The sequence below is a fragment of the Staphylococcus sp. HMSC036D05 genome (assembly GCF_001836225.1).
In the GTDB taxonomy this organism is placed as follows: Bacteria; Bacillota; Bacilli; order Staphylococcales; family Staphylococcaceae; genus Staphylococcus; species Staphylococcus caprae.
The window spans coordinates 173,660-230,047 of the sequence record NZ_KV827773.1 but is presented as its reverse complement, the minus strand read 5'-3'; the positions used below and the strand labels follow the sequence as shown (position 1 = coordinate 230,047).

The following is a 56,388-nucleotide window of genomic DNA, read 5'->3' as shown; positions in this document are numbered from 1 at the left end:
CTGAGACAATTAATTATGTCCCAACCTCTTTTTTATTTTCAAAATTAGGATAATCAATTTCGGGAATATAGAGGATGGAGGTGTCTCAAATGACAAATCAATTATTTATTAACAATGAATTTATCGAAAGTAAATCAACTGAAACGATGGATGTCATTAATCCTGCTACAGGAGAAAAATTTGATACAATTACGTTCGCGACTGAAGAAGAAGTCAATGAAGCGATTGAAAAATCTAAACACGCACAACTCGAATGGGAACGTGTCCCTCAACCGACTCGTGCTGAACACGTTAAATTACTTATTCCTCTATTAGAACAAAACCGTGATGAAATTGCACAATTATATGTGAAAGAACAAGGAAAAACACTCGCCGAAGCTTATGGAGAAATCGATAAATCAATCACATTTATCGACTATATGACAAGTTTAAGTATGAGTAACAAAGGCGAAGTGCTACAAAATAGTGTAGAGAATGAAATCATTCAATTAACTAAGAAACCAATTGGTGTCACAGCAGGAATTGTGCCTTGGAATGCACCGATTATGGTCTTGATGCGTAAAGTTATTCCAGCTATCGTGACTGGCTGTTCCGTCGTTATTAAACCAAGTGAAGAAACGACATTATTAACATTACGTTTAGCTGAGCTCTTCCGCGCTTCAACGATTCCCGCTGGTTTAATTCAAATTATTCCAGGTACTGGCGAAACAGTTGGCACTCAACTCGCAACTCATAAAGATATCCAACTTATTTCATTAACAGGTAGTATGCGCGCAGGTAAATCCGTCTATGAGCATGCAGCACAAACAGTTAAGAAATTAAATCTTGAATTAGGTGGTAACGCTCCTGTACTCGTCACACCACATGCTGATTTAGACAAAGCTGTTGACTATATCGTTACTGCTCGTATTAATAATGCAGGTCAAGTGTGTACTTGTCCAGAACGTATCTTTGTTCATAAAAATGTCCATGATGCATTTGTAGAAAAAGTAAAAGACAAAATGGGTCATCTGACTGTCGGAGATCCTTTAGATGAAAATACAGATTATGGCGCAATCATTAACCAAAAACAACTGGATAGTATTCATGAAAAAGTAGAATCTGCTGTGAATAATGGCGCAACATTAGTCATGGGTGGTCATCAATTAGACCGTGCTGGTTTCTTCTATGAACCAACGATCCTAGATCATGTAAATACTGAAGATAGCGTATTTAAAGAGGAAATATTTGGTCCTGTATTAGCAATTGCCACTTATGAAGACTTTGACCAAGTCATTGAAGATGCTAATGATACAAATGCTGGTTTATCTTCATACATCTTCTCTGAAAACTTACAAGAAGTGATGACCGCTTCAGAGCGTTTAAAATTCGGGGAAGTTTACGCAAATTGTGAAGCCGAAGAAGTCGTTAACGGTTATCATGCCGGTTGGCGTGAATCAGGCTTAGGTGGTGCAGACGGCATCCATGGTTTCGAAGAATATTACAACACTACCGTGAGCTACTTGCGCTATAAATAAATATTCAAGCAGAAACGTAAGATTAGTCCCTCATTTTAAATTAAATTGGAGGGGCTATTTTATTTGGGAAAATATAATTTATCACTTATGTTTATCTTTCACCTTGTTGATTGATAAATAAAAAAGCATTACACATATACTTCAAATCGAAGTTCAATGTGTAATGCTAGGTATTTTTAATGATTTAATGCTTTATCTAGAGATTGGATATCTTTTTTCATTAATGATTGATAAGTGATGGCGTCATCATTTTGTTCTTTTTTCGTGAGTACTGCTAAATTATGAAAGCTTAAAGGTTGGGTGTCAGTTTCCTTTTTAATCACATCTGTAATTTTAGAAGTGATGTTCTGTTCATATAGTACATATGGAGATTTTGACTTTTTAATCTCTTTTACAATGCTTAATATCTTCTTCTGACTCGGTTCCTCGTCATTCATTCCATTCACACCTTCTTGTTTAAAATGATATCGATGTGCGAGGTAACCTAATGAGTCATGTGAAATGATTACTTTATCACGTTTCGGATTTTTAGTAATGCTTTTCATTTTATTATCAATATCTTTGATTTCTTTATCTAACTTTTTATAGTTTTCTTCATAATAAGACTTATGCTTAGGGTCTTTTTGAATTAGTTTATCTTTGATTTCCTTTGCAAATACACGGTCTAATACTGGATCTAACCATATATGAGGATCATTACTTGATTCATGATGGTGTTGATGTCCCTCATCCTCATCATGATCATCAGAGTGAATCAAGTCTTTTTGTTTCAAACCATTTGCAAGAGCTAATTTCATGTTTTTATTTTCCATAGATTTGGTAATTTTCGCAGAAACTGGGTCTAAGTCATCATTTGAATAAATAAACAAATCGCTTTTAGCAATATTAATCATATCTCTTTGCGTTGGTTCATAAGAATGTAAATCTGCACCTGGAGGATAGATAGATTCAACATCTACGTACTTCCCGCCAATTTGTTGAGTAAAACTTTGAAACGCAAACACAGTTGTGTATATTTTCATTTTATTTTGACTACTAATATTGTCTTTTTTATGATTCATACTTTTACTACATCCACTCAGTATTAATATAATGGATAAAGTAATCCAAATGATCGCCTTTCTTTTCAAAATGAGACCCCCATAAAGCGTAATTATTTCGTTTATCACTATATCGGTTACTTATCAAAAAAGCAATAGCTAACGATATATTAATCATGTGGCGTATTCAAAATGTTTCAAAAATCATGAAAAGTGATATTTATATGTATATACATTTTTAAAGGAGTGAACGTAAATGTCTGAAGAAATCAAACAAGGCGACCATAAATTTTATGTTGGAGAAGATGAAAATAACCCGCAAGCAGTTATCACTTTCAAAGAAGTAGACAACAACGAAATTGATATTGATCATACAGGTGTATCAGATGAATTAGGTGGACAAGGTTTAGGTAAAAAATTAGTCAATCGCGTGGTTGAATATGCACGTGACAACCATTTAAAAATCATTGCATCTTGCCCATTCGCTAAAGACGTTTTAGAAAAAGATGACCATGCACAAGATGTGTATTTAGGTTAATAAAAGTAACAAATAAATAGTAATTCAGTTTCCAAGAAGTGTATTCACCTTCTTGGAATTTTTTTAGATATTAAAGCTTGCGTATTAAATGTTTTGGGAGTATATTAATTATACTAGATATAAATATTAAACAATGGTGACTTTTCATCATAGGAGGTAAGACGAAATGACTTCATTCCATTCTACTGAAGCAACTCAAGTTACAAATATTACTTTAAACGTTAAAGATTTAAATAAAATGACTGAATTCTACTCTACTGTGCTAGGATTTACAATTAAAGCACAACATGCGCAACAAACTATATTGAATGTAGGTGCTAATGGGCATACCCTTACTCTTCAAGAATTACATGACGGCCGCCAACCTGGCTTTAGAGAAGCAGGTTTATTCCATATTGCCTTTCTTTTACCTACACGCAGAAACTTGGCAAATTTCTTATATCACGCAATTCAATTAAATATTGCAGTGGGTGGCGGTGATCACCTTGTAAGTGAAGCTTTATACTTTGCTGATCCAGAAGGAAATGGAATTGAAGTTTATCAAGATCGTCCTACTGATGAATGGCAATGGCGTGATGGTTTCGTGAAGATGGATACGCTAGAAGTTGATGCTAACGATTTAATTGAACAACGTTCGACTGAGGGATGGCAAGGTTGGCCAAAAGATGGAAAAATCGGCCACTTACATCTTAAAACACATGATTTAGGACAAGCACGTGCATTTTATATTGATGAACTAGGATTAGAACATATTTCCAACTTCCCACAAGCGCTCTTTATGTCTACACAAAAATATCATCACCATATTGCAGTCAATACTTGGCAGTCCAATCATAAAAGAGAAGCGAACGAAAGCACTTATGGCTTAACACATATTGACATATATAAACCAAATTCAGAAGAAACACATGTTACTTCACCCGAAGGCTTTGATATTACAATTCATGGTGATACAAACGTGGTTCCTGAATAGATTTTTTATAATTATGTATAAATAAAACTGCCTACAAAGTTCAATCTTTGCAGACAGTATAAAAAGAGGGCATTGCGCCCTCTTTTTGTTTGAAGTTTTTATCTCAATTAATACATGCCGTTTGTTTGGTCACTTGTATCAATGAAGATATTTTTAACTTGTTGATAGTTTTTAATAGCATCTTTATATACTTCTCGACCGATACCAGATTTTTTATAACCGCCGAATGGTGCACCTGCTGGGAATTGGTTATAAGTGTTAACCCAGATGCGTCCTGTTCTCATAGCTTTGGCTACATTGAACACGCGATTAATATTTGTTGAGAAGATACCTCCTGCTAGACCATATTCAGAATCATTAGCAATTTTTACTGCATCTTCATCATTTTCAAATTTTTCAATGACTAATACTGGGCCGAAGATTTCTTCTTGGGCAAGTTGGTTGCTGTTGTCATTTACCTCAATTAATGTTGGTTCGAAGAAATAACCTTTATCTAAACCATTGTCTGTTAAACGATGGCCACCTGTAATAATATTAACATTATTATCTTCTTCAGCAATTTTTACATAGCTTTGAATTTTTTCCATTTGTTCTGGACCTGTTTGCGCACCCATTTTTACATTTTCATCAAATGGATCGCCTACTTTAATATTTTCAAATGCTTCTTTTAACTTAGGAATTAATTTATCGTAGATTGAAGATTGTACAAGTAATCTTGAACCTGCACTACATACTTCACCTTGATTGAATAAAATACCTAATTGGACACCCTCAACAACTTGATCAATGTTTGCATCGTCAAAGACTAAATTAGCACTTTTACCACCAAGTTCTAATGTTGTAGGTACAATACGTTCAGCACCTGCTTTAGCAACACCATAACCTACATCTGTTGAGCCAGTGAATGATAACTTGTTCACGCCTTCATGATTGAAGATTGCATCTCCAGACTCAGAGCCTTTACCTGTTAATACATTCACTACGCCTTTAGGTAAAACTTCTTGGAAAATTTTAGCAATTTCAATTAATGATAACGGTGTTGAAGATGATGGTTGAATAACAACTGTATTACCTGCTGCTAATGATGGTCCTAACTTCCATGAAGCTAATAATGTTGGGAAGTTCCACGCAACCACTGCACCAACTACACCTACAGGTTCGTTAACTACTAAACTCATAGTGTTTTCATCAATTTCATTAACTGAACCTTCATCCGTTGTTAACACGCTTGCGAAATATTTAAATTGATTTGCAGCTAAAGGAATATCTAATGTTGAAGTTTCTCTATAAGGTTTACCGTTTTGTAGTGATTCGATAGCTGCTAAGCGTTCAGTATTTTCATGAATTTTATTACTAATTTCTAATAAATAATCAGCACGTTCTTCCTTAGAAATTTTACTCCAACTGTCAAATGCATCATGCGCAGCTTGAACTGCTTTATCTACGTCTTCTTTACCTGCGCGAGCAACTTTAGCTAAATCTTCACCATTCGCAGGATTTGTTACTGTGATTGTTTCACCACTACCACTTGCTTGGAATTCGTTATTTATAAACAAGCCATAATTTTCGTCGATATAATCTCTAACGTTAATATTTGCCATTTTAACCCATCCTTTATAGTGATAATTAATTTATTGAAACTATCTTTCGTAAATTTTGAATCTATGAAAAATGTAAACGTTTACTTTTCGTATTTTTAATTCTAACCTCTTTTAATCAATTTTCAAAATGATGTGTTTATACTATTTCTAAAAGAAGTCACATATGTGATATACCCACTTAGAAATGTGTTATTCACTACACAAAATTTTTATATTTTATTGAAAAAGAAAAATAGATTCTAGAAGTTTGAGTTCTAGAATCTAAAGATAAATATAGCATTTTATTCTATCCAACTAATGACATCATCTTTACTTTGACGGACTTTACCGTGCGCGGGCTCTTCAGCTCTATAGCCAAAACCAACCATTACTGAAATACCAAAATGTTCAGTATCAAGAATTCCTTCTTCTGATAAAATTTCAGTAACTTTATCTAAATCGAATCCTTCCATTGGGCATGAATCTACACCTAATAGCGCCGCTGTAGTCATCATATTTCCTAAAGCGATGTATGTTTGTTTACTTGCCCAATCATATAATGTACGCTCATTGTCATTAATATGGAAGTTTGTTTGGAAGTTATCAAATTTTTCCTCTACTGCTGGAATGGTACTTTCTTCATATTCTTTAACGCCTCGGATAAGATTTTGAACATAATCTGAGTGAGATGTTACATTTTTACGTGCAAAAATTAATACAAAGTGACTTGCTGTATCTAATTGCTTTTGAGCACCCCAACTATAAGGCTTTAATTTATCTCTCAATGTTTCACTTTGAACTACTACAAAATGCCAAGGTTCTAAACCTAAAGAACTTGGTGACAATCTACCTGATTCCAATATTGTTTCAAAGTCTTCATCGCTAACCTTTTTAGATGGATCAAATTGTTTCGTTGCATGTCTAAATTCAAACGCATCAATAATCTTTTGATTCATACTGCTCATTTAAATGTTCATCCTCCTATTAATCGATTCTTTTCATAAAGAAAGTATAAATGACTTTTATACACAACAAAAGTAATTGATTTCTTTCTTAAAAAGTGACACGTTTATTATTAATGTGAATATTTTCACTTTTTTCTTTCTCGACTAATACGTTCTTTCTTGATTTGTGAAAACTTTCACAATATAATAAATTTGTAAGTTTTAGTCTTACTTAATTATTTTTTATCTAGATAACTTATTGTTATTATTGTTTTTTTATTTTTTTAGAAATGGGGTTATTTTTAATGACAAGAATTATGTTTTTCGGTACACGCGAATATGAGAAAGAAATGGCATTAAATTGGGGTAAAAAAAATAATATTGAAGTGACAACTTCTACTGACCTTTTAAGTAAAGATACTGTAGATCAACTTAAAGACTACGACGGTGTCACTACAATGCAATTTGGTAAATTGGAAGATGAAGTTTACCCTAAATTAGAAGCTTACGGCATCAAACAAATCGCTCAACGTACTGCAGGATTTGATATGTATGATTTAGATCTTGCTAAAAAACATGGTATTGTTATTTCTAACATTCCTAGTTATTCACCTGAGACAATCGCCGAATATTCAGTTTCTATTGCTTTACAACTTGTGCGTAAATTCCCAGCTATTGAAAGACGCGTACAAGATCATAACTTCACTTGGGCTGCACCAATAATGTCTAAACCTGTTAAAAATATGACCGTTGCGATTATTGGTACAGGCCGTATTGGAGCTGCAACTGGTAAAATCTATGCAGGTTTCGGTGCAAAAGTTGTTGGCTACGATGCATATCCAAATGATTCTTTAGATTTCTTAGAGTATAAGGATTCGGTTGAAGAAGCGATTAAAGATGCAGATATTATCTCACTTCACGTTCCTGCTAATAAAGAAAGCTTCCATCTATTTGATAAAGAAATGTTTGCGAAAGTTAAGAAAGGTGCTGTGCTAGTCAATGCTGCTCGTGGCGCTGTCATTAACACACCTGACCTTATCGAAGCTGTGAACAATGGCACTTTATATGGTGCTGCCATCGATACTTATGAAAATGAAGCCGACTACTTCACATTCGATTGGACAAATAAAACAATTGAAGACCAAACATTGTTAGAACTCATTAGACATGAAAACATTTTAGTGACACCTCACATTGCGTTCTTCTCAGACGAAGCAGTACAAAACTTAGTTGAAGGTGGCTTGAACGCAGCATTATCTGTGATTCAAACAGGCACATGTGATACACGTTTAAATTAATATATTAAAAAAGGTGAGATATAGCGTTAATATCGCTGTCTCACCTTTTCATATGCTTATAAATGCTTTAACACTTTTTCTTCAATCGTAGTTAAAACGCCTTGTTCATCATTTGATGGCGCTACACTATTCGCAATTTCAAAAAGTGAGGCATCACTACTATTGGCCATTACGTAACTGTGTTTGGCTAGTTCTAACATGTCTTTATCATTATTTGCATCACCAAATGCCATTAATTCATCAGATGACATCTCCCACTCATTAAGTAATCGTGTTAATGCTTGTCCTTTTGTCATATTTGGCATAATCACGTCTATACTGTCATGACCACTAGACACAAGTTGAATGGTATCTTTAAAAGTCTCGTTCAATGCTTCATCAACATGAGGATGCGTTTTTCGATTAATATTAAATGCTATCTTCACATAATCATCTTGAGGTAAATCTTGCAATGAATCAATTTCTTCCAACTGATGATAATAAAAATGAGCGTCTTCTTTAAACGTGACGGAAGTGTTCCTTAAAATATATGCACTTTTAATACCACATATAATTAACTCTTTCATGTTGTGATCAATATTTAGATAATCGACCACATTTTGAAATTCTTTACGATTAAAGCTACGGTAATTATATAATTGATTCCCTTTATAAATGACTGCTCCATTTTCAGAAATAAAAAACATATCTCTAACACCAAAGATTGACTTTAACTTAGCATATTGATTGCCGCTAGCCGCTATAAATTGAATATGGTTCTCACTTAATTTCTTAAAAATGCGCTCAAAACGTGTTTCATCAAATTGCTTGTTTGAATCTAAAAATGTACCGTCCATATCAACTGCAATTGCACTTATCATATTTCATGCATCCCCTTTATGTGAACAACTTTATCCTCATTATATCTTTGAGATTAAATGTAATGAAGTTCAGGACAAGACACTGAAACTATATTCAACTTTTGAAAGACATTTCATATCATAAAAAAAAACACACACGTGTGTGAGTCAGACATGTCATTTAGTCAAATGATTTTCGTTGCGCCACGCCCAACTTGCATGGTTTGCAGAATTTCATAAAAAGCTGAGATACCAAATGATATCCCAGCCTCGTACGTATCGTTCAACATTAATTTACTTGAGTTGCTACAAATATTTTACGTTTTTCCCAGACACCTGTTTGTTCATTATAATCATCGCAAGTGATTAATGTTAATTGATTCTTCTTGCCTTTATGTTCATCTAATACTTTCACTTCTGTAGGATCGACATCATGGATTTTCGTCATTTTATACTTTCTAACTTCGTTACCTACTTTGAAATATACTTTACTCCCTTTCTTAGCAGCCTTTAAATTTGTAAATTGATAATGCGGGCGGTCAGTAAATGTATGACCAGCGATTGCAATGTTTTGTTGATCAAGTGATTCATCACCTTCTGCAAAGCTTACACCTCTATTGAGTTGCTCAGGCGTGGCAGGTCCTGGATATACAGGTTCTTTAATTTCAGCGTCTGGCACTTCAATGTAACCTGCCATTTTAGATTTATCTTTTGGAATTGTAGGCTTTTTATGTTTTGTTGAGACATCCTTTTTTTCATCTTTATCATATTGTTCGATTTTATTATTATTATCTTTATCATGGAAATAATTATCAATATGTGGCTTTGCGAACAAATAAATTGCTAGGATGATTAACAATATGCCTATGAACGTCATTAAATGACTCGTCCATTTTTTCATTTCAGTAACTCCTTTAAATTTTATTTCTCAATGAATAAATATGATTTTAAATTTAGTATAGCATTATTTTTCAACACCGACATGAGCGACTTAGTTTAACTTTCAAATAAACATCTCCTGTTTAAATATAATGTAATAAAACTTAACAAGTTATTGATAACTCATGTAAATTGGTTTTTAATGAAAAGGAATATGAAAAGAGGGATGTTAATGATACGATTTGCTAGAAAAGAGGATTTACTTGATATTTTAAGTATTTATAATGATGCAATCATCAATACTACTGCTATATACACTTATGATCCTAAAGAATTAGAAGAACGAGTACAGTGGTTTGAAGCGAAGGCAATGGCCGATGAGCCCATATGGGTCTATGTTAAGGATAACCATATTGTAGGATATGCAACATATGGTTCCTTTAGAGATTGGCCTGCGTACCTTTATTCGATTGAACATTCTATATATGTAGATCCCAAATATCGTGGTCAAGGTATCGCTTCACAATTATTAACCACACTCATTCAACACGCTAAAGACAACAATTATCGCACGATTGTAGCTGGTATTGATGCTTCAAATGAAGGAAGTATTCAATTACACAAGAAATTTAATTTCACTCACGCTGGAACAATCACGAATGTAGGATACAAATTTGACAGATGGTTAGATTTAGCATTTTATCAGCTAGATTTATACAAATAAAAAGAATGAAGTTGAGCTATAATAAACTACTTAGTTCAACTTCATTCTTTATTTCTATTTTCAATAACAAAACGAATATAGTAGAACATAAATACAAGAATCATACTTAGCGATAACGATTTAAATAATAAGTTGACCCATGTTCCCTCCGTAGTTCCCAAATAAGTTATCGTCGTGTTAATGATGAATGCAATAAAGATAAGAAACAATCTTAGCATTGCATCAGCCCCTTTTAAGTTATTTTAGATTGGGGCCCTTGTTTTGTAAAGAAGCGTTTACTGAATTTATTCATTCGCGATTTATAAAGGAGTGCGAGGGACTTATCCTTGCTGATACTAAAAAAGCACTTAAGCTTTGCTTTTCCAAACAAAACCTAAGTGCTTTAAATTTCAATTTATCTTTTATTTATTATTCACCATATTGTCAGCTTCACCGAAAATCTTACGTTTAATTTCTTCGCCAGTTGGTGTACCTGCTAAGCCACCTAAACCAGTTTCACGAAGAGATGCTGGCAAGTTACGGCCAACTCTGTCCATTGCACCAATTACTTCGTCCACTGGAATACGACTTTCTACACCAGCTAATGCAAGGTCTGCTGAAATTAATGCGTTACCTGAACCAATTGCGTTTCTCATTACGCAAGGAATTTCAACTAATCCTGCTACTGGGTCACAAACTAAACCTAATAGGTTACTTATTGCAAGTGCCATCGCATGACCAGATTGTTCTGGTGTACCTTTGAAGATAGCCACTGAAGCTGCTGCTGCCATTGCTGATGCAGAACCTACTTCTGCTTGGCAACCGCCTGTTGCACCTGCAACACTTGCATTATTCGCTACAACACGTCCAAATAATGCTGAAGTGAAAAGGAAGTCTACCATTTGGTCTTCTGTTAAATCGTGTGTTTTTTCTAGTTTGAAAAGTACGCCGGGAATAGTTCCCGATGAACCAGCTGTAGGTGTAGCACAGATAATACCCATTGCTGCGTTAACTTCATTAGTAGCAACAGCGCCTTTCACAGCCTCAATCATTTCTCGGCCAGATAGCGCATGATTCTTTTCATTGTAGTCACGAAGTTTAGCTGCATCGTGTCCTGTATAACCTGTAACACTTTCTACACCTTCACCTGTTGTTCCTTTTTCAACAGCGTCACGCATAACTTCAAGATTTTGTTTCATGCGTTCACGTACTTCATCGCGTGATATGCCTTCTCTTTCCATTTCTTCGTTGATCATAATATCAGCGAATGTAATGTTATTTTCAACCGAATAATCTATTGTCTCTCTAATTGAATCAAACATTTTAATCCCCCTCTAATTGATATAGGAAACGTTTAAGTCACTGTATTTATCTCTAATTTTATTTAATGTTGATTCTGAGATTGCTTTGTTTAAAGGTAATACGACTAAACAATTATTGTCGCTCGTTTTGACTGTTTCATCACCAAAATCAACTTCCATATCTGTAATATCATTAATTAGGTGATTGACTTGTGCTTTATCTATTTCGCCATCGATTTCTAGCATTGGAAGCCCGTTATTAATTTCCACTTCTAAACCATTCACATTAATACCTTTGAGTTTGATTGTACCACCGCCAATTGAAATACCAATGACTTCAATATGACGACCATCCTTAGTGTCAGCTTTAATATAAGCACAGTTAGGATGTTGCCCAATACTTTCCCCGTCTTCTTCGATAATATCTACATCTATATGATCTTCTTTAGCAATATCTAAAGCTGATTTAATTCGATTATCAAATGTGCTATAGCCCATAGCACCACCTACTACAGCAACGTCTGTTCCATGTCCTTGATGCGTTTTAGCAAATGATTCATAATAATGAATTTCTAAGCTTTTAGGCACATCTCCTAAAACAGCTCGTGCTGAGTTACCTATCTTTACTGCACCAGCAGTATGCGAACTTGATGGTCCCATCATAACTGGTCCAATAATGTCAAAAGCGCTTTGGTAATCATAGCTTTTAGCCATTATTAAACACTCTCCTTAACTCGATTCTTTTTCCCTGGCAATTTAAAACTAATATTCATTAAATCAAATTTCTTGATAAGTGAACTTAGAACAAATGCAAGTACTACACTTACTATACCCACTGCAACAATTGTTATAACTGAAGTTACTGCATTATTAAATCCAAATAATACAATCGCACCTGCGATAGGCGTTGCCATACCTTTTACGTTAATAACTAAGCCGCTAAATGTAACGATACAAGCATTTACAACTCCGATAATTGCATTTGAACCGAAGAGTTGTAATGGATAACGTGCAATTAAATCTATTTGAGTTAATGGTTCAATAAATACTGCGAATGCATTTGTTTTCTTACCAATGTGTAGTCTGCTGAATAAAACTGCGTTAGCAAATGAAGCACCTGTACATGTTAAGGCACCGATTGCCATTGGTATACCTGTTAAACCTAATAAACTTGTTAAAACCATTGAACTTAATGGTGTCATACCTGTAACTGGGATAACTAGTCCTAATATAACTGCTAATGCGTATGGATTGTCATTACCTACAGAAGAAATAGCTGAACCAATTTGTTTAAGAACAGCGATGACTCCTGGTGAAATCAGATTTGCTAAACCAAATGTAATTGCTGGAGCCAATAAAATAACAACAATTAAATCTAGTCCTTCTGGAACTTTCTTCTCAATGAATTTAATTCCAAAAGCAACAATATATGCAGCTATGAATGCTGGTAATAATTTCTGATCATGTAATACTAAACCAACGATAACAGCAAATACTGGAGATACGCGTAAGTTTAAACATGTTAGAATACCTACTGCAATTCCGCTTAAACTTCCTGCTAAATCACCAATTTCTTGAAAAAATTTAATATGAAATACGCCACCAATAGCGTAACTTAAAAACGCTTGTGGTAAATATGTTGCACAAGCTGCCCCTGATAAAGCTTGTAAACCTTGTTTACCGTATGGCGCAAAATTTAAGAACAATGTCATAATTATAAGTACAAGTACTAGAGTCCCTACTCCTAGGATTATATTCATTTCCCCAAAACCTTCTTTCTGTTTTTTTAGGCCATAGCTATCGTACACCCTTAAGAAAGCGATTTCAATAATTTTTGTATAATAATTTAGTCCATATTGTGAAATTATTCACTAATTGCAATTATTATCACTTTAAAAAGTTTAAAATAGAATATATTTTGTTATTTGATTCTATTTAATACATTTTACACCATAACCCAAATAAATGTAAACGCTTTATTTAATTATCCCCTCAAATTTCAAAACATATTAATTATGTCTTATTACAATGTATAAAGTAACTAGTATACAACATTTAGGCGACTTTATTATTTTAACGCTTCAACTCTATTTATGTAACAAATTGCTCACAATTTTTAAGGGCTTCTTGCAAATTTCTTGTGCAATACGCCCTTAAATATGAATGTTTATTTTAAATATAACTTTTTACATCAATATTCATTGAATAAAAAGCAGAATTTTATCTTAATTTCTCTCTTACCTATCACATTATAAATATTTTTGACCATTTGGAGGCCCCCTAACCCGATAACTACACATTACAATAACCTTTATTTATATTTTTTAGATAGTTTCTCAGCTAAAGTGTGGTTCCTTTGACTTAGAGAATACTCCAGTCTAGTAAGTGTCTCAGGCAATTGAAATATTAATAATAACAATTTACTCATCCTCGATAATAGTTCTTTAGAAGAAACGACAGATAGTGACTCTATTTGTTCAATAAAAGGAGCATGTCTACAATGTGCACTAATAAATATTTGTAAAGGAAATATCACTTTACTATTTTTATGAAGGTTAAAAAATGCTTTAATGATATGGTTTGAATATTTAATTTCTAAAATATTTTCATAGAGTGAGAATTTTAAGTCACATCTTTTCATTTCAGAGAGTAGCTTTTGTAGTACATATAAAAAGACAGGAGTACTTTCGTTATTTTGTGGTATATTCATTTCTTTTACCAATGTATCTTGATCAAGGGGGAATGGTAATTTTAGTGGTCGTTTCGTTTCTTTTATATTTAATTTTGTCATTCTTGAATAGGCGTTTATCATCTCATGCATTTGATGAGAGGGATAAAATTGAAGAAAATTCAACCTCTCCTCTTCATTCATTTTTAGCGTTTCATCTTTAATTTTGATAAAAATCTCTTCATTTTTCTTGTTAAGATCTTGAGTATGAGTCAGGGGATAGTGTCCGAATTGTATTGCTTTTTGAAGTTGATTTGAAGTAGGAAGTGAAATATCGTGTCGCTCAATTGTTAATAATAAATCAGGATATTCGAGTTCATTCATATATGCAAATGTTCTTGGTGACATGCGATATAAAGACTCACATAATTCTCGTTTTGAAATTAACATTTAATCATCCTCTCGGTGTCTTATTATCGTGCTGCTATATTATTTTCAAAATTATATTTTTATTAAACTTTTTAATTTATTTAATGTCAACGTTCATTTTCAAGGAAATATTTATTCTCTTAAGTCACATCAACAAAAAATCATTTTTGGTCTATTAACTTTTTAAAAGTCTATTTTCTACACAATTTTAATCAACGGTTTTCCAGATTTAGCAATCACATAAATCAAAAATTAAAAAACCATCGAATCCTCAAATCCGATGGTTTCCACCCTTTTATTTAGAAATTTTTAATAAATCCTCTGTTAAGTGCTTAGTTTGGTGATAAATTCGTTGATAGATATCATGATATTTTTTATATTGCTGATGCTTTTCTTTATTAGGTTTAAATATTTCTTCAACTTTAATAAAGGATGCCACACATGCTTCTATACTCTCATACCATCCCAATCCATATGCTGCTAACATCGCGGCGCCCATACTTGGTCCTTCTTCATGTTTCAATTTCTTAACTTCCATATTGAAAATATCGGCTTGCAGTTGTAACCAAAACTTACTTTTAGCGCCTCCTCCAATAGATGTAATCGAGTTAATCTCATGTCCCGCTTCTCGCATTAATTTAATAGAGTCATATAATGAATATGTAATGCCTTCAACTACTGCACGCGCAAAATCGGCTTTAGTATGTTGTCCACTAATTCCTATAAAACTCCCTCTAATTTGCGAATCACCATGTGGTGTCCGCTCACCTGCTAAATATGGCGCAAATAATAGACCATTGGCACCTAGTTTTGCTGTTTCTGCATTTTTTAAAATTGTTTCGAATGAATCATTTTCAAAGAAGGTCTTCTTTAACCAATTTAAACTATAGCCAGCAGCTAATGTGACACCCATCGCATAATACGTATCTGGAATACTATGATTGAAGAAATGAAGGTTATGATCATAAGCAGTGATATGATTATATTCGACATTTAACACTACGCCAGATGTTCCAACACTACATAAAGCTTCCTTATCATTAATGACTCCAGCACCTATCGCACCACAAGCATTATCGCCCCCACCTGCATAAACTGCAACATCACTCTCAAATCCAAATTCTTTCGCAAGCGATGATTTTATATATCCAACACATTCGTGTGAATGAACTAATGGTGGATAGATATCATGAATGTTAAATCGTGCGCCAACCTCTTTCGTCCATTGATTCGTTTGTGGGTTTAATAGTAATGTACTCGCAGCGTCACTGTATTCCATATGTATTTGATCAGTAAGACAATATCTTAAGTAATCTTTAGGTAACATAAATACATTCACTTGTTCCCAAATATCAGGTTCGTGCTTTTGAACCCACAACATTTTAGGTAACGTAAACCCTTCTAAAATAGGATTATAGTTGAGTCGTTCTCCGTATATTTCTTTAATTTGGCGACATTGTTCTGAGTTTCTAGTATCATTCCACAAGATTGCTCTTCGTAATGGCTTGCCTTGTTTATTCAATATGATTAAGCCATGCATTTGTCCTGAAAAAGAAAGACCTTTAACTATCTTATCCTTTAACATTTGGGAGTTTGTTATACGTTGGATGCCACGTTTCGTGGACTCGAACCAATCGTCAGGATTTTGTTCGCTATATCCAGGTTGGTCTTGGAATAATTCTAATGGCTCGCTGACTGTATCTAATACCTCTCCTTGATGATTAACTGCAATAATTTTAATTGCGCTTGTTCCTAAATCAATGCCTAATACAACTTCTTCCATCTTTTGTTCACCTTCTCATTCAAGCAATTATGTATACGCGATTTCTTTATATCTCTATCATAAACGCTCTGTCATAGTATGAAAACGTTATATTAAAAAAGTAGGCACTTTTGTACCTACTTCAGATTTTTAAATAATTCTTTTAAAAATAAACCTTCGTTTACATACTTCGTATTGCTTAGCTCCCTTGCCGCGGGCATGGCTTGAGCCTGTAGTCTCAAGACACATGCTATTCCTGCAGGCGTGTCGCTATCAATACTCCGTTAAACAAGAGCGACTACTTAATTAACAAAGATTTTCTAACTGTATGCTTCTTTAAATTTTCTTTTTCGACAATCTTATATTACTGATATTGAGCTGTTACTTCTTTGTAGGTTGGGATTGATGCTTGTGCGCCTTTGCGTTGAACAGTAAGAGAAGATGCCTGGTTAGCAAATCGAATCGCATCTTCAAGGTTGCTCAAATCCGTTTCCAATCGACTCACAAAAGCACCAATAAATGTATCTCCTGCTGCAGTCGTATCAATGGCTTTAACTTTATATGCCGGAACAATGTGAGATTCATGTTGCGTAGCAAAGTACGTACCTTGTTCACCTAGCGTTATAAGTACTGTTGAAATACCGCACTCAAAGAAGTAATCTACCGTTTGTTGCATATCGGCTTCATTTTTTATAGAAATTCCAGATAATCGTTCTGCTTCAGTTTCGTTCGGGATAATGATGTCAGTGAGTGAAAGTAGTGTTTCTGGCAAATCAATTGCAGGCGCAGGATTAAGTATCGTTGTTACACCATGTGCTTTAGCTATATTGAACGCTTGTTCAATAGCCTCAATAGGAATTTCTAATTGAGCAACAACAAAATCTGCTTCTCTAATTGCTTGCTCACCATGATTGACATCTTCAGCATTTAAAGTCATGTTCGCTCCACCATAAACCAGAATTGTATTCTGTCCTTCATCAGTCACAGTTATAAATGCTTGTCCTGTTTCTTCATTTTCAGAAGTTAAGATGTAGTCAGTATTGATAGAAGCTTCTTTAAAATCATCGATGATAAAATCTGCGTTTCCTTCTTTACCCACTTTCGTTATAAATGTCGTCTCTGCTTCCAATCGACCAGCAGCAATAGCTTGGTTCGCACCTTTGCCTCCACCAAACTCTTGTTGCGCTTGATCGATATGTAACGTTTCTCCCGGTTTAGGAAAACGTTCGACATTAATAAATTTATCGACATTTGTAGATCCTACGATTACCACTTTATTCTTACTCATTCGAATGGCACCTTCTTTATATATATTATGATTTTTAAATTTTTGAATACTTTAAAACGTTACGTTAGATTCCAGTATAATATTTGAAAAAGGTGTCGTTTCACCTGTTCGTATATTTCCTTTATTCAAAGGCGATTGTAGCATTTCTTTCATTTTAGAATGCGGTATAAATTCAATGATTACATGTTCATTGATTAACTGCTTAATTGCTTTTAATTGTTTCGAATTATGCGTCTTTATCTCTTCAGCTAAATATATTTTTTGAATTTCTACTTCAGTTAGCACATTTTCTAACACATCAATGAAACGAGGCAAACCTTTCGTGACAGCTATGTCTATACGCTTATCATCGTTTGGTATGGGCATACCTGCATCATTAATTGTTAATAAATCATAATGACCTAACGTTGAAATTGCTTGTGAAATATGACTATTTAATACTTCTGTCTTTTTCATAAATATCAATCCTTCACTATATTATTTAATAAATACTGTCACAGATGCTGCGATAAGTATTAAGACTAACCCGACAATGGTAATCATCAATTCTTTTGGCGTTTTCTTCTGATTTAAAAAGAAAATTCCAGTTAATGTAGCTAAAACTACAGATGTTTGTGAAAGTACGAAGCCAGTAGCAAGACCATTCATATTGGGTTGAGCTGAAATTAAATATGTTAAAGCTGCAAATGCAAAGAAGAAACCAGAGATAATCTGTTTCCAACTTACCGCTTCTTTAAAGGCATTGCCTTTTTGCATATTCATCAATGCATATATTACAGCGACAAGTACCATTCCAATGGCTTGTGGTAAAAATGCTTTTAGCCCACCAATATCAGTTGCTTGTGGTGCAGCTGAATAAACCCAGTAACCAATTTCTCCAATCAGTAATAAAATCACTGCTCTTCTAAGATTCTGACTATATTCTTGTTCACTTTTTTCAGTCCAAACCGTCATTCGTGCACCAATTAAAATGACAATCAGTGCAACAAAACCTACCACTTTATTCGCTACGCCGGGCCAATTTCCTAATGCGAAAACGCCCCATAACGAAGCACCTAATAATTGAAAAGCAGTTGTGATTGGCATTGCTCTAGAAGAACCTACTAACTCGAATGCTTTAAATGTAATGATTTGTCCAAATGCCCATCCTGCACCTGAAATAATTGAAAATACGAGCGCCATTCCTCCAGGTATGCCAATACCTTTTACTAAGGCTAATACAATAGCAAAAATGAGCGTACCCACTGTCGCCCCGAAGATTTGGTTAACTGGACGTCCACCAAATTTAGAGGCAATTGTTGGGAACAGCCCCCAACCTAATAATGGTCCTAATCCTATTAATAACGCTATGAAATCCATAAGCCACCTCTTAGTCATCAAATTTATGTATGTAAAACTTTTACTCAATCATCATACTATTTCTATATTTGCCTGTACACGCTTACAAAAGATGTCATAAAAAATTCGCAGATGATTTAAAAATTTGTTTATAAAAGGCTATTTAAGCTTGCAATCAGAAATAAGTCACTTTAAAATTAGATGTTTTTATCAGAGAATTTCATTTCATAAAAAATACACCTTCAAAGTGAATTCAGTTTCAACTTTAAAGGTGTATTTCGATACATTATATTCAATTTTAACGGTTACCTACGTCAGAACCTACATCAACCGTTTTTTTGTTCTTATCGTACACCGCACCTTGGACACTACCAAAGTTAGGGTCATTACGTTTTTCTTCAACACCATAGCCGAGACTCTTGAAGATATTAATATCTTCATCGCTCATAGCATTTTCATAGAAGATTGTTCCACCATCATTATAAAATCGTGGTTTATCAATCGATTCTTGAAGTGTACCATTACCATTTAAATAATCCACAATTGTTTCGTCTAATATTGTTGGGATTTTGTTACCACCTGGAGTACCAATACCCATGTAGAAATTAGGTCCTACTACAATTGAAGGTGAAATAAATGATCTTGGTGCTTTATGTGGCTCCCCATAGTTAGGGCTAGATGAATCTTTAGAGAAGTCTCCTAATGAGTTATTCATATAGAATCCTTCTTTCATGAAATCACCTGAACCAAAGTAACTTGAGAGCGTATTTGTTGTACTTGCTAACTTGCCGTTTTTATCGATAACAACAAAGTGAGTCGTACTTGTATTATCAGTTCTAATTTGGTTGAAATCACTACTATTCTCAGTATTACCGCCTACATTAACTTTATTTAATTGGCCTAGTAGATATTCATCAGAAAGACTTTCTTCATTACTTGCCTCTGAACCGTTTACGATATCACGGTTTTGATACATCAAGTCACGTGATTTAATCATAGCAGTGATAAAATTCGTACGGTCTGCATTATTTTGGTTTTCTTTTTCATCTACTTTAAGACCTTGTAATGTTAATGTACCACCTAATGGATTAGAGGCTGAGTAAACTTTGTTATTTTTATATGTAGTGCTAACGGGTTCTTTAGATTCTGTTTTAAAGGTCGTAAAATCTTTTTCAGTCAATTCATTTTTCAACTGTTTAGATACACTTTTACCGACATCTTCATAGAAATAATCTGGACCTTTATCACGAATTTTCTTCAAGGTGTCAGCAAGCTTATCTTGTTTGACAACGTCACCTTCACGAACCGTTTTACTGCCTTTGAAGAAAGGAGAATTACGGTCAATTTTAGATCCATAAATTTTCAAACTACGTTCTAATTCTGAATCTACTTCGAATCCATCTTCTGCTAGAGGAATAACATAGTCGAAGATTTTCTTCTCGTCCATCTTACCTTCTTTTTCATGCATATCATGCATTCCTCTTACAAATCCTGGCGTACCAATTTTGTCACCTTGCTTGAAATTATATGAAGACATTGTTTTGTATTCATATAGTTTAGGCACTTCACCATCTTTACCGTTATATGATAGCGTTGCACCCCCACCACCTAAACCAGAGGAATGGGGTTCAGTGACAGCAAGCGCATACGCAACACCTTCAGCCGCGTCAATGGCATTACCGCCATCTTCAATAATTTTATTACCTACTTTAGTGGCAATAGCGTTATTAGAGGCAACACCATATTTCTTTTGGTTACCAGATTGTTTATGGTTCGCTATTTTATTTTCATACAACGTGTCTTTATCCACTTTCTTTTCAGTCGTAATGAAATAAAAGAGGAATGAAATCACAATCGTTATAACTAAAATGACGCTTAAGGTCACTTTATTATATATATTCATATTTAGCTTGCCCCTTTTGAAAGATATTGCTGTTCTCCAGTTTTTAATTCATCTTGCTCGTATTTATCTAAACCTTCATTTGCTTTGGCAAATGTCACTAATAAAAAGATGACAATGACTAAAACGACAACAACGATTGGCAACCAATGTTTTTTAATATTCAAAAGTATAACCTCCACTATTATCAGATTTTAAGTTAATTGATTTATCTTTGATATTGTTATGGAAACGAATATGATCCATCTTGTTCATATCATCTTTAGAGATTCTACCGTCTTTAGACTGTATTGGAGTGATATGGAATTTGTTATTTTTTCCGTTCCAATCTTGTTGTACAATCATACCTTTTTGATTTTTAGATAAGAAGTCATCTGAAGTTGTATTACCTAAGCTGTAGAAGATAGGTGTTTTCTTGTATTTTTCCACCTTTTGAACTACTGAATTATGACCGATAATGACATCCGCACCTGCATCAGATAATGCGTGTGCATATTGTCTTTGTCTATCCGTCACGTTACGTTCATTAGGAATTCCCCAATCAACATTCACAACGACATAATCATTATTCTCTTTCAATTTTTTAATCAATGGATAAAAAATTTCAGGATCTAAACTAATTGATGTCGTGTTTTTTAAAGGTTTCGTATAATTAGATTCAATATCAGTAAATGATACATTTGCAATTTTCTTACCTTTAATCTCTTGTTGAACGGTTTTACTATTGATTGGGTTTGAACCATTACCTGTTAAGAAGTTATAACCTGCTTGAGATTCTACTCGTCTCATCAACTCTGTCGCTTGAATATTATCAATGGATTGGTTGATGAGATTCACACTCTTGATATTTTGCTTACGTAAGAACATGATGTTTTCTAAGTTTTTATTAAGTTCTTCTTTTTGATCTTTTGAAAATTCATTAACCAATAAAGAAGCAGTAGAAAAATCACTATTCTTCAAAGTGTCTTGAATACCTGAGAAAACTTCATTGAGATTATTTTGACGAATGTGTTTATTTAACGTAATGTTACCTAAATATGTAATTCGAATACTATTGCCACTTTTAGCATCACTTTTAACAGGATTGACATGTATTGCTTTTATAGCAAATACCAATAAAACTAAAGCTATTAAAAGGACAATCGCCGTGTAAAGCGTGTTTCTTCTTTTATGTCGTTTCGACTGTTTAAGTAACCACTCACTGGGCGATAATCGTTTTTTCTTTTTCATTATTACGCGCTCCTTGTTCGTGATTAGTTGATAAAGCTATATAAGAATAAGATGACATAAGTAATACATGTTAATAACATCGTTGATGATAATGTGATTACGACACCTTGTTTTTGAATTGTATTTGCAATGATACCTGGGATGACAACACCAATACCTGATACTTCTACCATTTCAAATGGTGTCAAAGGATAAAGGAGGTCAAATATAAATTTCAGTACCATACCTGTCAAAATCATGGCAGCGAATTTTCTTCTACCATATAAAATCACCCATTGACTAATACCGTTATTAACAATAAAGAATGTTAAACAACTAATAATTAATACCGATAATAACATTATGGGCTGATCAAAAATTAAAGCTAAATAACCAGGAACAACAAGTCCTGCCGGGTTAATCCCGAATTTCTCAGCAAAAATTAAACTGAGAACTACACCTACGAATAAGGAGAAATATAACTCTGAACCTATCATTTTATTCTATCCCTTCTATGAATTCCGCTATTCTTCCACCCGGGCCGTGGATATTTCCGACACAAAAGACAAGTGCATTTTCAGATTCATGCATAATTCCTTTTTCAATTTCTGAGAATTCTTGCCCTTCGTAATTTAAATATTTCTTTTCTGGCATTTTTTGCATAAGGTTTGAAACCAATTGCGTACTTTTACCAGTACAAATTAATACATCATAATCAACATCTTCTAAGAAATTCTCAACAAATAATTGTGTTCTATCAATTCTATCCGAACGACAATTAAGAATAATGATTTTCTTATTGTATGGATAATTATATGATTCCACTTTGTTCAAAATTGCCTTTGTAGATTTGGGTTCGTTTGCTGCAAAAGCATTAACAAATACATTTTTTGTGTTATTTGCATGGAAATATTTAATACGCACCGCGCCTGGATCCGCTGGGGCATTTAACATACCTTGAAGTGCTGTCTCGTGATCGATACCAACAGCTTCTGCAATACCTAAGACAATGGCAACATTATCAGGGAAGACTAAGTAGTCAAATTTTCTTAAGTATGATTCAGGTATTTCATCTTTATCTACAACGATTAATTCCGAATTCCGCTTTTTAGCTTCTTTCGCAAAGAAATCAGTATATTCATCTTTCATTACAACTAATTTACCGTTGTAAGGAATAGTTGCAGTAAAGGCTTGAGCCACATCTTGAAGTGTAGGACCTAGTACGTCCATATGGTCCTCCATAACATTTACGATGACGCCAATATTCGCCTTTACCAAGTCTTTTTGGAACGTTATTTGGTAGTCAGGGTTTACAGCCATACACTCATTAACAAGTGCGTTTGCTTTTTGCTTAACAACCTTACGAATAATATCACGCTGTTCACCGATATTAGCACCTTGAGGTTTTCTAATTACATCGTATTCTTTCTGTGTGAACCAGTACATCATTCTTGCATCTGTTCCTGTCGTTTTACCAATTACTCTGTAATGGTCTTCTCGAAGGATACTGTAAGCCATTCGAGTAATTGTTGATTTCCCACGAATACCATTGATATTAATTCGTATAGGAATTTTATTAAGTCGATTCGCATGACGTCTTTTCTCTTTTATACCGAGCCATAGAATCAACAGGACACACACTATAATGAGAATCAATCCATCTTACCTCGCTTTTCTGTGTAATATTAAATTGTTAATGGAAATGATAAACAACTGATTTTAAATTAATTAACTCACAATCTTTACAAAAATTTAAAACGTTTCCATCAAGTTAAAGTCTAAAGAAAAATTTAATCAAAAGTCAATATAATATATATAATTCATCTAAATTTGTTACAAATTTTTTATTCTCTAACTAATAGTAGACTATCATGTAGGTATTGACTCAGTTTTAACTCCTTTAATGCAAGATTAAGATAATGTAAAGAAATGTAAATTTTTATGCATGTTTTCTATGGTTTTTGCTTATTAAATATTAATTTTCGTATTTAAATTGTACAAATCTTAAATTTTCATCATTATTTTTTGTAAAGTAATAAGAACTTTACTTTGAATTTACATTAGATTAAAGATTAGATGTTAAATTGAATATGAAAGTTACTACGACCTTAGGAGGATATGGATGGATAAACCAGTAAAACTCGCTGTTGGCATCTATCTTGCAATCATTTTAGTCATTTGTAGTTGTTATCTTGCTTTTATACTAATCGGTAGTTTACAAGGTAAAGATATGAGTAACTCTGTGTTAGATAGTGATCACTCTCGTATCAACAACACATCTAGAAATAGTGATGAAGACGTAAGTTCAACATCAAGTAGCTCAGATTCATCTCATTCACATTCATTCACGAATACTAATTACCAAATGGTAGATTCAAATAAATCTCAAACAAATAATCAGACTCAAAAAAATGCGAATTCAAGTTATCAGGTATATTGATAACTGAATTCGCATATTTATTAGTGTAATAATTGGAATTGTTTAGGTGTCACGTGATACTTTTCTTTAAAGACTTGTATAAAATAACTTGTAGTTGAAAAACCACAACCCATAGCAACTTCAGTGACATTGTTAGAAGTAAGCGTGAGTTGCTTTGCGGCCTTTTCCAAACGATAGTGGAGTAAATATTGGAAAGGCGTGAGACCTACATATTTTTTAAACAACTTAATCGTTTCAGAATTGCTGATTTTCGATATTTCACTTAAGTCACGCATACCTATTTTATATTCATAGTGCTCTTGAATATAATTAATGCAGTCTTTGACTCTTGGGTCGAAGAAATAATCATTAATACTCTGGTCTCGATCAATGAGTGTGATCAGTTGTTTTAAACATAAATAATACTCACTTAAAATATTGAGTTGATAGTGCGCTCCCCTCTCTTCAAATAATCCCCCCACGTGTTTAATCTTTTCAATTAAAATTCTCTCATCTTGAATTTCTGTAGTTAATTTCATAAAAGGATGGAAGTCTATTTGATTTATAATTTCATTTACATATTTAAAGTTGACGTAATCAGTTGCATCGGGCAAACCAATATTCCAACAATAAAATGACGCATCCTCTTCTTTATCTTCGATTTCATGTACGATATTCGTATTGATAAATAATCCTTCATTCTCCTTCAATATCACGTTTTGCCCAGCAATTTTGATATTGATTTTTCCGTGAGTTACCACCGTCAATTGCAAATCATTATGCCAATGTAACGGTATATAACCTAAAATCGTTTGATTAAGTTTTGTATGTAAGATTACATGTTGCCATAATACATCTGGATATTGAATGACTTCTTCTAAATTGTCTTTCAACTTAATATTTATTGTCATGGTTAACAACCTCAATATATTGATACTTTTCATCGAAATAGATATATATATTTTATTATATACCATATATGATGTGATTAATCATCTATTTGGAGGTGACAATTTGCTAAGTCACACGGAATCTAGAATAAAAGGTATTTGCTTTGCAGTAATAGGCGCAAGTTTATGGGGCTTAGGCGGCACTGTTTCCGACTATTTATTTAAATATGAAGGCATTCAAATAGACTGGTACGTGACTGCGCGCTTAATCATCAGCGGGTTATTTTTATTAATGATATTTAAGATTATGAATCCTAAACAGTCTGTATTTATTATTTTTAAGCACCTCTCCCATGTAGTGACTCTACTTATTTATAGCTTATTTGGGATGTTAATTGTTCAATATGCTTATATGTCTTCAATCAATACTGGTAACGCAGCTGTTGCCACACTACTTCAATATATTGCGCCTGTTTATATCATATTGTGGTTTGTATTAAGAGGAAAAGAGCGGTTAAAAATATTTGATATCGTGGCAATGATTTTAACACTTTTTGGTACTTTCTTACTGCTAACGAATGGTTCTGTATCGAAGTTAGTCGTTGCACCTTCAAGTTTATTTTGGGGTATTTTAGCTGGACTTGCTTTAGCATTTTATACTATTTATGCGAATCAATTATTGAATAAATATGCATCTATTCTCATTGTCGGATGGGCAATGATTATTTCTGGCCTTGTGATGAATCTACGTCATCCCATTTGGCACGCTCATTTTTCACAATGGCATAGTTCTACTATCACATTTTTAATTTTTGGTATTATTGGAGGCACTGCATTAGCGTTTTATCTTTTTATTGATAGTTTGAAATACCTTTCAGCGAAAGAAACGACATTGTTTGGAACAATCGAACCTGTCGTAGCCGTTCTCGCCAGTAGTCTTTGGCTAAACGTCACATTTAAACCCCTACAAATTTTAGGAATGCTATTGATTATGTTACTCATTCTCATCCTTTCTTTGAAAAAGCAACCTGAAGGTACATACTGAGCCACATACACATTTATAGTCCGTCATAATTAAATATGTAAAAGCTCACAAGAAACATATTCAAATGTCTATTGTGAGCTTTTCTTTATCATTTGTTTTTATTTATAATACTTTTCAGTTGTTCTAAGAAACGTTGGCGTTCAGGTATTGGGAATATCGGATAAATATGAAACAGATTATACCCTTGAATAAACTCATGACTAATACCTTTTTCATTCAACATATGAGAAAGTTTTACTGCATCAGGGTACAACGTTTCTTTCGTACCAATTGCAATTGTAATATGCCCTAAACCGTCTAAATCTCCATTGATTGGAGAGATTTTATAATCATCTAGCGACGTGTTACCAGCCCATAACTCTACTAAATATTTACTTCCTTCTATACCTAACATTGGGTCTTCTTTTTCATATTTTTGAGCTTCAGGATTGCTAAATGTCGCATCTAATACCGGTGAAATTAATACAATATGACTAGGTTGTGGCATGTTATCTTTTTTAAGTTTCTGAGCAAAGGCCAACGCAATTTGACCACCTGCTGAATCTCCCATGATTGTCATTTGGTTTGGATCATCTACTTTATTAAGTAAATGAGGATAAAGTTTGTTTAATAATTCAAATGTTGTACGATAATCTCTATGCGGAACCTTTGGATAAATAGGCATAACAACCTTGGCATCTAACGTGTCTGCCAATAAATCTATATATTCAAAGTGAGAATCTAAAGGATCTTGAAACCATGCCCCACCATGAATGTACAGAATCGTGCGTTGATCACGATTGCCTTTGTCATTGATGATATAAACTAATGAACCGTAATAGTCCTTAATTTGGACTTTATGTCTAAATTCATAATCTGTTCCATTATACTTTCCAGCCGTTTCATGTTTGGTTTCCTCTAAAGCAGCTTTGGCATCTTCAACATTTTCAAATGTTTTCTTCATTCCTGACATACGTATCATTTTTTCCTGTAAAAAGCTCTTATAGCTTCTTTTTTCTTTTACTCTTGCGAATAAAATTGTGCCCATAATCGTAGAACCTATAATAGTAACTAATTTTTTAAACATGGGCTTTCTACCTCCTCGTTTTCTATTTAATTTAATTTTAAATCAAAAATAGAAAAACGTTGAGCAATTGGCTTCATCTTAAATCTGTTTGACTATTTAAGATTGATAAAGCCATTACCTAATACATCACGTACATCGTGGATCACGAGAAAGGCACTCTCATCATAAGAATTGACGATTTTTTTCACTGTACCAATTTGACTTTGAGAGACCACCGCATATAGGACATCTGTATTATTTTGTTGATAAGCGCCTTTACCACTAAGCAATGTGGCGCCTCTTCCAGTTGCTTGGAAAATGTCAGAGCTAATTTCTCTATTGTATTTTGAAATCACGGTTACAGCCTTTTTAGGATTGAAACCTTCAACTACAAATGCCATTGCTTTTTCCACTATGAAAAGCATAACAATCGTATAGAGTACATTTGTAACAGGCAACACAAGAAGGAAAGATAACACAACTAAAGCATCTAGTATCAATAATGCTTGAGAGGTTTTAACTTCAGAATATTTACTGATAATTCTAGCGATGACAGAAGTACCGCCTAATGTGCTTTGTGCAGCAATCACTAGACCTGAACCAATTCCTATAAGTAGACCGGCGAATACAGAATTAATAAAGTTTTCATGAATACCTAGTCCAAAATGTTCTGTTAAATCAAGAAAGATAGAACTTGCTGTAATCGTTATTGCTGTATAAATAGCTGTTGTACGACTTAAAAATTTCCAACCCACAACAATGAGTATGGCATTAATGATGAATGAACTAAGCGCAGGTGAAATTCCTAATGTATAGTTCAAAATAAGTGAAAGTCCGATAGCGCCACCCTCACCTAAATTACCAGGAATAACAAACATATTAACGCCAAGCGCTATAATAAGCGTACCGAGTAAACAGAATATAATATTTTTCAAGTGTTCTTGACGACGTTTTTTCTCCATTTGAGCCTCCTCCATGTCAACTAAGATTTTATTTGTTTGATTTTTCTTTTTCTTGAAAAGTCACACGTATTTAATAGTAACACGAAGTATTTGACTGCCCAATCAATTAGGGTTGAGAGCAGCTTCATATAAGCGCACTTTCACTTCACACATCTACTACCAACACGTCAAACAAGGCTGAGATAAACAATAATATCCCAGCCTCGTGATATAAGAAGTGAAGTCTACTCTTATGACTCCCTATACTTATTTTTATTCAATTGCGTCGTACATTAATTGAAGTTGATATTCAAAGGTTTGCATATCAATAAAACGACCTTGTCTATGCATCTCTTTACCATTCATAAAAATCAAGTCAACAGGAACTGTGAAAATAGAAAGTTCCCCTGCAATATCTTGAACTTGCGATTGGTTAATAACCCCTAGTTTTGCATGCGGATATTCATTTAACAAATCTTGAATTTGAGGGAGTACTGCATGGCAAACACTACAATGCTCTCTCATGACATGAATGACCACAAGAGGATACGTTTGAACCAGTTGATGAAATTCTTCTATGCTTTGTATGTTTTGAACCATGGTAAACACCTTCAATCCTATAAATTTATTAACTATAGTAGTACGAGTTACTTTTATCTCTTACTGAATTTATTCGCTTTTTAGAATATCTTGAAATACTTGTGGCATTTTTGTAATTTTTTGTTGCTCAAGATGATAGAATCCACCCATTTGAGATCCTACGCAATGAATTTTGTCCCCAGACGAAATTTCAAATTTAAAGACCCATTTCAATTTACTCGCTTGCACTAACCAACAACGACCGATGGGACGATCATGTATCGTAACAGGCACTTTATACTCTATTTCAGTCTTCATCAATATTGGAGAGATGTGATTTTTCAACATCTCTGAATAATTCATATGTTGATTGATAAATACTGTTCGTAAATCTTCAAACCATCTTACATACACAATGTTGCTTACAATCCCCATTGCATCAATATCATAATTATTCACTTCTATTTCTTTCTCAGCTACTAATTTACCTTCTTCACTCATGATGATTACTCCTTATCTATATATTCACTTATATTTTAAATGTTTAGATATTTATTTTCATTAAAAGTGCTAACGAAATGTTTATGACATCATTCGAAGAAGCTTTGTCATAAAAATATCTTAACTTTATTCATTTATATCATGGTATAATTATTGTGAAATAATTCACAATAATAGGAGGTTTTAATATGAAAGCGTATAACTATGTTAAACCTGGCGTTGCGGAACTCATCGATAAAGAGAAGCCTGAAATTAAAGAGAGCACTGACGCTATTATTAGAATGGTAAAGACAACCATTTGCGGAACAGACTTACACATTATTAAAGGTGATACGCCTGAAGTGACTGCAAATACAACCTTAGGTCATGAAGGTATCGGTATTGTTGAATCAGTAGGTAGTAATGTAAATAACTTTAAGGTTGGAGACAAAGTTATCGTCTCTGCAGTTTCATCTTGTGGTAAATGTTATTACTGTAAAAAAGGGATTTACGCACATTGTGAAAATGATGGTGGCTGGATTTTAGGACATTTAATCAATGGTACCCAAGCTGAATATGTTAAAGTTCCTTTTGCAGATAATTCTTTATATCACGCACCCGCTTCTTTACCTGACGAAGCACTCGTCATGTTATCAGATATTCTACCAACTGGATATGAAATTGGCGTGTTAAAAGGTAAAGTAAAACCTGGTAGCACTGTCGCTATCGTCGGCGCTGGTCCAGTCGGATTGGCCACTTTATTAACTGCTCAATTCTTCTCTCCTTCTAAAATTATTATGATTGATTTGGATGATAATCGTTTAGAAACAGCTCAATCACTAGGTGCAACACACGTTGTTAATTCCAAAAATGCTGAAGAAGCTATTCAAAAGGTAAAAGAACTCAACCCTCGTGGCGTGGATGTCGCTATTGAAGCTGTAGGTATTCCACAAACATTTGATTTATGTCAAAAACTTATAGGTGTAGATGGAACAATTGCTAATGTCGGCGTTCATGGTCTACCAGTTCAATTCGATATTGATAAACTTTGGATTAAAAATATCAATGTCACAACAGGTTTAGTTTCAGGTAATACGACTGAAGAATTATTAGAAGCTTTAAAAAGTAAGATTATTCAACCTGAACAACTCGTCACACATTATAGTAAGTTAAGTGACATTGAAAATGCATATGATTTATTCAGAAATGCTACAGATCACAAAGCAATTAAATTATTAATTGAAAATGACATTACCCCAGCATAAGGCGAATTCTTTTTTACAACATTAAAAATAAGCATTTAATTCTTACTCAATCATTTTGTTAAAGATGACCAAGTTTGAATTAAATGCTTTTTATTTAGTTAAAATTTTCAATGTTACTTAAAGTAGAAGTATAAGTAACCAATAAAAACAGGAATTGTTGTCAGAGAGTTATTTAGCATATGTACCATCATACTATCCTTCAAATTTCGCCTTCTATTATAAGTAATATAGAGGGCACATCCCATTAAAAAATATAATCCGTAAGAGAATATATTTGAGGATAGATGTTGTGAACTGAAGACCATTGATGAAATGATTAAAGGCAACCAGAAGCGACTTTTCATAAATAAAGTTTCTTTGAAAATCCCTCTAAACACAAGTTCTTCAAGATAAGGTCCTATGAAACAAATACATAATACTGTTACAAGTACAATAGTAGGATGAGGTAAATGACTTTTATCTACAAGAGAGCTAAGACTTTCATCTATTGTTTTTTCATTCTCTGTGTTTGTATCACCTGTAAAATAGAGCATTAAAAGATTAGCACTAATACTACACATAATCACTAGGAGAAAGAAACCTAAATTAATTAAAATGTCTCTTGCTCTCATTTTATAGTGTTGATATTCATATGTACGATGTAAATAATATGACCGCACACCCCATACAATAAGTAACGCTATCCCTAGAGTAAGCATACTTATGGCAATCGTATACCAATCATTTAGACGCAATGATAAGGGAAGTGCTACTAGAGATATGCCTACTGGTATTTGTATAGCAATTGACATGACAAAGATGATTAAGACATTGAGGATTTTATTACCTTTGTGCCTTTCATTCGACTTTTTGTCTAACTTGGAATCAATCATGCCCCATATCCACCCTTCAACTTGTTATGACATACATGTGACTTATACCTCTACATTGCTATTTATCAACGCTTATGTCAATAAAGATGTAAAAAAACAAGCTAAGACCTCAGTACTCAGCTTGTTTTTCCAAATTGACAGTACACTTATATTAAGTACTTCCAATCCTAGCCATCTTTCCAACGGGCTTACAACACGGGTCTATCCCACTTCCAATTAGCTATTATTATTAAATTGTCATAATGACCTTTCCAGGATCAACGTCTTTAACATCTTCAACATTTAAAGTACGCGCTCCTAGATTTGTAATAATCACTGGTGTAATGATACTTGGAACATTTTCTTTCAAGTAAGCTAGGTCAATCTTCATTAGTGGTTGACCTTGTGTCACTGTTTCATCGGCATGGACTAGACTTTCAAAACCTTTGCCATTTAATTTTACAGTATCAATACCAATATGAATCAATACTTCCACGCCTGAATCTGATTCTAGACCAATTGCATGTTTCGTAGGGAAAACGGTTTTCACTGTACCATCGAAAGGGGCGACGATTTCACCCTTTTCCGGAATAAATCCTACACCATCACCCATCATCTTTTCAGAGAACACCTTATCAGGAACCTCAGAAAGTGGAATGATGTGACCATGGCCAGGCGCAAAGAGTTCTGTTTCACTCACATCTTCGACATGAACAGGTTCATCAGAAACATCTTCAGTCACTGTTGTTTCACTAGGTTTAGTAATTTCACCACTCATAATTTTAGCCATGTCATGTTTAATCTGATCTGATTTAGGTCCGAAAATGGCTTGCATATTATTACCAACTTCTAGAACACCTGAAGCACCTAAAGCTTTTAGGCCTTGTACATCTACTTTAGATTTATCTTCTACTTCAACTCTTAAACGCGTGATACAAGCGTCTAAATGTTTAATATTCTCTTTGCCACCCATAGCTTCTAAAACGTCAAATGGAAGTTCACTTGTTGAGGTACTCTTGGTAGCAGTTTGTTTATCTTCACGGCCAGGGGTCTTAAAGTTAAATTTAGTGATAAGGAATCTAAATACAAAATAGTAAATGACTGCATAAACTAAACCGACTGGAATGACTAACCACCAAGACGTTTTATTAGGTAAGACGCCTAGTAATACATAATCAATAAATCCTCCTGAGAAAGTATAACCTAAATGAACATCTAATAAATATAGAGTTAAGAATGCTAAACCATCAAGTACAGCATGTATAAAGAATAACAATGGCGCAACGAATAAGAATGAGAATTCTAAAGGCTCTGTAATCCCTGTTAAGAATGAAGTTAATGCTGCTGAACCCATTAAACCGGCAACTATCTTTTTATTTTCTGGCTTCGCTGTGTGATAAATCGCTAATGCTGCTGCAGGTAAACCAAACATCATAACTGGGAACTCACCTTGCATGAATTTACCAGATGTTAAGTGTGCACCTTCACGAATTTGTTCTATAAAGATACGTTGATCCCCTCTGATAATGTCTCCTGCTGCATTTTTCCAAGAACCGAATTCAAACCAGAACGGCGCATGGAAGATATGATGCAATCCAAAAGGAATAAGTAATCTCTTAATAAAACCAAATAAAAATACCGCTAAACCTGTATTAGAATCGAGCAATCCTTCACTAAATGAATTTAGGCCCGTTTGGATATAAGGCCAAATGATTGCCATTGGAAAAGCTAATATAAATGAAGTCGTAGCCATCATAATTGGTACAAAGCGTTTACCTGCAAAGAAACCTAAATATGATGGTAATGAAATATTGTAAAACTTATTGTAACACCAAGCGGCGAGCGCCCCAACGATGATACCGCCAAACACACCTGTTTGTAATGTTGGTATACCGAGTACATTGGCATAACCTTTAGAAGGATCACCAAGTTGCTCAGATGTAATATGTAAGAATGCTCCCATTGTCTTATTCATAATGATAAATCCTACAAACGCTGCTATAGCTGCTACACCATCACCGCTCGCAAGACCAATGGCTACACCTAGTGCGAATATGATTGGTAGATTATCAAAAATAATTCCACCAGCACCTGTCATCATCGTAGCAATCTGTTGGACAATGCCATTCTTTATGAATGGTAAATAGTGTTGAAGTGAATCGCCTTGTAAAGCTGTACCTATTGCTAAAAGTAAACCGGCAGCAGGTAGAATCGCAACTGGAAGCATTAATGCTTTACCAATACGTTGTAACTGCCCAAATAACTTTTTAAACATGTTAAACATTCCTCTCTATCTATAGTAAAAGCGTACATTGGCACAAAAAAAGACATGAACAAACAAGACCATCACTTTCTAGATATCTAGAAAAATGGCAACTCTCATTTGCTCATGCCTGCATGACCAGTAACACGCAATGTTTACTATTTATTTACAATTAGTATACACACTTGATTAAGCGTTTACAAGACAATTCTTTATTTTTTCAAATAAAAAGAACCCGACGCATAAGTCGAGTTCTTTAAGAAGTAACTATTATAAGAAACGTTTAGCTGCTACAGAGATTGGTGGGATTTGATCGAAGTCTAAGTTTTTATCTTCAGTGATTGATCTGTAAGCCCATCTACCGTAACCAAGTGCTTCTTCGTTAACGATTTTACCTGGTAATGGCGCAGCGTTAGGATCAACGTGAACGTCAACGATAGTTGGAACGTCTTGAGCCATAGCTTCTTCTACGATATCGTCTAGACGGCTAGCGTCTCTAACAACATAACCTTTACCACCAGCAGCTTCAGCGAATTTAGCGTGATCCATATCAGAGAAATCAATCGCATATTCTAATTCACCAGCAGCTTGTTGTTCATATTTAATGAATGATAATTGTTTATTGTTTAATACGAAAATTGTCATTGGTAAATCATATTGAACTGCAGTTGCGAAGTCTTGCATTACCATTTGGAATGCACCGTCACCAGCAATAGCTACAGCTTGACGATTAGGGTATGCAATTTTAGCTGCCATAGCACCTGGAAGACCGCAACCCATTGTACCTAACCAACTTGAGATGATGAATTTATTGTTTACTGATAAGTTTAGGTAACGTGTTGACCAAACTGTTGCAGTACCAACATCTGCTGAGATGATTGCATCGTCTTTTAAGTTAGCATTGATTGCTTTCATTAAGCGTTCTGGACGTAATGGTGATTTATTATTGTTTTTATCTTGTTCCATCCATTTATCCCAAACAGCTTTACGTTCTAATGTTTTATCTAAGAAAGCACGTTTAGCTACGTGTTTAATATTTTCAGTTAGTTGATGGAAAGCAACTTTACTGTCGCCTAAAATACCAACATTGATATTGAAACGGTGACCTAAATTAGCTTCGTTTGTATCAATTTGGATTGCTTTAATATTTTTCTTAGGTAGGTAATCTACGTAAGGGTAGTTTGTACCAGCCATGATTAATAAGTCAGCATCTTGAATTGTTTGATAAGATGTTTTTGTACCAATTTTACCTAAGTTACCAATGCTGTATGGATGGTCATCAGGTAAGATTGTTTTAGCTGGTAGTGTGTGAATTACTGGAATTTTTGCTGCTTCAACAAATTCACGTAATTCGTCTTTAGCATGTTGTGTACCAACACCAATAATCATTACTGGTTTTTTAGCTTTATCGATTAATTTCGCAGCTTTTTTGATGCTCTTGAATTTTGGTGATACAGGTTTTGGTTTAGTTGTATCAACCGCTCTGTTAGTTGTGTCTTTAATTTTTTGAGTTAATAAGTCATTTGGACAAATAACTACTGCTACACCTTTTTTCTCATATGCAGTGCGGATTGCTTCGTTAATGATTTCGAATACGTTGTCACCTTTTTGAATTTGGTGATTGTATACTGAAACATCTTCACATAATTTAGAAAGATTTGTTTCTTGGAATGCTTTAGTTCCTAATAAAGTACTGTTTGTTTGACCAGATAAAATTAATTGAGGAACGTTATCCATTTTAGCATCGTACATACCATTTAATAAGTGAACTAAACCAGGTCCACCGATACTTAATGCTACACCGATTTTACCTGTCATTTTAGTGTAACTAGCAGCTGCTAAGCTTGCTACTTCTTCGTGACGTACATGGTAGAATTTAAATTGATCTCTTACCGTACGTAAACTATCAACTACTGCGTCGATTGAGTCACCTGGAATACCATATAAATGGTCGATGTCCCAAGCTTGTAACGCTTTAACTAATGCTTCGTTTGCTTTAATTTTTGCCATTTTTACAAATAGCCTCCCTTTCTAATATATGAGTACATCTTTCCCTTTAGTAAAACATTAAAATCAGTATTGGTATTAAGACTGAGCTAATGACAGCCGTAAGAATCATACCAATAGAACTAAATGCTCCTGATTCTATATCTAATTCCAATGCCTTTGCTGTACCGAAGGCGTGAGAAGCATTCCCATATGTTAATCCTCTAGCTATAGAGGACTTAAAGCCTCCCATACGCAATAACATTGAACCTAAAATACTGCCGATTAAACCTGTAGTTATAATAAAGAGTACAGTCATCGTATCTGTGCCTCCCAATTCATGGGATACTTCGATACCAACTGCAGCAGTGATTGATCTTGGTAATAGGGTGACAATCGTGTCCTTAGAATAACCAAAGATTTTCAACGTTGTAAATACTAACACAAAATTGAGCAGTACACCAGTCAACACGCTTGCAAATATAACAGATATATATTGCTTTATTTTCTGTCTATTTTCGTATAACGGATAAGCAAGACAAACGACTGTAGCGTTTAAAACGTGGTTAATCCAATTACCACCTTTCATATACCCTTTATAACTCACTCCAAAAACCAATAATACAACTATTATCCCTATTGAAGCTATCAGTGCGGGATTTAGAAATGGATTTTTATATTTATCTTGAAGTCTCTTCGAACCATAGTACAAAACGACTGTTAATAATATCATGAGAACGGCTTGTAAGTAATCATTCATGACTGATCTGTCCCTTTTGTTATTTTGTCTTTTCCTACCATTTTTTCAGCGATGAAACCTGAAGATAAAGCGACTAAGCATGTGCCAATAATAATAACGATGAAGAACAATACGTAATTCAATGTAATATTAGAAGCAACATCCATAATCCCTACTACTGATGGGATAAAGAAAAATACCATTGTCTTGAGTAAGAAATTAGCCCCTACATCAATCCAACTTTCTGGAATAATCTTAAACTGTAAAAGAAAGAAGAACAATATTAAACCAACGATACTACCTGCAAGTGGGATGTGTAATAGTTTCTGCACTTCTGTACCTATAAAAGTAATGAGTAAGATGAGTGCAAGTTGAAGTATTAATTTAACCAAAAATCGAGCCCTCTCCATCGTCAACATCCCTTTCTATCAAATTGTGTCTAAATTGTTACTAACTTTTTTCAGTGTTACTATCTATTATAATGCTCGCGATTCTATAGTGAAAATATCTATTCAGAATGTTTTCTATTCCTCTAATCTATGAAACCGTTTGCACAATCCGATAAAAAAACTGTCGAATAATGATGTACACTATCGACAGTTTTTCTTAATCTCATAATGAAGTGATTCAATTTATTCTGTTAAGTTTTCCTTTAAAAATTCTATCCATTTATTTGTTGCATGACTTAAACGTTTATCTTTCTTCCACACAACGCCAAGTTCCCAATCTGTATTAGCATTTTCTAATTTAATCATTTTTACGTCATCATTAAGTAATTCAGAAATCGTTGCTGGTAAAATGGTAATACCTAATTTATTTATAATAAGATTTTCTATTACGTTCCATTGAGATATTTGAGACGCCATGTTGGGAACAAACCCAGCATTTTTAGCATTTTCAATAATTTTATCATTCAAATAAAAATCTTCATTAAATAATATATAATTTTCTTCTGCTAACTCTTCCATATTAATAGAAGATTTGTGTGCTAACGGATGTTCTCTGTGTAACACCACTCTTAAATCTTCTTTATTAAGTGAAATAGATTCGAATAAATGATGGTCAACTGGCAAAGTCGTAACACCGATATCAACTTCATCGTTTAAGATGAGGTGCTCTGTAGTTTTCCCTCCACTTTCAATGAGATTATATGTAATATTCGGATACAATTGGTGAAATTCCCCTAATATACCTATAAATTTACGCATACTCATGACTGCTGACATACTAATATTAATATGTCCTGATTCTAAACCATACATGCTATTAATCTCAGTAGGTAAATTATCATATAAGGCGATAATTTCCTTACATTTATTGAAGAAAATCTTTCCTGCATCTGTAAGGACTAAATTTCTCTTACTTCTATCGAATAAAGGGACAGCCATTTCCGCTTCAATATCTTTAATCGCTTTACTAATGGTAGGCTGTGCGATGTATAGTGATTTAGAAGCGTTTGTCATTCCACCTTGTTTGACGACTTCAACAAAGTACTTCATATGTTTAATATCCAAGCATATCCCCTCTTTTATAAAAATAAATATTAACTACAATTAATTATACAATAAGATTGACCTTTCTAGTGATTAAAAATTTTTTGAATACAATTCAGTATAATCATTCTTATTTAGTAAGTATTTTTAACAAATGAAAATATGTTATAATCGTTTTTGGCTCAGATTACATTTTTTGAGGTGAGGAATTGAGCTTTTACGAATTTATGCAAAATTTCCTTGGTGATGACACACCATTAGGTGAATTGGTTGATTGGATTAATCAAGATATCAATTTTCCTAAAGAAGTGAAGAGCCATAGTGAAATATTGACATATTTTCGAAATAATCCATGTCCTGAAAACATACCAGTGACGAGTATCAAACGTGCACTTGCTGTTTTCAACCAATTCACCGGTATATAATTGATGTTGGAACAATGCTTTTAACATTTATCATATACAAGAATACATGGGGTTTATCATCTCGCATGGCGTCCTCCTATGGGCGCCTTTTTCTATTATAAATTGCATACAATATTAACTTTATTACAAAATCTGTCGCAATATTTCATGAGGATTACATTTACTTGTATAATTCGTTTCTTATATTGTATTACGTATTTTTAAATATTATTATGAGTGAGGTTAATAAATAAATACATTTTTTGGGGAGAAGAAATGAAACTTAAAAAATTATTATCACGTATTATTATCGCTACTGGAATAATATTCACTGGAACTTTGACATATCAAACAATGGAACAAACGCACGTATCTCACGCTGCTTCATATAATTATTACAACAAACACCAATGTACTTGGTGGGCCTATAAACGTCGTGTACAATTAGGAAAACCTGTTTCTAACAGATGGGGAAATGCTAAAAACTGGTACTATAATGCACGTCGATCAGGTTATTCAACAGGTCACAAACCAAGAAAATATGCTGTGATGCAATCAACTGCAGGTTATTATGGCCATGTTGCTGTCGTTGAAAGAGTATATAAAAGTGGTAGCATCAAAATTTCGGAATATAACTATAACGTGCCTTTAGGTTATGGCACACGTATTATCAGTAAATCATCCGCACGCCACTACAATTACATTTATTAATATGTATAAAGCCATCAAACAAGTATCTATCCATATTTATGATTACATATGGAGAACATACCCGTTTGATGGCTTTTTAATTATGATTGGCGTATATTTTCTAAAATTTCTTTAGCTTTAGCTGTATTGGCGCGAGGTTCCTGTTTTAATGCCTCTGCAACTTTTGCAATTTCTTCCCCTTCGGCACCAACTACAATGGCTAAGGATTTGTATTGTAGGCTCATATGTCCTTGTTGAATGCCTTCAGAAACAAGCGCTCTACATGCAGAGAAGTTTTGGGCTAATCCCACTGCAGCTACCACATGCCCTAATTCTTGAGCTGTTTCCACATTTAATAAATCAAGAGAAGCTTTAGCAATTGGTAATACTTTCGTTCCGCCTCCAACAATTGCTAATGTCATTGGCACTTCAATCGTACCAATCAATTTGCCACGGTCTTTATCATATTCCCATGTTGCGATACCTCTGTAGTGTCCATCACGACTTGCGTAGGCGTGTGCACTGGCTTCTGCGCCTCTAGTATCGTTACCTGTGGCTAGAACTACTGCATGAATACCGTTCATTACCCCTTTATTGTGAGTAGCAGCACGATGAATATCAACTTGTGCTAGTACCGATGCACGTTCCATTCGATAAGCTACGTCTTCGCCACTTCTCTCTCCTCTATTTAAGTCTTTAACATCTATTTCACCTTGTACTTTTACAACGGAAGCTGTCGCGTGATTTGATAAGATGCTCATTAATACTTCTTTGTCTAGGAATTCATTTTTAAGGTGAGCTGTAATAGCTTCAAGTATCGTATTTAACATATTGGCACCCATCGCGTCCTTCGTATCCACGAATACTTTCAGTGACAATAAATTCTGTTCTGGAAATGTATCAATTTCGATACGTTGATAACCGCCACCACGTTCTTTGATAGATGGGTATGCTTCATCAGCAATTTGATGAATTTGAGGCTCAAGACGTTCAATATCTGAAGATAATTGTTCAGTGTCATCCACATCATCAAAGACGATTTGTCCTATCATTAGACGTTGACTAGAAATCGTTTTGAATCCTCCACTTTGATTCACTAATTTCGCCCCGTAACTCGCAGCTGCCACGACTGAAGGTTCTTCTACCATCATTGGCACTACATATTCTTTATCATCCACCACTATCTTCGGTAATAGTCCTACTGGTAAAGCGCCTTGTCCAATGACATTCTCTATTAAACTGTTCGCAACTTCTTCATTTATAAGTGGTTGATTGAGTAATGATTCATAATTATCAGTATGAAGCCAACCATATTCGACTAATTGTTTTAATTTGTCTTCTCGCGATAAATGTCTAAATCCCTTTTCTAAACTTTTCATGAGTATACTCCTTTATATATGTCTATCTATTTATTTTAAACTTGTTAATAATTATTTTCCTGAAAATTAAAGATCCTAAAACTTCGCATATGCGATTGATTACATGGTAGCAAATTATCGTGTAAAACGCTTACATTTCTGTTATACTTTGATGAATTATTCTGTTATATTTCATTGTATAATAATGTATCGTTCTGATATGATACTAATGCTACTTTTAAAAATGAAAGGATGATTCGCCTTATGAACATAGGTATCGATAGAATAAACTTTTACGTACCAAAGTATTATGTAGACATGGCAAAACTCGCCGAAGCACGCCAAGTTGATCCAAATAAATTTCTCATTGGAATCGGTCAAACAGAGATGGCCGTAAGCCCAGTAAACCAAGATATAGTATCTATGGGAGCAAATGCTGCTAAGGATATTATAACAGACGAAGATAAAAAGAATATTGGAATGGTTATCGTCGCAACTGAATCTGCCATCGATAATGCAAAGGCAGCTGCCGTTCAGATACATCATTTGTTAGGTATCCAACCCTTCGCGCGTTGCTTTGAAATGAAAGAAGCATGTTATGCCGCAACACCAGCTATACAACTTGCTAAAGATTACCTCGCACAACGTCCTAATGAAAAGGTACTAGTCATCGCAAGTGACACTGCACGTTATGGTATTAACTCTGGCGGTGAACCTACACAAGGTGCCGGCGCTGTAGCAATGATGATTTCACATGAACCAAGTATTTTAAAATTAAACGATGACGCTGTTGCATACACTGAAGATGTATATGATTTCTGGAGACCAACTGGGCATAAATACCCACTAGTTGCCGGAGCATTGTCTAAAGATGCTTATATCAAATCTTTCCAAGAAAGCTGGAATGAATACGCACGTCGCCAAGGAAAATCATTATCTGACTTTGAATCACTTTGTTTCCATGTTCCATTTACTAAAATGGGCAAAAAAGCATTAGATTCGATTATTGATAATGCTGATGAAACGACTCAAGAACGTTTGAAATCAGGTTATGAAGATGCAGTGTATTATAATCGCTACGTCGGTAATATTTATACTGGATCATTATACTTAAGCTTAATTTCATTACTAGAGACACGTGACCTTAAAGGCGATCAAACAATCGGATTATTTAGTTATGGTTCCGGTTCTGTAGGCGAATTCTTCAGTGCAACACTTGTAGATGGCTTTGACAAACATTTAGATATCGAAGGTCATAAATCATTATTAAACAATCGTACAGAAGTATCTGTTGAAGAATATGAATCATTCTTTAAACGTTTTGATGACCTAGACTTTAACCATGAGATTGAACAATCTAATGAAGACAAAGATATTTATTACTTAAAAGACATTCAAGAAGATATCCGCGAATATCATATTCCAGAATAAAAAATAGTAAAGTACAAGGGAGTGGGCCAGCGAAATTGATTTCGCTATCCTACTCCCTTTCTATTATCTTATGGTTTTGTACTATGTTTAGGACGATAAAGTTTTGTCATATCGACATTTTCAATTTCTAACAATTTAATTTTGTTATCAATTGTGCCTCCATAACCTGTTAAACTACCATCTTTCCCAACAACACGATGACACGGTATAATGATTGAAATAGGGTTGCTTCCTACTGCACCTCCAACGGCTTGCGCTGACATCTTTGGTTTATTTAATTTCTGACCTACTATTTTCGCAATATCTCCATATGTTTTTAAATCTCCATACTTAATTGTCGTTAATTCATTCCAAACCTCTTGTTGAAAAGCACTTCCCTGTGGCAATAACTGAAAATCTATCTTCGGATTGTCACCATTAAAATATTGATCTAACCATCGTTTAGCGCTAATGAAAATAGGTAAATCATCTTTTGTATTAATATTTTTTTCATATTGATGTGGATATAAAAGATGAGTCAGCGAGGTACCATCGCTAATTAACTGTAATTGACCTAGTGGTGATTGATATGTCGTTTGATATTGCATTGTAACAACTCCTTTAATTTATCTCATACGCGTTGAGTTTAAGTAGAAATGGAAATGGGAATGATTTACACATCAAATGTTGTGAGGGGATATCTATGATTCATCATAAAAACGATGTTGATCTTCATTTTAATAAAAATAATTTAAGTTCTGAAAGTCAAAATCGTGCCAATCAAATTACCACATTCTACAAAGCTTTATATCAAATTAATGATATTGTATTAGGTTTAATCTTTCTAGTGGGAAGCTTTTTCTTCTTTAGTGATCAAACAATGATTGCTGGCACTGTGCTCTTTGTCATAGGCAGTCTGCAGATGACAGCACGACCAGTTATTTCATTTATTCACGATCTCAAGTTATCTAAATTTTATAAACGTAAATATCAGGAAGAATTACAACATCAATCTAAACTTTAAGACGCAACCTAGTCATAAATTCTAAAATAATAGCTCTAAGAGGTTGGGACATCCTTTATTAATACTGTCCCGCTCTCTTAGAGCGTATTTTATATCGATACTTCAATGAATGATTAAGGATTACGTGTTGTGACCTGCATCTGTATCTTTTTGTTTACTTATTCAAAATTATACAGCTGATAACCTTTGTCTTTCGCATATTCTAAAGCTAAAAGTTCTAAAATATTAATAAAAGTTGGTTCATCTTTCACTTTAATGTATTGGAACGTTAAACTATGTTCTTCTGCAGTGATACTTTTTAAATCAGAAGTATCTAGATTGTTGCTTTGCGCAAACCCTTTTCTAAATTTCGTTGTACCACTATCAGACTGTGAATTATATTGACCCAACTTAGTATATAAATCTTTAGAAATGGGCTTATAAGTTGTTGAGTAACCACCTGTTTGTCCTACAAATACTGGCTTCTTTTGATCAAAAATAACATAGACCCCAAACTTATCTTTGACTTTTTCTCTATCTTCTTTCGTGAATGATAACGCTTCTTTCTTATCATACTTAAATAATTTCTTTAATTTTTTCTTATTATCTTCTAATAAGTTATCAAGCTTCTTGCTACCTTTCATAAGTCAAATCCTCCATGTTTACTGCAAAATAATTAAATACTACTATTTATAGTTACATATAATATATCACTTTTTAAAATTATTAATCATTATTTTTGTAAATTAATAATTACTCAACTTTTTCTTAATAATAAAAACTTCTTCATTAACGAGCCGTACTCGAAAATGAAGAAGTTTATATGAATAGCTTTAAATTTTAGAATGCGTTGGTTTTACTTTGTCTGAGGCGGAATGGTCACACTGGCAACCCGTTTTACAACCGCCACATTGCCCTGACTTAGAACGTTTAAAGAACTTATAAAGCGACATGATTGTATAACCAAATATCGCTAAACAAATGATTATATTAATAGCGATGTACATGTTATCACTTCCTTATATAAATAATTTACTTATTTGATAAAATGCTAGCGTTAATCCATATGCAGTAATAATCGGATAAATGAGTGCGAATAATGTCCATTTCCATGAACACGTTTCTTTACGAATCGTTGCGACTGTAGAGATACATGGTACATAGAGTAATATGAATATCATAAAGGCATATGCAGATAATGGTGTGAATTGCTGTTGGATAACATGAACCAAACCATCTTCACTGGATGAATAGAGAATTGCCATAGAACTAATAATCACTTCTTTAGCTAAAAATCCAGGAATTAATGTTGCACCAGCTTGCCATGTACCAAAACCTAGTGGTGCAATAATTGGTGACACTGCCTCTCCTAAAATGTGTATGAAACTTTGGTTTATTTTCACATTCACACCGTGAGGGCCGATGTAAGTCAAAGCCCAAATTACTACTGAACCACCAAAGATAAACGTACCAGCTTTTCTTACGAATCCTTTAGCTTTTTCCCAAGTACTTCTCCAGAGTGTTCTAAAGGATGGCACGCGATAAGTAGGTAGCTCAACGATAAAAACCGAGTCTGAATTTTTTAAAATACAGCGATTTAAAATCGTGCTGACAATCAACGCGACTAAAATTCCTAATAAATATAGACTTAGCACCACTAGAGATTGATAAGCTTTAAAGAATACGCCCACAAATAAAGCATAGACAGGTAAACGCGCTGAACAAGACATGAAAGGTGCGATGAGTATTGTAATCAAACGTTCTTTTTCATTTTCAATACTGCGTGCAGCCATAATACTTGGCACATTACACCCAAATCCTATAATCATTGGAATAAATGATTTACCACTGAGTCCAATGGTTTCCATTGTTCTATCCATTAAGACGGCAATTCTTGCCATATAACCCGAATCTTCTAATAAAGAAATAAAGAAGAACAGCACGACGATTTGAGGCACAAAGACAAGTACTGAACCTACGCCAGCGATGATGCCGTCCGTAATTAAATCTTGGAGAAATGGCAAAACGTGCAAATCATTCATGAGTAACTTTACCCAATCTGTAAATGGCCCTCCAATGAAGCTATCCATCTGGTCAGATAATGGGGTGCCTATCCATGTGAATGTCGTTTGAAAAATAAGCCACATAATACCTAGAAAAATAGGGATCCCTAAGTACTTGTTAATAAGAAGTTTATCTATAGTGGCAGTGAGGAATTGTTTTTCTTCTTCAGGATATTCAACTGCACCTTCTAATATTTCATTGATATAGTTATTGCGTATCTTTTCAATATGTTCACGAGCATATAAATCTGATTGATGGTTTAATTCTTGTTTAATGGGCGCGATTTGTTCTAAAATTGCATCACTTAATTTTTGAGAAATTTGTACGTTATCGAGTAAATATTGTATTGCTATAAAACGAATGCGTTCTTTGGGAAAGTTTGAATTTGTTTTTATAATTAAACTCATGCGTTCAATTGCATCTTCAATTTCTTTACCATAATCAATTTTAAATACTTGTCTGTCATCGGGCTTTAAAAACTCTAACTCATGTAATATGTCATTAGTCCCTTTAGATTTTCTAGCCACGATTGGGAACATAGGTATTTTTAACCTTTTCATTAATTGATCAAATTGAATCTTGATACCTCTTTGTGTCGCTACATCGACCATATTTAATCCAATAATTAATGGCACATTTAATTCCATTAGTTGAATAGTGAGTTGCATATTTCTCTTAAGTTGACTAGCGTCAATAATATTGATTGCGCCTGTGAAATTTGTCGTCAATAAATAATCAGTGACAACTGTTTCATCTTTAGATATCGGTGACAAGTCATAAATACCGGGTAAATCAATTAAACTACCTAAACTCCCTTTCAATTTACCAATCTTTTTTTCTACTGTTACCCCACTCCAATTCCCTACGTATTCGTACGAACCGGTTAAAGCATTGAATAAAGAGGTTTTACCTACATTTGGATTACCTAATATACAGAAAGTCTCATTCATCGAAATTAGTCCTCCAATGCAATAAGGCGTGCATCAGATTGTCTTATACTGAGATATTGCCCATTTATTTCCACGATACTTGGTCCATTTAACAAACATTGTTGCTTAATACTGATTTCGCTACCTTTAGTTACACCCATAGCACCTAAACGATATAGCATTTTTTTATTTGTAATTCCTATATGCTTGATTCTATATTTTTTGTCTTTTAATCCATTCTTTACATTCAACATCATACTCACCTTTTTATCTCTAATTAAGAATCATTATCATTAAGAAAAGAATATGCCTCTACGTGATTTTTTACAATATCTACAAAAAGTTAAATGTGTCGATTTGGTGAAAATATGTAAAATTCGACTATTTTAATCAATATCGTTGCGTTATAAAATTATCATCGCTATAGTCTAACTATACAGTGTAGATTTTTAATGTGAGGTTATGTTATGAATGAAAATGACTTAAGAGTAATTAAAACTAAAAAAGCTTTATCAACAAGTCTTTATGAACTACTAGAAAAACGAAGTTTTGAAGTAATTTCAGTTAACCAGATATGTAATCATGCGATGGTTCATCGCACAACATTTTATAAACATTTTTATGATAAATATGATTTATTAGTCTATTTATTTAAATTACTCACTAAAGACTACTTTTCAACAGATTTAAAAGAACGTTTAAATAATCCGTTCCAAACGATTGAAGCTACCTTTACGAATAAAGAAGAATTAGAAAGAATAGAGAAAGTTCAAAAAGATGATGTCTCATTCGCTAAAATATTTAGAGAATTTTGTGTAGACATTATGAAGGCAGATATTAAAGAAAATATACATCGTATTTCGGTCGATACTGCAATCCCAGAAAATCTTGTCTTTTACATTTATGGTTCGACATTAGATGGATTTATGGAATGGATTAAACAAGAAGATATTGATTGGCCAGCTTCAGAAATCGACGCCGTCTTTCATAAAGCGATTAATCTAAGCATTTCTGAGTAAGCCATCTACAATTAAAAGTGATATAAAATAGCCGTCATTTGAAGAATAGAACGTAATTATACGCGTTTCACCTTCATCATGACGGCTAAATTGATTTTATTTAGAACATTTCAGAAACAACTTTTTGTTCTAAGAAGTTTAATAAGTAGTCAGGGCTACCTGTTTTCGCATCTGTACCAGACATTTTAAAGCCACCAAATGGGTGGTAACCAACAACTGCAGCAGTACAACCACGGTTGAGATATAAGTTACCTACATCATATTCATTCACAGCTTTAATCCAATGTTCACGGTTATTAGTAATCACAGCACCAGTTAAGCCATATTCTGTGTCGTTCGCTACATCGATGGCTTCATCGAAATTATCTACTTTAATAAATCCAACAACTGGTCCGAAGATTTCTTCTTGCATGATACGGTCCGAAGATTTAAGACCTGAGAAGATAGTTGGTTCAATGAAGTAACCTGTTGAATCATCAGTGCCTCCACCTTGTTCTAATTGGCCTTCATCTTTACCAATTTCGATATAATTTTTAATTTTGTCGAATTGCTTTTGGTTAATGACTGGTCCCATGAATGTGTTATTTTCAGTATTACCTAAAGTGAGTTCTTTTGTAAGTTGAACTGCTTTTTTAAGGACTTCATCATGTACATCTTTATGGACAATTGCGCGTGAACATGCTGAACATTTTTGTCCTGAGAAGCCAAATGCAGAAGTTACAATCGCTTCAGCAGCTAAATCTGTATCTATGTTCTCATCAACAACGATGGCATCTTTACCACCCATTTCAGCAATGACACGTTTCAAGAAGTGTTGACCTTCTTGAACTACTGAACTACGTTCATATATGCGTGTACCTGTGGCACGAGAACCTGTAAATGTAACAAAGTGTGTGTCTTTATGGTCTACTAAGTAGTCACCTATGTCTTTAGGATCGCCAGGTACAAAGTTGACAACGCCCTTAGGTAGACCAGCTTCTTCTAATATTTCGATTAATTTATATGCTGTTAATACAGTATCTTCAGCAGGTTTAAGTAATACTGTATTACCTGCAACTACAGGAGCTAAAGTTGTACCAGCCATAATTGCAAATGGGAAGTTCCAAGGTGGGATTGTAACGCCTGTACCAATTGGTTTATAGAAATATTTGTTATGTTCCCCTTCACGATCTAATACAGGTTTACCATCTGCTAAATCCATCATTGAACGTACATAGTATTCGATGAAGTCGATACCTTCAGCAGCATCACCAACCGCTTCATCCCATGGCTTACCTGCTTCATAAACCATAACAGCTGAAATTTCTTCTTTACGACGACGGATAATCGCTGCTACACGTAATAACAATTCAGCACGATCTTTATGGGACCATTTCTTCCATGATTGATATGCTTCATTAGCTGCTTTAAATGCCTTTTCCACATCATCTTTTGTAGCTTTAGAGACTTTTGCAACCAATTGAGATGTATCTGCAGGGTTTAAAGACTCAAATTTGTCGCTTTTATCAATTTTCTCTCCATTAATGACTAAAGGAATATCTTGACCAAGTTGGCCTTTTACCTTTTTCAATTCTTCATTGAAACGATCTACATTGTCTTGAACTGAAAAATCAATCCCAGGTTCATTTTTGAAAGGTACTACCATTCTCATTTACCCCCTATGTATTTTAAATTTATTAAAAAATCACAAAACATTGACATACATTTAAATGATAGTTCATATCATTTATTTCATTCTACTATGTAACAACATGATTTTGCAATCGCTTACATTTATATTATCAGAAAAGTCTTGAAAATAAGTTGACAGCAAATGATTTATCATAGTCAATAATATGATTATCGTATATATATTTAATTCTTTTTATATTAAAAAATGTTGTTGAAAACAAGAAGATTATTATATACAATTAATGACTGGGCCAGTATTTTATAAAACAAAATAAATTCAGAAAGGTATCACTACATGAAAACTTATACATCTGTAATTTTTTGGATGCGTTCCATTGCTTGTTTAAGTATAGTAATTATCCACTCAATTACCACTACTTTTTCAAAAATGCATGACGTTCCACATAGTACATCTCTCCGACTATTCCAACTATTATTAATGTTTAGTACACCTATGTTCGTGTTTATATCAGAATTCTTACTAGCCAAAAATTATGGTTCCAAGATAAAGAAAGGATTCTTCAAAAATAAATTAATCTATTTGGGGATACCTTATGTAATAATCAATTTAAGCATTTCCTATTTTTACTTTAGACCGAAAAATTTACATGAATATCTCTTCCATGTTGGAGATACAATGTTTCACGGAGGAGCTGTTACATATTTTATAGTAATCATTTTTCAATTTTATTTACTGCATTGGCTATTTTCTAAATACTTAATTGGTTTAAATCCTATTAAAATGATTGTAATATCAATTTTAATAACTACTATGTATTGGGCCATGAGAACTTTTATATCGCCTCCTAATAATCCGATATTAGCAGCTATATGGGATCGTGAGGGATGGATGATATTCATAGGATGGTTGAGCTATTTCTTGCTTGGCTTTTATATAGGAACTTATTATGAAGCGTTTATGAATAAAATCAAAGATTATACTTGGCATATTATTATTGGAGCATTTCTCTCAATAATTTTTATGTTTTTAAATTATATATTGGGTATAAGCACATGGGTAGAATCAAAAAGAGTGGACACTCCTATTTATGTAACAATGGTAATTTTATTGTTTTTCCTTTTCTCTTCTTATATTAAGTATGTACCAAAATTTATTGTATTTATTAGTAATTATTCTTATTGTATCTACTTAATTCATTATTTCTTTGTTCATGATTTAGGATTACTGAGTCGTAACCCCATTAAAAATGTATTATTCAATACCATCGTTACACTTACTCTAGCTATTACAGTTGGATATCTCTTTAATTTATTCAAATTTGGAAAATACATTGTAGGTGGAATAGGAAAAATTAAATATGAAAATATTTACGAAAGCTATCAAAATAATAATATGGATTAAAATAAATTAAGACTAATTTTCTTCGGTTAAAGTATAAAAGGCAAGTTCTATCTATATAGAACTCGTCTTTTTTTAGTCTATGAAAAATATCCTTAACTCAACAATACTCAACCTTGAAATTTAGTTAAATTAAATAAAAATATTATAGTATAATGTTAGTGTTAATTATTCAATACATCTTAAGGAAGTGCATCTATGAAAGCTTTAATTACTGGAGGCGCAGGTTTTATTGGGTCACACATTTCAGAACGGTTAACTCATGAAGGTGTGGAAGTACATGTCATTGATAATCTTAGTACAGGAAGATTAGAAAATATTCCTTTCATACCTAAAGAACATTTTTATTTAAAAGATATTACTGATGTGGCATTTGTTTCAGAGTTAATTAAGAAAGAACAATTTGATTATATCTTTCACTTAGCTGCTATAGTAAGTGTAGTTGAAACAATTGAAAAACCTGTTATCTCAAACGAAACCAATATTAATGCAACGATTAATTTATTAGAAGCTACACGAAAATGGGATAGTCAAATAAAAAAATTTATTTTCGCATCATCTGCCGCTGTGTATGGCGATTTGCCTGATCTACCTAAATCAACGATAAATTCTAAAGTAGCTCCGCTTTCCCCTTATGCGATACAAAAATTTTCTGGAGAACAGTACGCTCACATTTATCATCACCTCTATAACGTACCTACTGTATGTTTAAGATTTTTCAATGTTTATGGGCCAAAACAAAATCCGAACTCTGATTATTCAGGCGTTTTATCAATTCTTAATGCAAAATTTATTAATAAAGAGCAATTTTCATTTTATGGTGACGGTGAACAAACGCGTGATTTTGTATATATAGATGATTTACTTTCAGCAATATGGACAGTACTTTATTCTAAAGATACTAATGGGGGTATATTCAATGTTGGAACTGGAAGCGAAACATCTCTTAATGCTGTTTTTAAATCCTTTGAAAAAGTCTTTGGCTATACCATTCCTCACATTTATAAAGAATGTCGAATAGGTGATATCAAACATTCATATGCAGATATTACCCCACTTAAGCGTCTGGGTTATTTACCACAATTTAATATTCATAGTGGTATTAACGCGTATGTGTCAAATAACAAAATTAATCAATAAAAAAATCAAAACGGTGAATCATGAGCTGACCAACCGTTTTGATTTTTATTTTTATTGTAGTAAATCATAGAATTCTTTAATAGCTTTAGCATTATAAGCTTCAGCATCAAACTTTTCATATTTCTCATTTTGACCTAATATGAATGTTTCAATACCTTTTGCAATCTCCTCTATCTCGTTGATAACAAGTGTGCCATACTTGCCATCCTTTAATACATATCTATTAGCAACAATATCTGATGCAAGAACATTCACTCCTAGAGTTAAAGCTTCTAATAATACCATTGATTGTCCTTCGTAATGAGAAGTGAGTGCAAATAAATTTGATTGTTTCATCACATAAAATGGATTTTTTCTGTGTCCTAATAAAAACACATGGTTTCTCATTTTTAATTTTTTTATAAGCGACTGTAGAGATTTTTTTAATGGTCCTTCACCCATAATATATAACTTTATGTTTGGATATTTTGGCACTAATTTAGCAACAGCATTAATGAGTAGATCAAATCCTTTTTCAGGAGAAAGTCGCCCTATGCTCACAATTTTAAAGTCATTGTTACTAAACTCAACTGTTTGAACATTACCATTTTTAATATTGATTAAGACTGACTCACCATTTTTCTCGAATCGATCTGAATCATCTTCTACTAAAGTGTGTATCTTATTTAAGTTAATCGTATTTCTTGAAGAACAATACTTATCACTTAATAAAGGATTATTTATTTTTTCTTTGTTTAAAAGACTCGTAGCTTCGGAAACGCTGACGAGTTTATCAAAATATGGATAAAGAGAAACCAAACCTTTTAAATTTTGATAATGTGGTCTCACACCATTAATTCTTCTTTCCATATCTGCTTTAATATCACTATGTAAATAAACTAATTTACGTTTAGCATTACTTGCTAAAATAAGATTAGCCCAAAACATAGAATAACCACTAAAATCGATAGCATAATCAAAATGAGAATCTCCAAATATTTTTCTAAATTCTCGTTGATATACCTTTTTAGGGTAGAGGAGTTTTTCTAAAAATGATTGAAGCCCTCTTTGTTTTACAAAATCAACCTTATAACACTCTTTTAAGGATGCAAGTAATGGCCCTCTTCTAAATATAATTCTTACATTTGAATTCACTCTATCTAAATTGCTCAACATTTCTTCTTTCTTACTATAGTTCAAAAATATCGTAATATCATATTGATGATAGTCAATATTTTCTAATAAATTAATGATTGATGTAGTGATGCCATTATTTTTCATTCCACCTGGATAAATTAAAATTGTTTTCTTTCCTGTTGTATTACGTTTTGGGGATTCCGCTTTTCGATTAAAAATATGTTCAACGATATTTTTAGAAGCATGTCCGTCTTCTAAACTTACATAAGTCGTTTTAAATTTTTCATAATTATTTTTAATTTGATGATTTTCATAACTTTTATTATTGATTGAAGAAATGACATCGTTAATATGAGTGCAAACGGGACCAGGCAATTCATTTGGATTAATATACATTCCCCTACAGAACTTATAGTCCTCATAATCAGGAGTATAAAAAATGATTGGTTTATTCGTTACTAAATAATCAAAGAAAATACTCGAATAATCTGTAACCATTAAATCAACAATTGCTAATAATTCGTTGGTATCAACATAGTCAGGAATTAAATAATTTTTCAAATCACAATCCTTTTTAGCCTCTTCATAAATAAAAGGATGTACTTTTACTAATACTTTATAATTTAAATGTGCTTCAAGCTCTTTTGCTTCATTAAGTATGCTTTCTATATTTATATCTGGATTATTTAAATCTTCTCCTCGCCATGTCGGACAATATAATAATATTTTCTCTTCATTTTCACTAATAAGACCTTTCAATGTATTAAAAATTTGAGATTTTTGATTTTTTAATGTTAAGTCAATTCTGGGGTACCCTTTTTCAAGAATTTCTCCATTATAGATGTGATGAAGGTTAAATGCACTTTTGAATATATTTGTAGTATGCCTATTTGAGCTGATTATATAATCGCTGGATAAAAAATTCTTAATAATGTTCTGCGATCCTTGTACATTGTTGTCCATATCTAATCCCATATATTTCAGAGGTGTCCCGTGCCATGTGTTGATGTAAATTTGATTTTCCTTTTTGGCAAAATATAAGGGAAAGGTTGAATCGTTAATTAAATATTTACTTTCAGCAAGTGATTTCAAATAATCACTCGAGTCTATAATGACAAAGTCTACGTTATTGTAATTCTTAAATTTATTTTTATAGAAGTTCAATGTTTCTTTAGAATCGACCACCCATTTATGAAGAAAACTTCTATATTCTTTATGATTCACTAAGTATAGAAATATTGCATAAGGATTACCTGTAATATTCTTACCATTTCTCACTTGATATAGAATTTGATGGTCTTTGACTTTTAAATCACCATAATATTTAGCATAAGTCATCACTTGATGATTATAATTTGATTTATTCATCATATTTATTGGAGATGTAATAAAATTAATTTTTCTTCTACTTTGATTAGTGATAAAGCTTTTGAAATTTTTCATAGATTTCCCTTCTTAGATGTCATTAATATACATAAATTTAAATATGCGAGTGTTAAAACTTTGCTTTAAATTTATCTTTCCTTATCTATAAAATATTATATACTTTTTTTATATAACGTTATATATGTTCAATGTGAATTTATTCTAAACTCTATCACTGCTTCTATTGTTCTATAGATTTGATTACTTTACAGGGATTACCCACCGCTAAACTATTGGAAGGTATATCTTTAGTTACAACACTACCTGCACCTATGACACTACCGTCTCCAATTGTGACGCCAGGCATCACTGACACATGTCCTCCAAACCAAGTATTGCTTCCTACGACAATAGGTTCAGCGAGTTCTAAACCTTTATTACGTTCTTTATAATTTAAAGGATGCGTAGCGGTATAAAAGCCACAATTAGGTCCGATAAAGACATTATCTCCAAATGTAATACCTCCACCATCCATTAGATAACAATTTGTATTAATAAATACATTTTTTCCAAATTTAACATTCCAACCATAGTCAGTATCAAAAGGTATAGAGATACCTACGTTCTCAGTTTGATATCCAAATAATTCATTCATGATTCTGTCTCGTTTTTCTTCATCACTTGGACGCGTGTGATTCAAATCAAAGCATAATTCCTTCGCTTTCAATCTATCTTTTTTTAATTCCTCATCAAAGTTTGCATCATACCACTGATGTGCTAACATTTTTTCCTTTTCAGTCATAAACATTCCTCAATCTTTGCTTAATCAATTTATTTTAAAAAAGGGAGTGGGACAGAAATATAATTTAGCAAAATTATTTTCGTTGTCCCTCACCCAACTTTCATTGTTTGTAGAATTTCTTTTTAAGAAATTCTCTGTGTTGGGGCCCCGCCGGCAAGGATGGCTAGGATTAAAAGAAGCTTGATATAAGCGCACTTTTATTCAGACATCTACTGCCAATATGTTAAAGAAAGCTGAGACAATTAATTATGTCCCAGCCTCCACAATTCAACGTATTAAGTTGTAATATAATCTCCACCATTAACATGTATCACTTGACCAGTGATATAAGAGCTATCAGCATTTGTAGCTAAGAAAACATAAGACGGCGCAAGTTCTGCTGGTTGACCACGACGTCCCATAGGAGTACCGCCGCCTTGATTTTCAACCTTTTCCTCATCAAAAGTAGACGGAATTAATGGCGTATAAATTGGACCAGGTGCTACAGCATTTACACGAATACTTTTCTCCATTAATGTTGTCGCAAGAGAGCGAGTAAATGAGACAATAGCACCTTTCGTAGCAGAATAATCAATCAGATGTCCAGAACCTCTATAAGCCGTCACACTCGTAGTATTAATAATGGCATCGCCTTCTGATAAGTGTGGCACAGCTGCTTGTGACAAGAACATCATTCCGAAAATATTTGTCATAAATGTTTCTTTCACTTGATCGGGTGTAATGTCTTCAAAGTTATCTCTAGGAAATTGCACGCCACCATTATTTACTAAAATATTTAATCCACCGAAATCTTTAACGACATTATCAATGAGTTGTTTAGATTGCTTTTCATCTTTTAAGTCATGTGCATAAGCTTTCGCTTTGACACCTAATTCTTCTAAGCGTCGAACAGTGTCTTCTGCATCTTGGTGTTCGTCGTAATAACCTATCGCTACGTTTGCACCCTCTTTCGCATAAAGGATTGCAACTGAACGACCAATCCCAGAGTCCCCGCCAGTAATTAATGCTACTTTACCTTGTAACTTTCCTGCAGCTTTATATTCATCTAACTCTGCAATTGGTTTAGGATTCATATCCGCTTCAATCCCCGGTTGTCTATCCTGAGTATAACCTTTTATCTCCTTATGAAAATCCAATAAACTCACAAAAATCAACCTCCTCTACATTTACAAAACACATTCCCACATAAGCTCCAAAACAAACACGGGACCCTAACAGAGAGGATTTCCTCAAGAAATCCTACAGGCAATGCAAGTTGGGGTTGGGCCCCCAACACAGAGGATTTCCCCAAGAAATCCTACGGGCAATGCAAGTTGGGGTTGGGCCCTAACAACAAGGGGTTCCTCTTATGAGCTTGACTCTGATTCATTAAAAAACATATGATAAAAGTGTATTATTTTATTAAATTCTCCAAAATATTAAAGATGTAAAAACACTTATTTAAGGAGTTTAAAATGCAGAAAAAATATATAATTATAACCTTCATCATTATTATTATATTCGTTGGCCCAGCATTAATTTTTAATATAGGTAAACATATTTATTTTAAATACCAAAGCTATGAAGAAGCTAAAACCAAAGCAAAAGTTCACCGTGTTCTTAAGAAAAAAGGATGGGAAGACAAAATAAAAAAAGAGGAAGCTGCTTTCACGTTGAACACTAAAGAAAATAATGTTGAAGTCACTTTTAAAGATGAGCCCTATAATACATATCAATATGACGTTAATGATGATGGTAAAGTAACTGGAGATGCAGAGTTAAAAATGAAATATAAAGAGCGTTTTGATAATGATAAAAAATACAGAGAATATAGAAAGCGACATCGCTTTGAGGAAAAATATGATTTAAAATAAGA

General features: G+C 33.5%; 56 protein-coding genes. 16 read left to right on the top strand and 40 right to left on the bottom strand.

Going from position 1 to position 56,388, the window contains the following annotated elements; translation table 11 throughout:
- The first annotated feature begins 89 nt into the window (after window positions 1–89).
- The gene (aldA, locus tag HMPREF2580_RS01640; RefSeq protein ID WP_070830172.1) at window positions 90–1,517 is read left to right on the top strand and encodes an aldehyde dehydrogenase; all 1,428 of its coding nucleotides are present in this window, start codon (window positions 90–92) and stop codon (window positions 1,515–1,517) included.
- A gap of 176 nt (window positions 1,518–1,693) precedes the next feature.
- Here aldA and HMPREF2580_RS01635 read toward each other — a convergent pair whose 3' ends face one another.
- Complete coding sequence (locus tag HMPREF2580_RS01635; RefSeq protein WP_070830171.1) at window positions 1,694–2,647, bottom strand: metal ABC transporter solute-binding protein, Zn/Mn family; 954 nt, start codon at window positions 2,645–2,647, stop codon at window positions 1,694–1,696.
- Window positions 2,648–2,813: 166 nt separating this feature from the next.
- Here HMPREF2580_RS01635 and HMPREF2580_RS01630 point away from each other — a divergent pair, with 166 nt between their 5' ends.
- Window positions 2,814–3,095, top strand: coding sequence for a GNAT family N-acetyltransferase (locus tag HMPREF2580_RS01630; RefSeq protein ID WP_070830170.1), 282 nt, complete (start codon window positions 2,814–2,816; stop codon window positions 3,093–3,095).
- A gap of 166 nt (window positions 3,096–3,261) precedes the next feature.
- The gene (locus tag HMPREF2580_RS01625) at window positions 3,262–4,068 is read left to right on the top strand and encodes a VOC family protein (protein ID WP_070830169.1); all 807 of its coding nucleotides are present in this window, start codon (window positions 3,262–3,264) and stop codon (window positions 4,066–4,068) included.
- A 107-nt stretch (window positions 4,069–4,175) separates the two neighbouring features.
- Here HMPREF2580_RS01625 and HMPREF2580_RS01620 read toward each other — a convergent pair whose 3' ends face one another.
- Window positions 4,176–5,669, bottom strand: a complete 1,494-nt coding sequence (locus HMPREF2580_RS01620; protein WP_070830168.1) for an aldehyde dehydrogenase family protein — start codon at window positions 5,667–5,669, stop codon at window positions 4,176–4,178.
- Window positions 5,670–5,950: 281 nt separating this feature from the next.
- The gene (locus tag HMPREF2580_RS01615; protein WP_070830167.1) at window positions 5,951–6,613 is read right to left on the bottom strand and encodes an NAD(P)H-dependent oxidoreductase; all 663 of its coding nucleotides are present in this window, start codon (window positions 6,611–6,613) and stop codon (window positions 5,951–5,953) included.
- A 284-nt stretch (window positions 6,614–6,897) separates the two neighbouring features.
- Here HMPREF2580_RS01615 and HMPREF2580_RS01610 point away from each other — a divergent pair, with 284 nt between their 5' ends.
- The gene (locus HMPREF2580_RS01610; RefSeq protein ID WP_002444275.1) at window positions 6,898–7,890 is read left to right on the top strand and encodes a D-lactate dehydrogenase; all 993 of its coding nucleotides are present in this window, start codon (window positions 6,898–6,900) and stop codon (window positions 7,888–7,890) included.
- 56 nt (window positions 7,891–7,946) lie between these two features.
- On the opposite strand, the gene HMPREF2580_RS01605 is transcribed toward HMPREF2580_RS01610, so the two are convergent.
- Together HMPREF2580_RS01605 and srtA are read right to left on the bottom strand one after the other, a co-directional pair.
- The gene (locus tag HMPREF2580_RS01605; protein ID WP_070830166.1) at window positions 7,947–8,750 is read right to left on the bottom strand and encodes a Cof-type HAD-IIB family hydrolase; all 804 of its coding nucleotides are present in this window, start codon (window positions 8,748–8,750) and stop codon (window positions 7,947–7,949) included.
- A gap of 268 nt (window positions 8,751–9,018) precedes the next feature.
- On the bottom strand, window positions 9,019–9,630 hold the full coding sequence (gene srtA / locus HMPREF2580_RS01600) for a class A sortase SrtA (protein ID WP_002444277.1): 612 nt from the start codon (window positions 9,628–9,630) through the stop codon (window positions 9,019–9,021).
- A gap of 210 nt (window positions 9,631–9,840) precedes the next feature.
- Here srtA and HMPREF2580_RS01595 point away from each other — a divergent pair, with 210 nt between their 5' ends.
- A complete protein-coding gene (locus HMPREF2580_RS01595; RefSeq protein ID WP_070830165.1) occupies window positions 9,841–10,332 on the top strand; it encodes a GNAT family N-acetyltransferase in 492 nt (163 codons plus the stop codon).
- Between the two features lie 41 nt (window positions 10,333–10,373).
- On the opposite strand, the gene HMPREF2580_RS12155 is transcribed toward HMPREF2580_RS01595, so the two are convergent.
- From HMPREF2580_RS12155 to pgsB, 14 genes are all read right to left on the bottom strand, one after another.
- Complete coding sequence (locus tag HMPREF2580_RS12155) at window positions 10,374–10,550, bottom strand: hypothetical protein (RefSeq protein ID WP_002444280.1); 177 nt, start codon at window positions 10,548–10,550, stop codon at window positions 10,374–10,376.
- A gap of 183 nt (window positions 10,551–10,733) precedes the next feature.
- The gene (sdaAA, locus tag HMPREF2580_RS01590) at window positions 10,734–11,633 is read right to left on the bottom strand and encodes an L-serine ammonia-lyase, iron-sulfur-dependent, subunit alpha (protein WP_002444283.1); all 900 of its coding nucleotides are present in this window, start codon (window positions 11,631–11,633) and stop codon (window positions 10,734–10,736) included.
- A gap of 12 nt (window positions 11,634–11,645) precedes the next feature.
- Entirely contained in the window at window positions 11,646–12,326 is a 681-nt protein-coding gene (gene sdaAB / locus HMPREF2580_RS01585) for an L-serine ammonia-lyase, iron-sulfur-dependent subunit beta (protein ID WP_002444284.1), read from the bottom strand.
- A 2-nt stretch (window positions 12,327–12,328) separates the two neighbouring features.
- Window positions 12,329–13,372, bottom strand: coding sequence for a PTS sugar transporter subunit IIC (locus HMPREF2580_RS01580; RefSeq protein ID WP_037541661.1), 1,044 nt, complete (start codon window positions 13,370–13,372; stop codon window positions 12,329–12,331).
- Window positions 13,373–13,923: 551 nt separating this feature from the next.
- The gene (locus HMPREF2580_RS01575; protein WP_070830164.1) at window positions 13,924–14,730 is read right to left on the bottom strand and encodes a hypothetical protein; all 807 of its coding nucleotides are present in this window, start codon (window positions 14,728–14,730) and stop codon (window positions 13,924–13,926) included.
- Window positions 14,731–15,004: 274 nt separating this feature from the next.
- Window positions 15,005–16,492, bottom strand: coding sequence for a xylulokinase (xylB, locus tag HMPREF2580_RS01570; protein WP_070830163.1), 1,488 nt, complete (start codon window positions 16,490–16,492; stop codon window positions 15,005–15,007).
- Window positions 16,493–16,835: 343 nt separating this feature from the next.
- Window positions 16,836–17,759: a ribokinase gene (gene rbsK, locus HMPREF2580_RS01565; RefSeq protein ID WP_070830162.1), complete on the bottom strand. Its 924-nt coding sequence runs from the start codon at window positions 17,757–17,759 to the stop codon at window positions 16,836–16,838.
- Window positions 17,760–17,810: 51 nt separating this feature from the next.
- Entirely contained in the window at window positions 17,811–18,215 is a 405-nt protein-coding gene (rbsD, locus tag HMPREF2580_RS01560) for a D-ribose pyranase (protein ID WP_070830161.1), read from the bottom strand.
- Between the two features lie 21 nt (window positions 18,216–18,236).
- A complete protein-coding gene (gene rbsU / locus HMPREF2580_RS01555) occupies window positions 18,237–19,118 on the bottom strand; it encodes a ribose/proton symporter RbsU (RefSeq protein WP_070830160.1) in 882 nt (293 codons plus the stop codon).
- 277 nt (window positions 19,119–19,395) lie between these two features.
- Window positions 19,396–21,000 (bottom strand): gamma-glutamyltransferase, encoded by a 1,605-nt coding sequence (locus tag HMPREF2580_RS01550; protein WP_002444292.1) that lies wholly within the window; start codon window positions 20,998–21,000, stop codon window positions 19,396–19,398.
- 2 nt (window positions 21,001–21,002) lie between these two features.
- Window positions 21,003–21,164 carry a hypothetical protein gene (locus tag HMPREF2580_RS12150; RefSeq protein ID WP_002444294.1) on the bottom strand — a complete coding sequence of 54 codons (162 nt, stop codon included), beginning with the start codon at window positions 21,162–21,164 and terminating at the stop codon, window positions 21,003–21,005.
- Entirely contained in the window at window positions 21,154–22,227 is a 1,074-nt protein-coding gene (locus HMPREF2580_RS01545; protein ID WP_002444296.1) for a CapA family protein, read from the bottom strand. The genes HMPREF2580_RS12150 and HMPREF2580_RS01545 overlap by 11 nt, the downstream gene beginning before the upstream one ends.
- A 23-nt stretch (window positions 22,228–22,250) precedes the next feature.
- A complete protein-coding gene (gene pgsC, locus HMPREF2580_RS01540; protein ID WP_002444299.1) occupies window positions 22,251–22,703 on the bottom strand; it encodes a poly-gamma-glutamate biosynthesis protein PgsC in 453 nt (150 codons plus the stop codon).
- Between the two features lies 1 nt (window position 22,704).
- The gene (gene pgsB / locus HMPREF2580_RS01535) at window positions 22,705–23,862 is read right to left on the bottom strand and encodes a poly-gamma-glutamate synthase PgsB (protein ID WP_070830159.1); all 1,158 of its coding nucleotides are present in this window, start codon (window positions 23,860–23,862) and stop codon (window positions 22,705–22,707) included.
- A gap of 466 nt (window positions 23,863–24,328) precedes the next feature.
- Here pgsB and HMPREF2580_RS01530 point away from each other — a divergent pair, with 466 nt between their 5' ends.
- The gene (locus HMPREF2580_RS01530; protein ID WP_070830158.1) at window positions 24,329–24,646 is read left to right on the top strand and encodes a hypothetical protein; all 318 of its coding nucleotides are present in this window, start codon (window positions 24,329–24,331) and stop codon (window positions 24,644–24,646) included.
- A gap of 20 nt (window positions 24,647–24,666) precedes the next feature.
- Here the strand turns inward: HMPREF2580_RS01530 and HMPREF2580_RS01525 are convergent, their stop codons facing one another.
- On the bottom strand, window positions 24,667–25,536 hold the full coding sequence (locus HMPREF2580_RS01525; protein WP_070830157.1) for an AraC family transcriptional regulator: 870 nt from the start codon (window positions 25,534–25,536) through the stop codon (window positions 24,667–24,669).
- A 19-nt stretch (window positions 25,537–25,555) separates the two neighbouring features.
- Here HMPREF2580_RS01525 and HMPREF2580_RS01520 point away from each other — a divergent pair, with 19 nt between their 5' ends.
- Window positions 25,556–26,560, top strand: coding sequence for a DMT family transporter (locus HMPREF2580_RS01520; RefSeq protein WP_371106726.1), 1,005 nt, complete (start codon window positions 25,556–25,558; stop codon window positions 26,558–26,560).
- An 88-nt stretch (window positions 26,561–26,648) separates the two neighbouring features.
- On the opposite strand, the gene HMPREF2580_RS01515 is transcribed toward HMPREF2580_RS01520, so the two are convergent.
- The 4 genes from HMPREF2580_RS01515 to HMPREF2580_RS01500 form a co-directional block, all read right to left on the bottom strand.
- A complete protein-coding gene (locus HMPREF2580_RS01515) occupies window positions 26,649–27,626 on the bottom strand; it encodes an alpha/beta hydrolase fold domain-containing protein (protein ID WP_070830155.1) in 978 nt (325 codons plus the stop codon).
- 92 nt (window positions 27,627–27,718) lie between these two features.
- Window positions 27,719–28,567 (bottom strand): YitT family protein, encoded by an 849-nt coding sequence (locus HMPREF2580_RS01510; protein ID WP_037541670.1) that lies wholly within the window; start codon window positions 28,565–28,567, stop codon window positions 27,719–27,721.
- Between the two features lie 252 nt (window positions 28,568–28,819).
- A complete protein-coding gene (locus tag HMPREF2580_RS01505) occupies window positions 28,820–29,146 on the bottom strand; it encodes a thioredoxin family protein (RefSeq protein WP_070830154.1) in 327 nt (108 codons plus the stop codon).
- Window positions 29,147–29,215: 69 nt separating this feature from the next.
- Window positions 29,216–29,626 (bottom strand): acyl-CoA thioesterase, encoded by a 411-nt coding sequence (locus tag HMPREF2580_RS01500; RefSeq protein ID WP_070830153.1) that lies wholly within the window; start codon window positions 29,624–29,626, stop codon window positions 29,216–29,218.
- A 188-nt stretch (window positions 29,627–29,814) separates the two neighbouring features.
- On the opposite strand from HMPREF2580_RS01500, the gene HMPREF2580_RS01495 reads away from it, so the two are divergent.
- Window positions 29,815–30,870, top strand: coding sequence for a zinc-dependent alcohol dehydrogenase family protein (locus tag HMPREF2580_RS01495; protein ID WP_070830152.1), 1,056 nt, complete (start codon window positions 29,815–29,817; stop codon window positions 30,868–30,870).
- 113 nt (window positions 30,871–30,983) lie between these two features.
- On the opposite strand, the gene HMPREF2580_RS01490 is transcribed toward HMPREF2580_RS01495, so the two are convergent.
- The 6 genes from HMPREF2580_RS01490 to HMPREF2580_RS01465 all read right to left on the bottom strand — a co-directional run bounded on the left by HMPREF2580_RS01490 (window position 30,984) and on the right by HMPREF2580_RS01465 (window position 38,223).
- Window positions 30,984–31,742, bottom strand: coding sequence for a CPBP family intramembrane glutamic endopeptidase (locus HMPREF2580_RS01490; RefSeq protein ID WP_070830151.1), 759 nt, complete (start codon window positions 31,740–31,742; stop codon window positions 30,984–30,986).
- Window positions 31,743–31,971: 229 nt separating this feature from the next.
- Entirely contained in the window at window positions 31,972–33,996 is a 2,025-nt protein-coding gene (gene ptsG / locus HMPREF2580_RS01485; protein WP_070830150.1) for a glucose-specific PTS transporter subunit IIBC, read from the bottom strand.
- A gap of 258 nt (window positions 33,997–34,254) precedes the next feature.
- Entirely contained in the window at window positions 34,255–35,994 is a 1,740-nt protein-coding gene (locus HMPREF2580_RS01480; protein WP_002444321.1) for a pyruvate oxidase, read from the bottom strand.
- Between the two features lie 46 nt (window positions 35,995–36,040).
- Window positions 36,041–36,730, bottom strand: coding sequence for an LrgB family protein (locus HMPREF2580_RS01475; protein ID WP_002444324.1), 690 nt, complete (start codon window positions 36,728–36,730; stop codon window positions 36,041–36,043).
- Window positions 36,727–37,119, bottom strand: a complete 393-nt coding sequence (locus HMPREF2580_RS01470) for a CidA/LrgA family protein (protein ID WP_037541672.1) — start codon at window positions 37,117–37,119, stop codon at window positions 36,727–36,729. Before HMPREF2580_RS01470 ends, HMPREF2580_RS01475 begins: the two co-directional genes overlap by 4 nt.
- Window positions 37,120–37,341: 222 nt before the next feature.
- A complete protein-coding gene (locus HMPREF2580_RS01465; RefSeq protein ID WP_070830149.1) occupies window positions 37,342–38,223 on the bottom strand; it encodes a cidABC operon transcriptional activator CidR in 882 nt (293 codons plus the stop codon).
- Window positions 38,224–38,411: 188 nt separating this feature from the next.
- Between HMPREF2580_RS01465 and HMPREF2580_RS01460 the strand changes: the two genes are divergently transcribed.
- Together HMPREF2580_RS01460 and HMPREF2580_RS01455 are read left to right on the top strand one after the other, a co-directional pair.
- Complete coding sequence (locus HMPREF2580_RS01460; protein ID WP_037541673.1) at window positions 38,412–38,627, top strand: sterile alpha motif-like domain-containing protein; 216 nt, start codon at window positions 38,412–38,414, stop codon at window positions 38,625–38,627.
- Between the two features lie 255 nt (window positions 38,628–38,882).
- A complete protein-coding gene (locus HMPREF2580_RS01455) occupies window positions 38,883–39,317 on the top strand; it encodes a CHAP domain-containing protein (protein ID WP_070830148.1) in 435 nt (144 codons plus the stop codon).
- An 80-nt stretch (window positions 39,318–39,397) separates the two neighbouring features.
- Here the strand turns inward: HMPREF2580_RS01455 and HMPREF2580_RS01450 are convergent, their stop codons facing one another.
- Complete coding sequence (locus HMPREF2580_RS01450) at window positions 39,398–40,675, bottom strand: hydroxymethylglutaryl-CoA reductase, degradative (protein WP_070830147.1); 1,278 nt, start codon at window positions 40,673–40,675, stop codon at window positions 39,398–39,400.
- A 243-nt stretch (window positions 40,676–40,918) separates the two neighbouring features.
- On the opposite strand from HMPREF2580_RS01450, the gene HMPREF2580_RS01445 reads away from it, so the two are divergent.
- Window positions 40,919–42,085, top strand: coding sequence for a hydroxymethylglutaryl-CoA synthase (locus HMPREF2580_RS01445; protein ID WP_037541675.1), 1,167 nt, complete (start codon window positions 40,919–40,921; stop codon window positions 42,083–42,085).
- Window positions 42,086–42,153: 68 nt separating this feature from the next.
- Here the strand turns inward: HMPREF2580_RS01445 and HMPREF2580_RS01440 are convergent, their stop codons facing one another.
- The gene (locus HMPREF2580_RS01440) at window positions 42,154–42,672 is read right to left on the bottom strand and encodes a methylated-DNA--[protein]-cysteine S-methyltransferase (RefSeq protein ID WP_070830146.1); all 519 of its coding nucleotides are present in this window, start codon (window positions 42,670–42,672) and stop codon (window positions 42,154–42,156) included.
- 95 nt (window positions 42,673–42,767) lie between these two features.
- Between HMPREF2580_RS01440 and HMPREF2580_RS01435 the strand changes: the two genes are divergently transcribed.
- Window positions 42,768–43,088, top strand: coding sequence for a YrhK family protein (locus tag HMPREF2580_RS01435; RefSeq protein ID WP_070830145.1), 321 nt, complete (start codon window positions 42,768–42,770; stop codon window positions 43,086–43,088).
- A 158-nt stretch (window positions 43,089–43,246) separates the two neighbouring features.
- Here HMPREF2580_RS01435 and HMPREF2580_RS01430 read toward each other — a convergent pair whose 3' ends face one another.
- The 4 genes from HMPREF2580_RS01430 to HMPREF2580_RS01420 form a co-directional block, all read right to left on the bottom strand.
- Window positions 43,247–43,711, bottom strand: coding sequence for a hypothetical protein (locus HMPREF2580_RS01430; protein ID WP_002444337.1), 465 nt, complete (start codon window positions 43,709–43,711; stop codon window positions 43,247–43,249).
- 189 nt (window positions 43,712–43,900) lie between these two features.
- Window positions 43,901–44,074: a FeoB-associated Cys-rich membrane protein gene (locus tag HMPREF2580_RS11935; RefSeq protein WP_083321648.1), complete on the bottom strand. Its 174-nt coding sequence runs from the start codon at window positions 44,072–44,074 to the stop codon at window positions 43,901–43,903.
- Window positions 44,075–44,086: 12 nt separating this feature from the next.
- A complete protein-coding gene (feoB, locus tag HMPREF2580_RS01425; RefSeq protein ID WP_070830144.1) occupies window positions 44,087–46,081 on the bottom strand; it encodes a ferrous iron transport protein B in 1,995 nt (664 codons plus the stop codon).
- A gap of 5 nt (window positions 46,082–46,086) precedes the next feature.
- On the bottom strand, window positions 46,087–46,314 hold the full coding sequence (locus HMPREF2580_RS01420; protein WP_037541676.1) for a FeoA family protein: 228 nt from the start codon (window positions 46,312–46,314) through the stop codon (window positions 46,087–46,089).
- 213 nt (window positions 46,315–46,527) lie between these two features.
- On the opposite strand from HMPREF2580_RS01420, the gene HMPREF2580_RS01415 reads away from it, so the two are divergent.
- The gene (locus HMPREF2580_RS01415; RefSeq protein ID WP_002444342.1) at window positions 46,528–47,079 is read left to right on the top strand and encodes a TetR family transcriptional regulator; all 552 of its coding nucleotides are present in this window, start codon (window positions 46,528–46,530) and stop codon (window positions 47,077–47,079) included.
- A gap of 100 nt (window positions 47,080–47,179) precedes the next feature.
- On the opposite strand, the gene pruA is transcribed toward HMPREF2580_RS01415, so the two are convergent.
- Entirely contained in the window at window positions 47,180–48,724 is a 1,545-nt protein-coding gene (gene pruA / locus HMPREF2580_RS01410) for an L-glutamate gamma-semialdehyde dehydrogenase (RefSeq protein ID WP_070830143.1), read from the bottom strand.
- Between the two features lie 321 nt (window positions 48,725–49,045).
- On the opposite strand from pruA, the gene HMPREF2580_RS01405 reads away from it, so the two are divergent.
- Window positions 49,046–50,113 (top strand): acyltransferase family protein, encoded by a 1,068-nt coding sequence (locus HMPREF2580_RS01405; RefSeq protein WP_037541678.1) that lies wholly within the window; start codon window positions 49,046–49,048, stop codon window positions 50,111–50,113.
- A 195-nt stretch (window positions 50,114–50,308) separates the two neighbouring features.
- Entirely contained in the window at window positions 50,309–51,250 is a 942-nt protein-coding gene (locus tag HMPREF2580_RS01400; RefSeq protein ID WP_070830142.1) for an NAD-dependent epimerase/dehydratase family protein, read from the top strand.
- A 51-nt stretch (window positions 51,251–51,301) separates the two neighbouring features.
- Here the strand turns inward: HMPREF2580_RS01400 and HMPREF2580_RS01395 are convergent, their stop codons facing one another.
- The 3 genes from HMPREF2580_RS01395 to HMPREF2580_RS01385 form a co-directional block, all read right to left on the bottom strand.
- Window positions 51,302–53,809: a glycosyltransferase gene (locus HMPREF2580_RS01395; protein ID WP_070830141.1), complete on the bottom strand. Its 2,508-nt coding sequence runs from the start codon at window positions 53,807–53,809 to the stop codon at window positions 51,302–51,304.
- A gap of 163 nt (window positions 53,810–53,972) precedes the next feature.
- Window positions 53,973–54,533, bottom strand: a complete 561-nt coding sequence (locus HMPREF2580_RS01390) for a sugar O-acetyltransferase (protein ID WP_070830140.1) — start codon at window positions 54,531–54,533, stop codon at window positions 53,973–53,975.
- Window positions 54,534–54,808: 275 nt separating this feature from the next.
- Window positions 54,809–55,678 carry an SDR family oxidoreductase gene (locus HMPREF2580_RS01385; RefSeq protein WP_070830139.1) on the bottom strand — a complete coding sequence of 290 codons (870 nt, stop codon included), beginning with the start codon at window positions 55,676–55,678 and terminating at the stop codon, window positions 54,809–54,811.
- A gap of 309 nt (window positions 55,679–55,987) precedes the next feature.
- On the opposite strand from HMPREF2580_RS01385, the gene HMPREF2580_RS01380 reads away from it, so the two are divergent.
- Window positions 55,988–56,386, top strand: coding sequence for a DUF3139 domain-containing protein (locus HMPREF2580_RS01380; RefSeq protein ID WP_070830138.1), 399 nt, complete (start codon window positions 55,988–55,990; stop codon window positions 56,384–56,386).
- Window positions 56,387–56,388 lie beyond the last annotated feature (2 nt).

Coding starts and splice junctions, on each gene's coding strand:
- HMPREF2580_RS01445 (WP_037541675.1), top strand. CDS start 40,919: ATGAACATAGGTATCGATAGAATAAACTTTTACGTACCAAAGTATTAT.
- srtA (WP_002444277.1), bottom strand. CDS start 9,630: ATGAAAAAATGGACGAGTCATTTAATGACGTTCATAGGCATATTGTTA.
- HMPREF2580_RS01480 (WP_002444321.1), bottom strand. CDS start 35,994: ATGGCAAAAATTAAAGCAAACGAAGCATTAGTTAAAGCGTTACAAGCT.
- sdaAB (WP_002444284.1), bottom strand. CDS start 12,326: ATGGCTAAAAGCTATGATTACCAAAGCGCTTTTGACATTATTGGACCA.
- aldA (WP_070830172.1), top strand. CDS start 90: ATGACAAATCAATTATTTATTAACAATGAATTTATCGAAAGTAAATCA.
- HMPREF2580_RS01490 (WP_070830151.1), bottom strand. CDS start 31,742: ATGATTGATTCCAAGTTAGACAAAAAGTCGAATGAAAGGCACAAAGGT.
- HMPREF2580_RS01610 (WP_002444275.1), top strand. CDS start 6,898: ATGACAAGAATTATGTTTTTCGGTACACGCGAATATGAGAAAGAAATG.
- HMPREF2580_RS01615 (WP_070830167.1), bottom strand. CDS start 6,613: ATGAGCAGTATGAATCAAAAGATTATTGATGCGTTTGAATTTAGACAT.
- rbsU (WP_070830160.1), bottom strand. CDS start 19,118: ATGGATTTCATAGCGTTATTAATAGGATTAGGACCATTATTAGGTTGG.
- HMPREF2580_RS01380 (WP_070830138.1), top strand. CDS start 55,988: ATGCAGAAAAAATATATAATTATAACCTTCATCATTATTATTATATTC.
- HMPREF2580_RS01395 (WP_070830141.1), bottom strand. CDS start 53,809: ATGAAAAATTTCAAAAGCTTTATCACTAATCAAAGTAGAAGAAAAATT.
- HMPREF2580_RS11935 (WP_083321648.1), bottom strand. CDS start 44,074: ATGTACATCGCTATTAATATAATCATTTGTTTAGCGATATTTGGTTAT.
- HMPREF2580_RS01505 (WP_070830154.1), bottom strand. CDS start 29,146: ATGGTTCAAAACATACAAAGCATAGAAGAATTTCATCAACTGGTTCAA.
- HMPREF2580_RS01420 (WP_037541676.1), bottom strand. CDS start 46,314: ATGTTGAATGTAAAGAATGGATTAAAAGACAAAAAATATAGAATCAAG.
- HMPREF2580_RS01580 (WP_037541661.1), bottom strand. CDS start 13,372: ATGAATATAATCCTAGGAGTAGGGACTCTAGTACTTGTACTTATAATT.
- HMPREF2580_RS01550 (WP_002444292.1), bottom strand. CDS start 21,000: ATGAATATATATAATAAAGTGACCTTAAGCGTCATTTTAGTTATAACG.
- HMPREF2580_RS01630 (WP_070830170.1), top strand. CDS start 2,814: ATGTCTGAAGAAATCAAACAAGGCGACCATAAATTTTATGTTGGAGAA.
- HMPREF2580_RS12155 (WP_002444280.1), bottom strand. CDS start 10,550: ATGCTAAGATTGTTTCTTATCTTTATTGCATTCATCATTAACACGACG.
- rbsD (WP_070830161.1), bottom strand. CDS start 18,215: ATGAAAAAGACAGAAGTATTAAATAGTCATATTTCACAAGCAATTTCA.
- ptsG (WP_070830150.1), bottom strand. CDS start 33,996: ATGTTTAAAAAGTTATTTGGGCAGTTACAACGTATTGGTAAAGCATTA.
- sdaAA (WP_002444283.1), bottom strand. CDS start 11,633: ATGTTTGATTCAATTAGAGAGACAATAGATTATTCGGTTGAAAATAAC.
- HMPREF2580_RS01415 (WP_002444342.1), top strand. CDS start 46,528: ATGAATGAAAATGACTTAAGAGTAATTAAAACTAAAAAAGCTTTATCA.
- HMPREF2580_RS01575 (WP_070830164.1), bottom strand. CDS start 14,730: ATGTTAATTTCAAAACGAGAATTATGTGAGTCTTTATATCGCATGTCA.
- HMPREF2580_RS01435 (WP_070830145.1), top strand. CDS start 42,768: ATGATTCATCATAAAAACGATGTTGATCTTCATTTTAATAAAAATAAT.
- HMPREF2580_RS01500 (WP_070830153.1), bottom strand. CDS start 29,626: ATGAGTGAAGAAGGTAAATTAGTAGCTGAGAAAGAAATAGAAGTGAAT.
- HMPREF2580_RS01510 (WP_037541670.1), bottom strand. CDS start 28,567: ATGGAGAAAAAACGTCGTCAAGAACACTTGAAAAATATTATATTCTGT.
- xylB (WP_070830163.1), bottom strand. CDS start 16,492: ATGGAAGAAGTTGTATTAGGCATTGATTTAGGAACAAGCGCAATTAAA.
- HMPREF2580_RS01605 (WP_070830166.1), bottom strand. CDS start 8,750: ATGATAAGTGCAATTGCAGTTGATATGGACGGTACATTTTTAGATTCA.
- HMPREF2580_RS01495 (WP_070830152.1), top strand. CDS start 29,815: ATGAAAGCGTATAACTATGTTAAACCTGGCGTTGCGGAACTCATCGAT.
- HMPREF2580_RS01530 (WP_070830158.1), top strand. CDS start 24,329: ATGGATAAACCAGTAAAACTCGCTGTTGGCATCTATCTTGCAATCATT.
- HMPREF2580_RS01620 (WP_070830168.1), bottom strand. CDS start 5,669: ATGGCAAATATTAACGTTAGAGATTATATCGACGAAAATTATGGCTTG.
- HMPREF2580_RS01450 (WP_070830147.1), bottom strand. CDS start 40,675: ATGAAAAGTTTAGAAAAGGGATTTAGACATTTATCGCGAGAAGACAAA.
- HMPREF2580_RS01525 (WP_070830157.1), bottom strand. CDS start 25,536: ATGACAATAAATATTAAGTTGAAAGACAATTTAGAAGAAGTCATTCAA.
- pgsC (WP_002444299.1), bottom strand. CDS start 22,703: ATGATAGGTTCAGAGTTATATTTCTCCTTATTCGTAGGTGTAGTTCTC.
- HMPREF2580_RS01390 (WP_070830140.1), bottom strand. CDS start 54,533: ATGACTGAAAAGGAAAAAATGTTAGCACATCAGTGGTATGATGCAAAC.
- HMPREF2580_RS01405 (WP_037541678.1), top strand. CDS start 49,046: ATGAAAACTTATACATCTGTAATTTTTTGGATGCGTTCCATTGCTTGT.
- feoB (WP_070830144.1), bottom strand. CDS start 46,081: ATGAATGAGACTTTCTGTATATTAGGTAATCCAAATGTAGGTAAAACC.
- HMPREF2580_RS01515 (WP_070830155.1), bottom strand. CDS start 27,626: ATGTTTAAAAAATTAGTTACTATTATAGGTTCTACGATTATGGGCACA.
- HMPREF2580_RS01430 (WP_002444337.1), bottom strand. CDS start 43,711: ATGAAAGGTAGCAAGAAGCTTGATAACTTATTAGAAGATAATAAGAAA.
- HMPREF2580_RS01625 (WP_070830169.1), top strand. CDS start 3,262: ATGACTTCATTCCATTCTACTGAAGCAACTCAAGTTACAAATATTACT.
- HMPREF2580_RS01470 (WP_037541672.1), bottom strand. CDS start 37,119: ATGGAGAGGGCTCGATTTTTGGTTAAATTAATACTTCAACTTGCACTC.
- HMPREF2580_RS01545 (WP_002444296.1), bottom strand. CDS start 22,227: ATGAAAAAGAAAAAACGATTATCGCCCAGTGAGTGGTTACTTAAACAG.
- HMPREF2580_RS01475 (WP_002444324.1), bottom strand. CDS start 36,730: ATGAATGATTACTTACAAGCCGTTCTCATGATATTATTAACAGTCGTT.
- HMPREF2580_RS01400 (WP_070830142.1), top strand. CDS start 50,309: ATGAAAGCTTTAATTACTGGAGGCGCAGGTTTTATTGGGTCACACATT.
- rbsK (WP_070830162.1), bottom strand. CDS start 17,759: ATGAGTAAGAATAAAGTGGTAATCGTAGGATCTACAAATGTCGATAAA.
- HMPREF2580_RS01455 (WP_070830148.1), top strand. CDS start 38,883: ATGAAACTTAAAAAATTATTATCACGTATTATTATCGCTACTGGAATA.
- HMPREF2580_RS01440 (WP_070830146.1), bottom strand. CDS start 42,672: ATGCAATATCAAACGACATATCAATCACCACTAGGTCAATTACAGTTA.
- HMPREF2580_RS01595 (WP_070830165.1), top strand. CDS start 9,841: ATGATACGATTTGCTAGAAAAGAGGATTTACTTGATATTTTAAGTATT.
- pruA (WP_070830143.1), bottom strand. CDS start 48,724: ATGGTAGTACCTTTCAAAAATGAACCTGGGATTGATTTTTCAGTTCAA.